44 protein-coding genes and 2 pseudogenes are annotated in these 52,276 nt (G+C 72.5%); 10 read left to right on the forward strand and 36 right to left on the reverse strand.

What is annotated here, in order from left to right; translation table 11 throughout:
• Positions 1-5: 5 nt before the first annotated feature.
• From ASF82_RS11735 to ASF82_RS11745, 3 genes are all read right to left on the reverse strand, one after another.
• Positions 6-1,190: a peptidoglycan DD-metalloendopeptidase family protein gene (locus ASF82_RS11735; protein WP_056057192.1), complete on the reverse strand. Its 1,185-nt coding sequence runs from the start codon at positions 1,188-1,190 to the stop codon at positions 6-8.
• Between the two features lie 160 nt (positions 1,191-1,350).
• The gene (locus ASF82_RS11740) at positions 1,351-3,147 is read right to left on the reverse strand and encodes an AMP-binding protein (RefSeq protein WP_235491272.1); all 1,797 of its coding nucleotides are present in this window, start codon (positions 3,145-3,147) and stop codon (positions 1,351-1,353) included.
• A 53-nt stretch (positions 3,148-3,200) separates the two neighbouring features.
• A complete protein-coding gene (locus ASF82_RS11745) occupies positions 3,201-4,376 on the reverse strand; it encodes a zinc-binding alcohol dehydrogenase family protein (protein WP_235491273.1) in 1,176 nt (391 codons plus the stop codon).
• A gap of 89 nt (positions 4,377-4,465) precedes the next feature.
• Between ASF82_RS11745 and ASF82_RS11750 the strand changes: the two genes are divergently transcribed.
• Together ASF82_RS11750 and ASF82_RS11755 are read left to right on the forward strand one after the other, a co-directional pair.
• Positions 4,466-5,035 (forward strand): TetR family transcriptional regulator, encoded by a 570-nt coding sequence (locus tag ASF82_RS11750; RefSeq protein WP_056057194.1) that lies wholly within the window; start codon positions 4,466-4,468, stop codon positions 5,033-5,035.
• A gap of 180 nt (positions 5,036-5,215) precedes the next feature.
• Entirely contained in the window at positions 5,216-6,193 is a 978-nt protein-coding gene (locus tag ASF82_RS11755; protein WP_056057196.1) for an NAD-dependent epimerase/dehydratase family protein, read from the forward strand.
• Between the two features lie 86 nt (positions 6,194-6,279).
• Here ASF82_RS11755 and ASF82_RS11760 read toward each other — a convergent pair whose 3' ends face one another.
• Together ASF82_RS11760 and ASF82_RS15590 are read right to left on the reverse strand one after the other, a co-directional pair.
• Positions 6,280-6,900, reverse strand: coding sequence for an NAD(P)-dependent oxidoreductase (locus ASF82_RS11760; protein ID WP_056057198.1), 621 nt, complete (start codon positions 6,898-6,900; stop codon positions 6,280-6,282).
• A gap of 164 nt (positions 6,901-7,064) precedes the next feature.
• Positions 7,065-7,598 (reverse strand): N-acetyltransferase, encoded by a 534-nt coding sequence (locus tag ASF82_RS15590; RefSeq protein ID WP_056057199.1) that lies wholly within the window; start codon positions 7,596-7,598, stop codon positions 7,065-7,067.
• A 72-nt stretch (positions 7,599-7,670) separates the two neighbouring features.
• Here ASF82_RS15590 and ASF82_RS11770 point away from each other — a divergent pair, with 72 nt between their 5' ends.
• Both ASF82_RS11770 and ASF82_RS16325 read left to right on the forward strand, forming a co-directional pair.
• Entirely contained in the window at positions 7,671-8,144 is a 474-nt protein-coding gene (locus tag ASF82_RS11770; RefSeq protein ID WP_056057201.1) for an N-acetyltransferase, read from the forward strand.
• The gene (locus tag ASF82_RS16325; protein ID WP_304437980.1) at positions 8,141-8,560 is read left to right on the forward strand and encodes an MGMT family protein; all 420 of its coding nucleotides are present in this window, start codon (positions 8,141-8,143) and stop codon (positions 8,558-8,560) included. The genes ASF82_RS11770 and ASF82_RS16325 overlap by 4 nt, the downstream gene beginning before the upstream one ends.
• Before the next feature lie 211 nt (positions 8,561-8,771).
• Here ASF82_RS16325 and ASF82_RS11780 read toward each other — a convergent pair whose 3' ends face one another.
• The 7 genes from ASF82_RS11780 to sucC form a co-directional block, all read right to left on the reverse strand.
• Positions 8,772-10,592, reverse strand: a complete 1,821-nt coding sequence (locus ASF82_RS11780; protein ID WP_056059081.1) for an ABC transporter ATP-binding protein — start codon at positions 10,590-10,592, stop codon at positions 8,772-8,774.
• Positions 10,593-10,675: 83 nt separating this feature from the next.
• Positions 10,676-12,508, reverse strand: a complete 1,833-nt coding sequence (locus ASF82_RS11785) for an ABC transporter ATP-binding protein (protein WP_056057203.1) — start codon at positions 12,506-12,508, stop codon at positions 10,676-10,678.
• Between the two features lie 300 nt (positions 12,509-12,808).
• Entirely contained in the window at positions 12,809-14,464 is a 1,656-nt protein-coding gene (purH, locus tag ASF82_RS11790; RefSeq protein WP_056057205.1) for a bifunctional phosphoribosylaminoimidazolecarboxamide formyltransferase/IMP cyclohydrolase, read from the reverse strand.
• Complete coding sequence (gene purN, locus ASF82_RS11795; RefSeq protein ID WP_056057207.1) at positions 14,461-15,054, reverse strand: phosphoribosylglycinamide formyltransferase; 594 nt, start codon at positions 15,052-15,054, stop codon at positions 14,461-14,463. The genes purH and purN overlap by 4 nt, the downstream gene beginning before the upstream one ends.
• Before the next feature lie 35 nt (positions 15,055-15,089).
• Complete coding sequence (locus ASF82_RS11800; RefSeq protein WP_156370112.1) at positions 15,090-16,763, reverse strand: DUF6350 family protein; 1,674 nt, start codon at positions 16,761-16,763, stop codon at positions 15,090-15,092.
• A gap of 180 nt (positions 16,764-16,943) precedes the next feature.
• Positions 16,944-17,828, reverse strand: coding sequence for a succinate--CoA ligase subunit alpha (sucD, locus tag ASF82_RS11805; protein ID WP_056057209.1), 885 nt, complete (start codon positions 17,826-17,828; stop codon positions 16,944-16,946).
• 14 nt (positions 17,829-17,842) lie between these two features.
• Complete coding sequence (sucC, locus tag ASF82_RS11810) at positions 17,843-19,006, reverse strand: ADP-forming succinate--CoA ligase subunit beta (RefSeq protein WP_056057213.1); 1,164 nt, start codon at positions 19,004-19,006, stop codon at positions 17,843-17,845.
• A 300-nt stretch (positions 19,007-19,306) separates the two neighbouring features.
• Here sucC and ASF82_RS11815 point away from each other — a divergent pair, with 300 nt between their 5' ends.
• From ASF82_RS11815 to ASF82_RS11825, 3 genes are all read left to right on the forward strand, one after another.
• The gene (locus tag ASF82_RS11815; RefSeq protein ID WP_056057214.1) at positions 19,307-20,998 is read left to right on the forward strand and encodes a RecQ family ATP-dependent DNA helicase; all 1,692 of its coding nucleotides are present in this window, start codon (positions 19,307-19,309) and stop codon (positions 20,996-20,998) included.
• A gap of 75 nt (positions 20,999-21,073) precedes the next feature.
• Positions 21,074-21,484, forward strand: a complete 411-nt coding sequence (locus ASF82_RS11820) for an ester cyclase (RefSeq protein ID WP_056057216.1) — start codon at positions 21,074-21,076, stop codon at positions 21,482-21,484.
• 54 nt (positions 21,485-21,538) lie between these two features.
• A complete protein-coding gene (locus ASF82_RS11825; RefSeq protein ID WP_056057217.1) occupies positions 21,539-21,772 on the forward strand; it encodes a hypothetical protein in 234 nt (77 codons plus the stop codon).
• Positions 21,773-21,872: 100 nt separating this feature from the next.
• Here ASF82_RS11825 and ASF82_RS11830 read toward each other — a convergent pair whose 3' ends face one another.
• The 6 genes and pseudogenes from ASF82_RS11830 to ASF82_RS16360 all read right to left on the reverse strand — a co-directional run.
• A complete protein-coding gene (locus ASF82_RS11830) occupies positions 21,873-22,589 on the reverse strand; it encodes an ABC transporter ATP-binding protein (protein WP_056057219.1) in 717 nt (238 codons plus the stop codon).
• On the reverse strand, positions 22,586-23,869 hold the full coding sequence (locus tag ASF82_RS11835) for a hypothetical protein (RefSeq protein WP_056057221.1): 1,284 nt from the start codon (positions 23,867-23,869) through the stop codon (positions 22,586-22,588). Before ASF82_RS11835 ends, ASF82_RS11830 begins: the two co-directional genes overlap by 4 nt.
• Complete coding sequence (locus tag ASF82_RS11840) at positions 23,866-24,756, reverse strand: hypothetical protein (RefSeq protein ID WP_056057223.1); 891 nt, start codon at positions 24,754-24,756, stop codon at positions 23,866-23,868. The genes ASF82_RS11835 and ASF82_RS11840 overlap by 4 nt, the downstream gene beginning before the upstream one ends.
• Positions 24,757-24,844: 88 nt before the next feature.
• The gene (locus ASF82_RS11845; RefSeq protein ID WP_156370114.1) at positions 24,845-25,258 is read right to left on the reverse strand and encodes a hypothetical protein; all 414 of its coding nucleotides are present in this window, start codon (positions 25,256-25,258) and stop codon (positions 24,845-24,847) included.
• Positions 25,259-25,888: 630 nt separating this feature from the next.
• A partial coding sequence (locus ASF82_RS16175; RefSeq protein WP_235491274.1) for a hypothetical protein occupies positions 25,889-26,075 on the reverse strand: 187 nt, incomplete at its 5' end.
• 1 nt (position 26,076) lies between these two features.
• Positions 26,077-26,310: pseudogene (locus ASF82_RS16360) on the reverse strand (hypothetical protein); the annotation flags it as partial.
• Positions 26,311-26,431: 121 nt separating this feature from the next.
• Between ASF82_RS16360 and ASF82_RS11855 the strand changes: the two are divergent.
• Positions 26,432-28,366, forward strand: a complete 1,935-nt coding sequence (locus ASF82_RS11855) for a hypothetical protein (RefSeq protein WP_156370116.1) — start codon at positions 26,432-26,434, stop codon at positions 28,364-28,366.
• A 107-nt stretch (positions 28,367-28,473) separates the two neighbouring features.
• Here the strand turns inward: ASF82_RS11855 and ASF82_RS11860 are convergent, their stop codons facing one another.
• The 7 genes from ASF82_RS11860 to ASF82_RS11890 all read right to left on the reverse strand — a co-directional run bounded on the left by ASF82_RS11860 (position 28,474) and on the right by ASF82_RS11890 (position 36,674).
• Positions 28,474-32,883: an FtsK/SpoIIIE domain-containing protein gene (locus ASF82_RS11860; RefSeq protein WP_082514599.1), complete on the reverse strand. Its 4,410-nt coding sequence runs from the start codon at positions 32,881-32,883 to the stop codon at positions 28,474-28,476.
• Complete coding sequence (locus ASF82_RS11865) at positions 32,880-33,521, reverse strand: hypothetical protein (RefSeq protein WP_056057232.1); 642 nt, start codon at positions 33,519-33,521, stop codon at positions 32,880-32,882. The genes ASF82_RS11860 and ASF82_RS11865 overlap by 4 nt, the downstream gene beginning before the upstream one ends.
• 38 nt (positions 33,522-33,559) lie before the next feature.
• Positions 33,560-34,057, reverse strand: a complete 498-nt coding sequence (locus ASF82_RS15795; RefSeq protein ID WP_235491275.1) for a hypothetical protein — start codon at positions 34,055-34,057, stop codon at positions 33,560-33,562.
• A gap of 167 nt (positions 34,058-34,224) precedes the next feature.
• Positions 34,225-34,692 carry a hypothetical protein gene (locus ASF82_RS11875; protein WP_162240274.1) on the reverse strand — a complete coding sequence of 156 codons (468 nt, stop codon included), beginning with the start codon at positions 34,690-34,692 and terminating at the stop codon, positions 34,225-34,227.
• A gap of 47 nt (positions 34,693-34,739) precedes the next feature.
• Positions 34,740-35,963 carry a hypothetical protein gene (locus ASF82_RS11880; RefSeq protein ID WP_156370120.1) on the reverse strand — a complete coding sequence of 408 codons (1,224 nt, stop codon included), beginning with the start codon at positions 35,961-35,963 and terminating at the stop codon, positions 34,740-34,742.
• A gap of 47 nt (positions 35,964-36,010) precedes the next feature.
• Complete coding sequence (locus ASF82_RS11885) at positions 36,011-36,313, reverse strand: hypothetical protein (protein WP_056057239.1); 303 nt, start codon at positions 36,311-36,313, stop codon at positions 36,011-36,013.
• A 67-nt stretch (positions 36,314-36,380) separates the two neighbouring features.
• A complete protein-coding gene (locus ASF82_RS11890) occupies positions 36,381-36,674 on the reverse strand; it encodes a WXG100 family type VII secretion target (RefSeq protein WP_056057240.1) in 294 nt (97 codons plus the stop codon).
• Between the two features lie 99 nt (positions 36,675-36,773).
• On the opposite strand from ASF82_RS11890, the gene ASF82_RS11895 reads away from it, so the two are divergent.
• On the forward strand, positions 36,774-37,475 hold the full coding sequence (locus tag ASF82_RS11895) for an FHA domain-containing protein (protein ID WP_156370122.1): 702 nt from the start codon (positions 36,774-36,776) through the stop codon (positions 37,473-37,475).
• A gap of 91 nt (positions 37,476-37,566) precedes the next feature.
• Here ASF82_RS11895 and ASF82_RS16180 read toward each other — a convergent pair.
• From ASF82_RS16180 to ASF82_RS11905, 3 genes and pseudogenes are all read right to left on the reverse strand, one after another.
• Positions 37,567-37,750: hypothetical protein (locus tag ASF82_RS16180; protein ID WP_235491276.1), on the reverse strand; the 184-nt coding region annotated here is incomplete at its 5' end.
• Between the two features lie 2 nt (positions 37,751-37,752).
• Positions 37,753-39,948: pseudogene (locus ASF82_RS11900) on the reverse strand (ATP-dependent helicase); the annotation flags it as partial.
• A 58-nt stretch (positions 39,949-40,006) separates the two neighbouring features.
• Positions 40,007-41,029: a glycerophosphodiester phosphodiesterase family protein gene (locus tag ASF82_RS11905; protein ID WP_056059086.1), complete on the reverse strand. Its 1,023-nt coding sequence runs from the start codon at positions 41,027-41,029 to the stop codon at positions 40,007-40,009.
• A 276-nt stretch (positions 41,030-41,305) separates the two neighbouring features.
• On the opposite strand from ASF82_RS11905, the gene ASF82_RS11910 reads away from it, so the two are divergent.
• Positions 41,306-42,139 carry a Bax inhibitor-1/YccA family protein gene (locus ASF82_RS11910; RefSeq protein WP_056057249.1) on the forward strand — a complete coding sequence of 278 codons (834 nt, stop codon included), beginning with the start codon at positions 41,306-41,308 and terminating at the stop codon, positions 42,137-42,139.
• Positions 42,140-43,030: 891 nt separating this feature from the next.
• On the opposite strand, the gene guaA is transcribed toward ASF82_RS11910, so the two are convergent.
• The 8 genes from guaA to ASF82_RS11950 all read right to left on the reverse strand — a co-directional run bounded on the left by guaA (position 43,031) and on the right by ASF82_RS11950 (position 52,021).
• Positions 43,031-44,617 (reverse strand): glutamine-hydrolyzing GMP synthase, encoded by a 1,587-nt coding sequence (gene guaA, locus ASF82_RS11915; protein WP_056057252.1) that lies wholly within the window; start codon positions 44,615-44,617, stop codon positions 43,031-43,033.
• On the reverse strand, positions 44,614-45,057 hold the full coding sequence (locus ASF82_RS11920; protein ID WP_056057264.1) for a DUF3817 domain-containing protein: 444 nt from the start codon (positions 45,055-45,057) through the stop codon (positions 44,614-44,616). Before ASF82_RS11920 ends, guaA begins: the two co-directional genes overlap by 4 nt.
• Positions 45,058-45,145: 88 nt before the next feature.
• Positions 45,146-45,973, reverse strand: coding sequence for an SURF1 family protein (locus ASF82_RS11925; RefSeq protein WP_162240275.1), 828 nt, complete (start codon positions 45,971-45,973; stop codon positions 45,146-45,148).
• Positions 45,974-46,070: 97 nt separating this feature from the next.
• The gene (locus tag ASF82_RS11930) at positions 46,071-47,663 is read right to left on the reverse strand and encodes a cation:proton antiporter (RefSeq protein ID WP_056057271.1); all 1,593 of its coding nucleotides are present in this window, start codon (positions 47,661-47,663) and stop codon (positions 46,071-46,073) included.
• A gap of 6 nt (positions 47,664-47,669) precedes the next feature.
• On the reverse strand, positions 47,670-48,200 hold the full coding sequence (locus tag ASF82_RS11935) for a cation:proton antiporter regulatory subunit (RefSeq protein ID WP_056057274.1): 531 nt from the start codon (positions 48,198-48,200) through the stop codon (positions 47,670-47,672).
• Positions 48,201-48,423: 223 nt separating this feature from the next.
• Positions 48,424-50,286 carry a glycerol-3-phosphate dehydrogenase/oxidase gene (locus tag ASF82_RS11940; RefSeq protein WP_082514601.1) on the reverse strand — a complete coding sequence of 621 codons (1,863 nt, stop codon included), beginning with the start codon at positions 50,284-50,286 and terminating at the stop codon, positions 48,424-48,426.
• A gap of 113 nt (positions 50,287-50,399) precedes the next feature.
• Positions 50,400-51,521 (reverse strand): GuaB3 family IMP dehydrogenase-related protein, encoded by a 1,122-nt coding sequence (locus ASF82_RS11945; RefSeq protein ID WP_056057277.1) that lies wholly within the window; start codon positions 51,519-51,521, stop codon positions 50,400-50,402.
• Positions 51,522-51,655: 134 nt separating this feature from the next.
• The gene (locus tag ASF82_RS11950) at positions 51,656-52,021 is read right to left on the reverse strand and encodes a hypothetical protein (protein WP_056057282.1); all 366 of its coding nucleotides are present in this window, start codon (positions 52,019-52,021) and stop codon (positions 51,656-51,658) included.
• Positions 52,022-52,276 lie beyond the last annotated feature (255 nt).

Raw genomic sequence — 52,276 nt, forward strand, 5'->3', positions numbered from 1 at the left:
CCGCGCTAGAGCGTGCGGCCCGCGTTCGCGTCGAGCCACGCCTTCGGGTCGACCTGCGTCGAGCCCCCGACGAGCACCTCGAAGTGCAGGTGCTCACCCGTGGCGACTCCGGTGCGGCCGACGGCTCCGACGAGCTCGCCGACCCCCACCGACTGGCCGGTGACGAGCGGGCTGGAGCCGAGGCGCATGTGCGCGTACAGCGTGCTGATCTTCTGCCCGTCGATCACGTGGTCGATGACGACGTACTGGCCGAACTGCGCGTGCAGCCCCGAGACACGCACGACCCCGTCGGCGACGGCCCCGATCGGAGTCCCGCCGCCGGGCGTCATGTCGAGCCCCATGTGCATGCTCGAGCAGGCCGCGCACGGCGCCGCCCGCGGGCCGAAGCCCGAGCTCAGCACGACGCTGCCGGGGAACGGCCAACGGATGTCTCCGGTGCCGCTGTTCACGACGGTCCCGGCGCCGGACGCCGCACCGCGCGGCGCCGCACCGGACGAACTGCGCGCCGACGACCCGCCCTGCGTCGCGGTCGACGACTCGGCGGCCACCTCGACGGGCGGCGGCGGCGGGGGCGGAGGCGGCGGGTCGGTGACGCCGAAGCCGTCTCGGTCGTCGACGGTCAGCACGACGAGCGAGGCCGCGAGGGTCTGGCCGGGCAGCGGCGCCGTGGCCGACGTCTGCACGCCCGAGCCGCCGAGCTCGGTCGCCGTCGCCGGCGTGACGTTGGAGGAGAAGAACAGGGTGACGGCGACCAACGCGAGAGCGGGCACGGCGGCGTCGCGGACGCTCCGCAGCGCGCTCCGCACCGAGCGAGCCGAGCGGGCCGGGCGAGCCGAGCGAGCGGAGGCGGGGGTAGCGCTCGTGGCGCCAGCGACCTGCGAGGCCGCCACCGACCGCAGCGACGCCGGCTGCCGGAGGCGCGGTGCCGGTCGACCCGACCCCTCGCCCCGGGGCACCGAGACGGGGTGGCGCGTGGTCACCGTGCGCCGAGCGGCGGCCGGCAGGACCACGGGCCCCGCGGCGGGCGGGTCGACGGGCTGGACGATCGAGGGCACGACGGGCTCGAGACCGGACTCCGACGCGTCGCGAGCGGGCTCGACGGCCCCGGCGGCGGCCACCTCGGCGGCACGCTCGAGGGCCCTGGCCTCACGCCGCGTGAGCGGCACGGGCGACGATGCGGGGTCGGTCACGAGAGGCCTCTCACCGGGCTCGCGCTGCTGATCACGGTTCTCCTCGTCGACGGACCTTCCGACCCTAGTCACCATCCTGCCCGCTGACCAGCAGCTCAGGCCGATCCGCCGGGACCGCCGACGCCCCCAGAGCGGGCGACGAGCGAGCGAGAGCCGCGCCTCAGCGCACCCGCAGCCCCGGGAAGTCCTCGTCGCGCCACTCGCCGTCGAGGCGCTCGCCCGACCGGGCCGCCGCCTCCTCGCGCTCCCGCAGCTCGACCCGGCGGATCTTGCCCGAGATCGTCTTCGGCAGCTCGTCGGTGAACTCGACGCGGCGCACGCGCTCGTAGGCGGGCAGGCCGGTGCGGGCGTGGGCGAGCACGGCGCGCGCCGTCTCGGCGGTGGGCTCCCAGCCCGCGGCGAGCGTGACGTACGCCTTCACGACGGCGAGGCGCACGGGGTCGGGGGCGGGCACGACGGCCGACTCCGCGACGGCCGGGTGCTCGATCAGGACGCTCTCGACCTCGAACGGCGACACCTTGTAGTCGGAGGCCTTGAAGACGTCGTCGGTGCGGCCGACGAAGGTGATCATGCCGTCGGCGTCACGGGTGGCGACGTCGCCGGTGTGGAAGAGGCCGTCGCGGGTCGCGGCCGCCGTGCGGGCCTCGTCGCCGAGGTAGCCCGTCATGAGGTTCACGGGGCGCACCCGCAGGTCGAGGCAGATCTCGCCCTCGTCGCCCTGCTCGCCGGTGACCGGGTCGACCAGCACGACGTCGACGCCGGGCAGCGGGCGGCCCATCGACCCGGCGACGACGCGGCCGCCGGGCGGGTTGGCGATGATCGCCGTCGTCTCGGTCTGGCCGTAGCCGTCGCGGATGTCGAGCCCCCACGCCTGCTGCACGCGGTCGATGACCTCCGGGTTGAGGGGCTCGCCGGCCGACAGCGCCTCGCGCAGCGCGACCGGCGCCTCCCCCAGCGACGACTGGATCAGCATGCGCCAGACCGTCGGCGGCGCGCAGAACGAGGTCACGCGGGCCCGGTCGAGCTGCTCGCGCAGCGCCGACGCCGAGAACCGCGCCTGGTTGTGCACGAAGACGGTGGCCTCGGCGATCCACGGGGCGAAGAAGCAGCTCCAGGCGTGCTTGCCCCAGCCGGGCGACGAGATCGTCAGGTGCACGTCGCCGGGTCGCAGGCCCAGCCAGTAGGTCGTGCTGAGGTGCCCCACCGGGTACGACGCGTGGGTGTGCACGACCATCTTCGGCTTGCTCGTCGTGCCCGAGGTGAAGTAGACGAGGCAGGGGTCGTCGGTCGCCGTCGCGACCTCCGGGCGGGCCGGGGAGGCGCGGTGCGAGTCCTCGAAGGAGGCCCACCCCTCGAGCTCCCCGCCCACCACGATGCGACCGACGCCCGGGTCGACCCCGTCGAACTTGGCCGCGTCGGCGACGTTGACGAGCACGTGCCGCACGTCGCCGCGCACGACGCGGTCCTCGACGTCGTGGTCGGCGAGCACCACCGAGGTGGGCAGGATGACCGCACCGACCTTCATGACCGCGAGCATCGCCTCCCACAGCTCCACCTGGTTGCCGAGCATCAGCAGCACGTGGTCGCCGGGCCGCACGCCGCGCTCGACGAACCAGCTCGCGACCTGGTCGGAGCGGCGGCGCATCTCGTCGAAGCTGACCGTCGTCTCGCGGCCGTCCTCCTCGACGATCCAGAGCGCGGTGCGGTCGTTGCCCTCGGCGACCACGTCGAACCAGTCGACGGCCCAGTTGAAGCGGTCGCCGACGTCGGGCCAGCGGAAGGAGTCGCGGGCCGCGTCGTGGTCACCGGCGGCGGCCGCCGAGGCGAGCGAGTCGCGCGCCGCGCGGAACGCGTCGGTCGCGGCCGGGTCGCGCGGGGCGGCACGCGGCGTGGGGGCAGGGCTGGGGGTCGAGCTCGGGTCCGCGATCGCGGTCGGGTCTGCATCGTCGAGGGGCACGCCACCATGATGCTCGCTCGCCCATGCCGACGACGGAATGAGCCGCCCGCCGCTCAGAGCGTGACGACGAGCTTCGTCGCCGACACCCCCTCGCCGAGCCGGTCGAGCGCCGCCTGCACGTGCTCGAGCCCGTGCCCCACGACCTCGGCCCGGGGCGCCGGCACGAACCGGCCCTCGGCGAGCGCCGCGGGCAGGTAGCCGGCCCAGAGCATCGGGCCGACCTCGTCGTGCATGAGCGAGCTGCCCCAGACGAAGGTCGCCCGCACCCCGCGGAGGCGGCTGCGCACCATCACCGCGGCGGTGCGGCTGCCGAGCGCGACCATGGTGCGCACGAGGCCGAGGCTCAGGCCGGGTCGCCGGGGCACGCCGCCGAACGAGACCGAGGGGCTCGCCATGCTGACCCGGGGCGCGCCGGTGCGGGCGGCGATCGTCACGCACGGGTCGGCCGACCCCGTGCCGATCGCGAGCACGCCCGCCACGCGGCGACCGTGCAGGGCGGCCACGACGTCGTCGACGACGCCGGCGTCGCGGTAGTCGAAGAGCTGCGAGGCGCCGAGGGCGCGCAGCCGCTCGTGGTTCGCGGGCGAGGCCGTCGCGACGACGTCGTAGCCCGCGGCGACGGCGAGCTGGATCGCCGCGCTGCCGACGCTGGTCGTGCCGCCCCAGACGACGACGACCTCCCGGGCGCCCCCGGTCGGGGCGGGCCGGGCGCCGACGGGGTGCCGGAGCCCGAGCTGCCCGCCCTGGAAGAGCGCGCTGGCGGCGGTGCTCACCGCCAGGGGCAGGACCACCGCCTCCTCGAACGCCGTGCCCTCGGGCACGGGGGCGGCGAGCGCCTCGCGCACGAGCACGAGCTGCTGGAAGCCGCCGCCGGGCGCGTGCTCCTCGCCCTTCTCGACGCCCACGGCGAGCGCCACGACCCGGTCGCCGACGGCGAACCGGGTGACGGCCGAGCCGACCGCGACCACGTCGCCCGCGACGTCCTCGCCGAGCACGGCGGGGGCGGGCAGCCAGCGGTACATGAGGTCGCCGGTCGTCTGCTTGACGACGTCGACCGGGTTCACGGCGACGGCGCGGGCGCGCACGAGCAGCTCGTGCGGGCCGGGCGCGGTGACCGGGGCGGGGCGCACCGTGAGGTCGGCGAACGGCGCGTCGAGCCAGGCGGCGACGTTGGTCAGCCCCGCGAGGTCGGGGCCGGAGGCGCGGGCGGGGGTGGTGGCGTCGGTCACGGTGTCCTCCTGGACGTCGGCGAGGTGATGTCACCTCGTGTCGTCACTGTACACACGATGTCACTCCGTGTCATCACTAGGATGGGCGCATGAGCAGATGGCAGCCCGACGCCCGCGGGCGACTGGAGCAGGCCGCGCTCGAGCTCTTCCGCGACCGGGGCTTCGCCGAGACGACCGTGCCCGAGATCGCCGCGCGGGCGGGCCTGACCCCGCGCACCTTCTTCCGTCACTTCGCCGACAAGCGCGAGGTGCTGTTCGCCCGCCAGTCGGAGGTGCCCGCCCTCGCGCGGCGGATGATCGCCGAGGCGCCCGCGTCGCACTCGCCGATGCGGATCATCGCCGAGAACCTCGACGCCGTCGCCGCCGCGCAGTTCCCCGACGGGGTCGAGGCGGTGCTCGCCCGCAAGGTCGTCATCGACGGCGACGAGGGCCTGCGCGAGCGCGAGCTGCACAAGATGTCGGCCCTCGGCGACGCGCTCCGTGAGGGCTTCGCCGAGCGGGGGGTCGACCCGCTCACGGCCGCTCTGACCGCCCAGGTGACGATGACGGTGTTCGGCGTCGCGATCGGCCGCTGGCTCGCGGGCGGCGACGACGACGCGCTGCCCGGGCTGCTGCACGACACGCTCGAGTCGCTGCGCGGGCTGCTCGCCGACGGCTAGCGGCCCGTCCGTCACGGGCGGCTCCGTCACGGGCGGCTCCGTCACCGGAAGCTCCGTCACGGGCCGGCACCGCGCCTCCGCCCGGCTGCCTCGTCGCTCGACCCGCGACTCCCCCCTGACCTCGGCCGCGCCACGCCGGGCGGGCGCGCCGCCGCCCCGCCGCGGGTGCACAGTGGAGCGATGACGCAGAAGACCCTCCTCGTGATCGGCGGCACCGGTCAGATCAGCGCCTCGTGCGTCCGGCTGGCCGTGCGCGACGGCTGGGCCGTGACGGTCGTGAATCGCGGCAGCACCTCGATCCGCGCGCTGCCCGCCGAGGTCGAGCACCTGACCGCCGACGTCCGCGACGAGGAGTCGCTGGCCGGCGCCCTGCGAGGCCGCCGGTTCGACAGCGTGGCCGACTTCCTGACCTTCACCCCCGAGCAGCTCGCGACCATGCTGCGCGTCGTGGCCGCCAGCACGGGGCAGTACGTCTTCGTCGGCTCGGCGTCGACCTACCAGAAGCCGCCCGCCGTGCTGCCGATCACGGAGGCGACGCCGCTGTTCAACCCGTGGTCGCAGTACGCCCGCGACAAGATCGCCTGCGAGCGCCTGCTGCGCGACGAGCACCTCGCCGGGCGGGTGCGCGCGACGGTCGTGCGCCCCTCGCACACCTACGACGAGACGCACGTGCCGCTGCTGGGCGGCTGGACGGTCATCGACCGGATGCGCCGCGGCGAGCCCGTCGTGCTGCACGGCGACGGCACCTCGATGTGGGCGATGACGCACTCCGACGACTTCGCGCCCGCGTTCGTCGGGCTGCTCGGCCGCGACGAGGCGCTCGGCGAGGCCTACAACATCATGGGCCCCGAGCTGCTGACGTGGAACGGCATCGTCCGCTGCCTGGCCGACGCGGCGGGCGGGTCGCTGCAGCTGGTGCACCGCACCACCCACGACCTCGTCGAGCTCGCCCCGGAGTGGGACGCCGACCTGCGCGGCGACCGCAGCCACCCGGCCCTGTTCGACACGACGAAGATCCGCGCTCTGGTGCCCGACTGGGAGCCGCGCGTGCCGTTCGCCGAGGGTGCCCGCCAGATCGTGGCGTGGCACGACGCCGACGCGTCGCGCCGCGTCGTCGACCCCGCGGTCGACGCGCTGTACGACCGGCTCAGCGCGTAGCTCGCGGCCGGACGGGACGGGCGGGGGGCTCGTCCTCCCCGGGCCGACGTCCCCGGGCCGGCCGCGGGGCCGGCCAGGGCCGCCCGCTAGGCGCCGGTGACCACGGCCGTCCGGCGTACCCAGGCGTCGTCGCCGAGCTGGGCGAGCATGAAGCGGGCGACGTCGCCGCGGCTGATCGAGCCCGACGCCCCCTCGGGCAGACGCTCCCCCACCGCGACCTCGCCGGTGGCGGGACCGTCGAGCAGGCGCGTCGGGTAGACGAGCGTCCAGTCGAGGTCGCTGGCGCGCACCTCGGCGTCGGCGACCTCCTTGGCCTCGTAGACCTTGCCGAGCACGGTGTGGAAGAACATCTTCTGGAAGGCGTTGGCGTCGCGCTCGGAGTCGCCGACGCCGAAGGCGGAGCAGACCACCAGGCGCCGGACCCCCGCCGCGGTCATCGCGGGCAGCAGCGCCCGACCCACCTCGACCTCGACCGGGTGCCGCACCTGGCGCGACCCCACGGCGTTGACCACCGCCTCCTGCCCGGTGACCGCGGCGGCCACGTCGGAGGCCGACGTCGCGTCGCCGACCACCACGCGCACGCCGTCGTCGACGTCGAGCTGCGACGCGTCGCGCACCAGCACCGTGACCTCGTGGCCGGCCGACAGCGCGAGGCGCAGCACGTGCGACCCCACTCCGCCGGTGGCGCCCAGCAGCAAGACCTTCATGGTGCCTCCTCGTCGACGGCGGTCGGGCCCGCACGTCTCGCTCGTGTCGCCACAGCGAACACCGTCGGGCCAGGAGCGGGCCGAGAGGCCGCTGCACGGTCGCCGACGGGCGCCGGGTAGGCGGGGCGGGCGGGGCGGGCGGGGGCCAGCGGGCCGGCGCCGGGTCAGCCCTCGAGCAGGTACGTCCGCACCGGCAGCCCGAGCAGCGGGTGCTCGTGCAGCTCGCCGTGGGGCCGCCAGCCGTGGGCCTCGTAGAGCCGCACCGCCGGAGCGTTGCTCGGCATCACGTGCAGCGAGAGGCGGGCGTGCCCGGCCGCGCGGGCGTCGGCCGCGACCGCGTCGAGCAGCGCGCCGCCGAGGCCGCGGCGCGCGTGGCCCGGAGCGACGCCGAGCATCGACAGGTACGCCGCGTCGGGCGGGTCGGTGGGGTAGCCCGAGCCGGGCGCGGTGACCAGGGCGAAGCCGAGGAGTCGCGCCGCCGGCGAGCCCGCCGCCCCCGCGCTCGGGGCGGTCGGGTCGTGCACCCCGCGGCCGGCGACCCACGGCGCGGCGAACTTGGCCGCCGCCCGCTCCGCGGTGCCCGGCGCCGGCTCCGCCCCGTCACGCTCGCGCAGCGCCGCGAGCCAGACCTCGACGCAGACGGCGGCGTCGCCGGGCTCGAGGGGGACGGTGGGGACGGGCTCGGTCACGGCAGGCACGCTCCCATGCTGCCAGGGCAACCCCCTCCCCCACGGCTGGTGCGCCGCCGGGACCGCCACTAGCCTGGGCCCATGACCGGCCTGCGCCTCGAAGAACTGTCCGCCTCCACCGTCGTGGCGGCCAACAACCTGACGCTCAAGCCCGGTCAGGAACAGTACGTCGCCCCCGTCTCGCACTCGATCGCCGAGGCCTACGTCAACCCGACGACGGCCTGGCCGCGCGTCGTGGTCGACGACGACGAGGTGGTCGGCTTCATCATGGGCAACTTCGACGCCGAGAGCGACGACGACACCCTCCGCAGCTGCATCTGGCGCATGAACGTCGCCGCAGACCAGCAGGGCCAGGGCATCGGCCGGTTCGCCGTGCACGCCCTCGCCGACGAGGCCCGGCTCCGGGGCTTCGACCGCCTCACGGTGGTCTACGAGCCCGGCGACGACGGCCCGGAGGAGTTCTTCCGCCACATCGGCTTCGAGGTCGTCGGCGAGACCCCCTACGGCGAGCACGTCGCCGCGCTGACGATCGCCCCCTCGCCGCACGCGGAGTGACCGCGGCGGCGGCGGAGGCGTCGGGCGACGAGCTGTCCGGCGGCGAGCCGTCGGGCGGGGCGCCGTCGGGCGGGGCGCTCGTCGGCGACCTGACGGGCGCGCCGTCGGCCGGAGACGACTTCGCCTCGCGGGTGGTCCGCGTGGTCGAGGCGATCCCGCCGGGCCACGCGATGACGTACGGCGGAGTCGCCGCGGCCGTCGGGTCGCGCTCCTCCCGCGGGGTCGGCCAGGTCATGGCCCACGCGGGGTCGGAGCTGCCCTGGTGGCGGGTCGTGCGCGCCTCGGGCCTGGCGCCGCAGGGGCACGAGCAGCGCGCCCTGGAGCAGTACCGGGTGGAGGGCACACCGCTGCGCTGGGCGCGGACGGGCACCTTCCGGGTCGACCTGGCCCGCGCCTCCTGGTGGCCCGAGGGCTGACCGGCCCTCCGGGCGGCCCCGGCCGTGCCCCGGGTGCCCGCGTGCCCGTCTGCCTCGTCGGTGAAACCGAGAGTGATCCAGCCTCCAGGGCCCCGGGAAGCGTGTTCCTCCGGGGTGGGCTGCCGGATCACTCTCAAATTACGACGGGATGAGCGGGAGCGCCGGCGGCAGCGGGACGCCCGGCAGGAGCAGGAGCAGGAGCGCCATCGGCTCAGACCAGCGAGTCCCGCCAGGCGGCGTGCAGCTGGGCGAAGCGGCCCGTGCCGGCGATGAGGTCGGCGGGCGTGCCGTCCTCGACGACACGGCCGTGCTCCATGACGAGCACCCGGTCGGCGATCGCGACCGTCGACAGGCGGTGCGCGATGATCACCGCGGTTCGGTCGGCGAGCAGCGTCTGCAGCGCCTCCTGCACCATCCGCTCGGAGGGGATGTCGAGCGACGCGGTCGCCTCGTCGAGGATGAGCACCGCCGGGTCGGCGATGAACGCCCGCGCGAACGAGAGCAGCTGCCGCTGGCCGGCCGACACCCGCCCGCCGCGCTTCGCGACGTCGGTGTCGTAGCCGTCGGGCAGCGCCATGACGAACTCGTGGGCGCCCACGGCCCGGGCGGCCCGCTCGATCTCCTGGCGCGTCGCGTCGGGCTTGCCGAGAGCGATGTTGTCGGCGACGCTGCCCGAGAAGAGGTACGCCTCCTGCGTCACCATGACGATCGCCCGGCGGAGGTCCTTCGGGTGCAGGTCGCGCAGGTCGACGTCGTCGAGCGTCACCGCGCCGCGGGTGGGGTCGTAGAACCGCGACATCAGCTTCGCGAGGGTCGACTTGCCCGCACCGGTCGAGCCGACGAGCGCGATGGTCTGGCCCGCGGGCACGTGCAGGTCGAACTGCGGCAGCACGACGGCGTCGGCCGAGTAGGCGAACTCGACGTCGTCGAAGTCGACCGCGCCCCTCGCGTGCCGCAGGTCGACCGGGCGCACGGGGTCGGGCACGCTCGGCTGCTCCTCGAGCACGCCGGAGATCTTCTCGAGCGCGGCGGAGGCCGACTGGTAGCTGTTGTAGAACATCGCCATCTCCTCCGCCGGGTCGAAGAAGCGCTTGGCGTAGAGGGCCACGGCGAGCAGCGCGCCGATCTCGAGCGTGCCGCCGATCACGCGGAAGCCGCCGAACAGCACCACGGCCGCGAGGGTCGCGTTGCCGATCAGCACGAGACCGGGGTCGAAGGTGCCGAAGAGCGTGAACACCTTCGAGTTCGCGCCGCGGTTGCCCTCGACCTCGCCGGCGTACTCGACCTCGTTGCGCGCCTCCTTGCGGAAGGCCTGCACGGCCCGCATGCCGGTCATCGTCTCGACGAAGTGCACGATCACCCGGGCGCTCGTGACGCGCGTCGCGCGGAAGAGGCGCTGCGAGCGCACCTGGAACCACCGCGTCAGCGCGACCAGCGGCACGAGCGCGACGGCGAGCACGAGCCCGCTCGGGGCGTCGAGGCTGACGAGCGCGATCGCGGTGAAGACCATGTAGAGCAGGCCCTGCACGAGCTGGTTGATGCCCGAGTCGAGCAGCTCGCGGATGGAGTCGAGGTCGCTGGTCTGCCGCGAGATGATGCGGCCCGACGTGTACGTCTCGTGGAACTCCAGGCTGAGCCGCTGGGTGTGGAGGAAGAGCCGCTTGCGCAGGTCGAAGAGGATCGCCTGGCTGATGCGCGCCGAGAGCACGGTGTACTGCGCCATCAGCACCGCGCCGACGACGCCGGTGGCGAGGTAGACACCGACGACGAGCAGCGCCGGCGCCCAGTCCTGCTCGCTCATCAGGGCGGGCAGGGCACGGTCGATGCCGGCCGCGATCAGCGCCGGCCCGGCCACCTGGCACGCCGTGCTGACCACGACGACGAGCGCCATGACGACGAGGCGCCAGCGGAGCGGCCGCACCAGCGACCCGAGGAGGCGCAGCGAACGCCCCCGGAGCCGCTTGCTCTCGGCCGCGGTGAAGTCGTCCCTCTCCTCGCCGCGGACCCCCTCGGTCGAGGAGCCCTGCCCGATCCGCTTCTGCGCGGGCGTGCGGCCGTCGAGCTCGGCGTGCTCGGCGGGGGCGTCGGGGCGGTCGCCCGGGAGTGCCTGGTCGCTCACGCGAGCACCTCTTCTCGGCTGGGGACGTCGCCGTCGTCGAGCGACGAGATGACGTAGCGGTAGTGCTCGTTCGTGGCGAGCAGGTCGGAGTGGGTGCCGACCGCGGTGACGACGCCGTTCTCGAGCAGCGCGACACGGTCGGCGAGGGTGACGGTCGACGGGCGGTGGGCGACGATCAGCGACGTGGTCGACGCGAGCACGCGCCGGAGCCCCGCCTCGACCCGGGCCTCGGTGTCGACGTCGAGCGCCGACAGCGGGTCGTCGAGCACGAGCACCGCGGGCCGTGCCGCGATCGCGCGCGCGAGGGCGAGCCGCTGCCGCTGGCCGCCCGAGAGGCTGAGCCCCTCCTCGCCGACGCGCGTGTCGACTCCCTCCGGCAGCTCGTCGACGAACTGCGCCTGCGCGATGTCGAGCGCCTCGCGCAGCACCCGCTCGGACTCGACGAGGTCGTCGACCAGGTCGGGGCGGCCGAGCAGCACGTTCTCACGCACCGAGGCGCTGAACAGCGTCGCGTCCTCGAAGGCCATGCCGATGTGGCGGCGCAGCTCGGCCCGGGTGAGGTGGCGCACGTCGACGCCGTCGAGCAGCACGCGGCCGCCGGTGACGTCGTAGAGGCGCGGCACGAGGGCGAGCAGGGTGGTCTTGCCCGAGCCGGTCAGGCCGACCAGGGCCATCGTCTCGCCGGGCTCGACGACGAGGTCGACGCCGTTGACGAGGTCGTCGAACTGCGCCGGGCTGTCCTGGTAGCGGAAGTGCGCGCCCTCGAACTCGAGCCGGCCCAGCGGCTCGGCGATCGTCTCGGGGTGCTCGGGGTCCGTGACCGTGTTGACGCTGTCCATCACCTCGAAGAAGCGGTCGACCGCGGTGCGGGTGTCGAAGGTCATCGACAGCAGGAACCCGATCGACTCCACCGGCCAGCGCAGCACGGTCGCCGTGGCGAAGAACGCGAAGAGCTGGCCGACCGTCAGCTGGCCGTCGGCGGCGAGCCAGATGCCGCCGAGCAGGCAGAGCGCGAAGGCGACGTCGGGCACGAGCAGCAGCCACAGCCAGAGCTGCGAGATGGCCTTCGCCTTCTCGATCTCGGTGCCGCGCAGGTCGTCGGCGCGCTTCGCGAACTCGCGCAGCGAGTGCTTCCCCCGCCCGAACGCCTTGAGCACGCGGATGCCGTGCACGCTCTCCTCCACGCTCGTGGCGAGGTCGCCGACCTGGTCCTGGCTGCGACGGGCCACGACCGAGTAGCGGTTCTCGAACGCGAGGCTGACGACGAAGACCGGGATCGACGCGACGACGAAGATCAGCGCGAGCACCCAGCTGTAGAAGAAGAGCACGACGAAGCCGACGACGATCGTCAGGAGGTTGACGACGAGCAGCACGACGCCGAATGCCAGCCAGCGACGGATGAGCGACAGGTCGCTGACCGACCGGCTGAGCAGCTGCCCGCTCTGCCAGCGGTCGTGGAAGGCCACCGGCAGGTCTTGCAGCTTGGCGTACAGCGCGTTGCGCATGGTGGCCTCGACGTGGGTGCTCGGGGTGAGCACGAGGCGGCGGCGTGCGGCGATCATGCCCGCCTCGACGACGCCGAGCACCAGCACGACGGCGAAGGCCGGCCACACCTGCGCGGTGTCGCCGCTCGAGAGCGGACCGTCGACGAGCAGCTGCAGCACGGCGGGGATGACCAGGGCGACGACGGCGGCCAGCAGCGCGGCGACCATGCCGAGCACGATGCGCGGCAGGGCGGGCGCGACGTAGGGGCGGAGGCGCGCGAGCGACCGGACGGTCGAGGGGCGACCCGGCTCGGAGCGCGCGGGGGCGGAGGGCTGGCGTGACATGGGTGGTCCAAGTGTCGTGATCGGAGCGCGACGCCGGGTCGCGGCGTCGCGGAGCGTGGAGCGGAGGGCCGCCGGGGCTCCTGGGGAGGAGCGGGGCGGGCGGCCGCCGGAGGTGCCGGTCGGCGCAGTGGAGGAGGGACGGAGGCGACGGTCGTCGGCTGCGGGCAGCCTCACAGACTATGTGATCCGTTGCGCACCCCGCAAGACCAGGTGGTTCGGACGAACGAGCCGGACGCCGGACGACGGCCGCCCCGCCACGACGGGTCGTGACGGGGCGGCCGGAGAGCGACGCGGGCGGCGTCAGTGGAAGAAGTGGCGCTCCCCCGTGAAGTACATCGTCACGCCCGCGGCCGTCGCCGCGGCCACGACCTCCTCGTCGCGGATCGAGCCGCCGGGCTGCACGACGGCGCGCACGCCGGCCTCGAGCAGCACCTGCAGGCCGTCGGCGAACGGGAAGAACGCGTCGGAGGCGGCGACCGAGCCGGTGGCCCGCTCCCCCGCCCGGGTCACCGCGAGGTGGCACGAGTCGACCCGGTTGACCTGGCCCATGCCGACCCCGACGGAGGCGCCTCCGTCGGCCAGCAGGATCGCGTTCGACTTCACGGAGCGGCAGGCCCGCCAGGCGAACTCGAGGTCGGCGCGGGTGGCGGCGTCGGCCTCCGGCCCGGCGACCAGCGTCCAGCCCTCGGACGAGAAGGCGTCGAACGAGTCGACCTCCTGCACGAGCAGGCCGCCGGAGACCTGGCGCACCTCCTGCGTCGGGCGGGCGAAGCCCTCGGGCAGCACCAGCAGGCGGATGTTCTTCTTCGTGGTGAGGACCTCGAGCGCCTCGGGCTCGAAGGCCGGCGCGATGACGACCTCGGTGAAGATGTCCTTCACGACCTCGGCCATGGCGCGCGTGACCGGGCGGTTCGCGGCGATGACGCCGCCGTAGGCCGACACCGGGTCGCAGGCGTGGGCGCGGCGGTGCGCGTCGGCGATCGCGTCGGCGGCGTCGGGCGAGGCGACGGCGATGCCGCAGGGGTTGGCGTGCTTGATGATCGCGACGGCCGGCTCGGCGAAGTCGTACGCGGCGCGGAGGGCCGCGTCGGCGTCGACGTAGTTGTTGTACGACATCTCCTTGCCGTGCAGCTGCTCGGCCTGCGCGATGCCCGTGCCCGCGGGCGAGGCGTAGAGGGCCGCCGCCTGGTGCGAGTTCTCGCCGTAGCGCAGGGTGGCGAGGCGGTCGCCCTCGAGGGCGACGTGCTCCGGGAAGCCGACCCGCGCCTCCTCGGTGCCTGCCTCGGTGCCCGCCTCGGTGCCCGCGGCGGCGTGCTCGGCGCGGACTCCGACGTTGTCGGCGAACCAGGCCGCGACGGCCGTGTCGTAGGCGGCGGTGTGCGCGAAGGCCTCGCCGGCGAGGCGCTGACGCTGCGCGAGGGTCGTGCCGCCGAGCGTGAGCGACTTCACGATCTGCGCGTAGCTGGCGGGCGAGACGGCGATCGCGACGTTGGCGTGGTTCTTCGCCGCGGCGCGCACCAGGGCGGGGCCGCCGATGTCGATGTTCTCGACCACCGTCGGGGCGGCGGCGCCCGAGGCGACGGTCTCGACGAACGGGTAGAGGTTGACGACGACGAGCTCGAACGCGGCGATGCCGAGGTCGGCGAGCTGCTGCTCGTGCGACTCGAGGCGGAGGTCGGCGAGCACCCCGGCGTGGATGCCCGGGTGCAGCGTCTTGACGCGACCGTCGAGCGACTCGGGGAACCCGGTCACGGCGCTGACGTCGGTGACGGAGAAGCCCGCGTCGCGGATCGTGGAGGCGGTGGAGCCGGTCGAGACGATCTCGACCCCGGCGGCGGAGAGCGCCTCGGCGAGGTCGAGCAGGCCCGTCTTGTCACTGACGCTGATCAGCGCCCGGCGCACCGGCACGGCGTCGCGGTCGCGGTAGAGGGCGGGGTCGATGGCGTGACCGCTCATGCGGTGGGCTCCTGTTCGAGGTCGATGGTCTTCGTGGCGATGTCGTGCACCGTGCGGACGAGCAGCTCGCGCTCGACGATCTTGATGCGGTCGTGCAGCGACGACTCGTCGTCGCCCGGCAGCACCGGGATGCGGCGCTGCGCGAGGATCGGCCCGCTGTCGACGCCGGCGTCGACGACGATGACGCTGGCGCCGGTCTGCTCGACCCCCGCCGCGATCGCGTCGCGGACGCCGTGCGCACCGGGGAACTCGGGCAGGTAGGCGGGGTGGGTGTTGATGAGGTGCGGGCTGAGCGCCTCGACCACCCGCGGCGGCAGCAGGCGCATGAAGCCGCTGAGCACGACGAGGTCGGCGCCCCAGCCGGTCAGCTGCGCGAGCAGCTCGTCGCCCCAGCTCGCGCGGTCGGGGAACGCCGTGAACGGCACGGTGAAGGTCGGGATGCCGAACGCCTCCGCGTGCTCGAGCCCGTCGGCGTCGCGGTCGGCCCCGACGGCGACGACCCGCGCGGGGTAGTCGGCGTGCTGCGCGGCCTCGAGCAGGGCACGCAGGTTCGAGCCGCCACCGGAGATGAGCACCACGAGCTTCAGCACCCGGCAAGCCTAGCGGTGGCCCGACGGGGCCCCGGTCAGCGGGTCAGGCCGTCGATCTGCTCGGTGACGTCGCCGTCGTCGTCACGGGCGCCACGGCCGCTTCCGGTGGCGGTGCCGGTGCCGGCGGGCTCGGGCGGAGTCGCGACCACGTCGATCGGGCCGGTCGCGTCGTCGTCGTGCTCACGGCGTCGCCGCGACGGGATCGACGGCAGGCTCGGCAGGCTCGGCAGCGACGGCAGGGAGGCGCGGGTCGGCAGCCGAGGGAGCCGGCGTCGCGAGGGCGTCGCCTCCGCGTCACCGTGGTCGTCGGTGATCTCCGGCCCGACGGCATGCGCCTCGTCGCGGTCGCGGTCGCGGTCGCGCCCGGCTCCGGCGGCACGGAGGTCGGACTCGCGCCGCGTGTGCTCGCGCCGCGCGTCGTCGCGCCTCGCGTCCTCGCGTCGGTCTTCTTCGCGCCCGTCGTCGTCGTGCCCCTCGTCGTCGTGCCCCAGGAACTTGCGGATCGACAGGGTCAGCGCCAGCGCCGCGGGCAACCCGACCTCGAGCGCCGCGAAGGCCCCGACGAGCAGCGGGTCGGGGCCGACGTCGACGAGACGGCCGGGCCCGGCCGAGCCGGAGGCGGCCCAGGCCAGCAGCCCGACCGCGAGGCCCGCGACGACGCCCGCGGCGACGCCGACCACGACGCGGCACAGCAGGTCGTCGACGCCGGCCCGGCGGAGGGCGGCGTGCACCCGGCCGCGCAGCAGCGTGGCGACGACGAAGGAGGCGACCACGGGCACGAGCAGCCCGACGAAGCCGAACGGGAGGTCGGCCGTCGGCAGGGCGCCGAGGAAGGGCACGGCGGGCAGCGGCCCCACGGTCGTGCCGAGCGGCGAGACGCCCGAGCCGGTGCCCAGCGCGAAGCCCGGGCCGATGAGCCAGGAGGCCGCCCAGACGACGAGGTCGGGCAGCAGGGCGAGCTGGCCGAGGGTGAGCGCGAGGCCGCCGAGGAACCCGCCGTGGGCGCCCTCGTAGAGCGTGATGAGCTCGGCGTAGCTGGTCACGAGCAGCAGGCCGACGACGAGGCCCGAGACGGCTAGCAGCACGGCGGCGCTGCCGACGCCGATGCGCAGGGCGGCGGCCGTCACGACGCGGACGGCGTCGGGGAGCCGGCCGACGGTGCGGGCGACCCAGCCCGTGACCGGGTCGGGCTCGGCGTCACGGCGACGCCGCGTCACCTCCGCCATGGCGACGAGCGGCACGGCGTAGACGAGCGTGGGCAGCACGATCCCCTGCACGAACGACGGCGTCGCGAGCTCGTGCCGGGCGCTGGCGGCGAGGCCCGTGCTGAGCAGCGCGAAGGCCCCGATGCTGACGAGGACGCCCATGACGCGGTGCGGCGTCTCGGCGATCGCCCGCCCCGCCCGCACGGCGAGCAGGACGGTCAGCACGGAGAAGCCCAGGGCGGCGATCGTCACCGAGATGGGCGCGTCGGCGCCGGCGACCCCGGAGGCCGCCGCCGTGGCGGGGCTGAGCTGGAGGGTGAGGTCGACGCCGTGGCCGACGAGCCAGACGTCGACGGCGGCGCGCCAGAAGACGATCCAGTCGATCTGCAGGCCGTATTGGAAGGCCCAGAGCGAGCTGAGCACGACGACCGGCAGCCCGACGCCGATGCCGACGACGAGCAGGGCCTCGAGGGCCGCGAAGACGGCGGTGACTGGGCGGTTCATCGGGCTCGACTGTACCGGGGCCGCGCGGGGCCGCCGACCCGCCCCGCGGGCGCGCCGCGCCCCGGCCGCGGCACGACGAACGGGCGTGTGCGACGTCCCTGGGCGGTCGTGACCGCCCGCGGACGCCGCACACGCCCGTCGTGCCGACCGGGGTCGGCGGGGCCGGCGAGGGCGTCGCGCCTAGAGCGCGGCGTAGACCTCGCGCAGCAGCGCCGCGGTCTCGCTCGGCGTCTTGCCGACCTTGACCCCGGCGGCCTCGAGGGCCTCCTTCTTGGCCTGTGCGGTGCCCGCCGAGCCCGAGACGATGGCGCCGGCGTGGCCCATGGTCTTGCCCTCGGGCGCGGTGAAGCCGGCGACGTAGCCGACGACCGGCTTGGTCACGTGGGCCGCGATGTAGTCGGCCGCGCGCTCCTCCGCGTCGCCGCCGATCTCGCCGATCATGACGATCGCCTTGGTGTCGGGGTCGGCCTCGAACGCCTCGAGGGCGTCGATGTGGGTCGTGCCGATGACGGGGTCGCCGCCGATGCCGATGGCGGTCGAGAAGCCCAGGTCGCGCAGCTCGAACATCATCTGGTAGGTCAGGGTGCCCGACTTCGAGACGAGGCCGATCGGGCCGCTGCCCGAGATGCTGGCGGGCGTGATGCCGACGAGCGACTCGCCCGGCGTGATGATGCCGGGGCAGTTCGGGCCGATGATGCGCGTGGTGCCCTTCGCCTTGGCGAGCGACCAGAACTCCGCGGCGTCCTGCACGGGGATGCCCTCGGTGATGACGACGACGAGCGGCACCTCGGCCTCGATGGCCTCGATGACGGCGTCCTTCGCGAAGGCCGGGGGCACGAAGACGATCGAGACGTCGGCGCCCGTCTTCTCGACGGCCTCGACGACCGTGCCGAAGACGGGCAGCTCGACGTCGCCGTGGGTGACGGTCGTGCCGGCCTTGCGGGCGTTGACGCCGCCGACGACCTGGGTGCCGGCCTTGAGCATCAGGGCGGTGTGCTTGGTGCCCTCGCCGCCGGTGATGCCCTGGACGATGACCTTGCTGTCGCGGGTGAGGAAGATCGACATTGTTCTGAGGTCCTTTACTTCGAAGCCAGCTCGGCGGCCTTGTCGGCCGCCTCGTCCATGGTCGCGACGACGGTGACGAGCGGGTGCGCCGCCTCCGCCAGGATGCGTCGGCCCTCCTCGACGGCGTTGCCGTCGAGGCGGACGACGAGGGGCTTGGTGGCCGAGTCGCCGAGGATGCCGAGGGCCGCGACGATGCCGTTGGCGACCGCGTCGCAGGCCGTGATGCCGCCGAAGACGTTGACGAACACGCTCTTGACCTGCTCGTCGCCGAGGATCACGTCGAGGCCCGCCGCCATGACCTCGGCGCTCGCTCCGCCGCCGATGTCGAGGAAGTTCGCGGGCTTGACGCCGCCGTGCGCCTCGCCGGCGTACGCGACGACGTCGAGGGTCGACATGACGAGCCCGGCGCCGTTGCCGATGATGCCGACCTCGCCGTCGAGCTTCACGTAGTTCAGGCCCGAGGCCGCGGCCTTGGCCTCGAGCGGGTCGGCCGCGTCGGCGTCCTCCAGCTCGGCGTGCGCGGGGTGGCGGAAGGCGGCGTTCTCGTCGAGCGAGACCTTGCCGTCGAGGGCGACGACGTCGCCCTGCTCGGTGAGCACGAGCGGGTTGACCTCGACGAGCGTCGCGTCCTCCCCCTCGTAGACCGCGTAGAGCTTGACGATGACCGGGGCCACCTTGCCGACCAGCTCGTCGGGGAAGCCGCCGGCGCGGGCGATCTCCTCCGCCTTCGCGAGGTCGATGCCGGCTCGCGGGTCGACCTCGACGCGCGCGAGGGCCTCGGGCTTCTCGACGGCGAGCTGCTCGATCTCCATGCCGCCCTCGACGCTGCAGAGCGACAGGTACGAGCGGTTCGCCCGGTCGAGCAGCACCGAGAAGTAGAACTCCTGGGCGATCTGGGCGCCGCCCGCGACCATCACGCGCTTGACGACGTGGCCCTTGATGTCGAGTCCGAGGATGGCCTCCGCCGCGGCCTGCGCCTCGTCGGGGGTCTTCGCGACCTTGACGCCGCCGGCCTTGCCGCGACCGCCGACCTTGACCTGGGCCTTGACCACGATGACGCCGCCGAGCTGTTCGGCCGCCGCGCGCGCCTCCTCAGGGGTGTCGGCGACGATGCCCGGCAGGACGGGCACGCCGTAGGACTCGAACAAGTCCCTGGCCTGGTACTCGAAAAGATCCACGCTGTTCTTCCAATCCGCATCGCTGCGCCAGTGCTAGCTCGGTCGTGCCGCAGGGCGGCACCGGCCTCGTCACGGCTCAGCCGAAGTGTCTCGACGTCGTGACGAACAGGCCTCGGCCAGCCTAGCGCCTGGCCTGTGAGCCGCCCTCGGGAGCCGTGACGGGGGTACTCTCCCCGGCCGGGGTACGGATGAGGAGGGATCTCTGCCGATCGCCTGTGCAGCCTGAGCGTGTCGCCGGGGCCGGGAATCTCATGGTCACTCCCGGCGCACCACGGCGCCGCCCGCACCACGAGGAACGCCATGAGCCGCACCGCGACGAAGCCCGCCCGCACCGCCCCCGACGCCGCCACGATCGCGGAGACCGCCGCCCGCCTCTTCGAGTGGGACGAGCTGCGCCCCGCCCAGGCCGAGGCCATCACGGCGGTGCTCTCGGGCCGCGACACGTTCGGCATCATGCCCACGGGCTCGGGCAAGAGCGCGATCTACCAGGTCGCCGGCGCGCTGCTCGACGGCCCGACCGTCGTCGTCTCGCCCCTCATCGCGCTGCAGGCCGACCAGGTCGCCGGGCTCGTGGGCCATCCGGACGCTCCCCCGGCCGCCGACATCAACTCCGGGCACTCCGACGCGGAGAACGACGAGAGCTGGCGTCGCATCGAGGCGGGCGAGATCACCTACGTCTTCCTCGCGCCGGAGCAGCTCGCCCGCGACGAGACGGTCGAGCGCCTGTCGCGCGCGGGCGTCGCCCTCTTCGTCGTCGACGAGGCGCACTGCGTGTCGTCGTGGGGCCACGACTTCCGCCCCGACTACCTGCACCTCGGCGAGGTCGTCGAGGCCCTGGGCCGCCCGCCGGTGCTCGCGCTCACCGCGACCGGCTCGGGCCCCGTGCGCGACGAGGTGATCGAGCGCCTGCGCCTCCGCGACCCGCTCGTCATCAGCCGCGGCTTCGACCGCCCCAACCTGTCGCTCTCGGTCGTGCGCCACGAGGACGACGCCGAGAAGCGCCGTGCCGTCGTCGAGCAGGTCGCGGAGCTCGTGACCCCCGGCATCGTCTACGTCACGACCCGCTCCGAGAGCGAGCGCTACGCCGACGAGATCGGCGAGCGCTGCCCCGACCGCACCGTCGAGGCGTACCACGCGGGCCTCCGCTCGGCCGAGCGAGGTGCCCTGCACGAGCGCTTCCACGCCGGCGAGATCGACGTCGTCGTCGCCACGAGCGCCTTCGGCATGGGCATCGACAAGCCCGACGTGCGCTTCGTCGTGCACGCCGACGTGCCCGAGTCGCTCGACGAGTACTACCAGGAGATCGGGCGGGCCGGGCGTGACGGCGAGCCCGCCGACGCGACGCTGCACTACCGGCCGGAGGACCTGGGGCTGCGGTCCTTCTTCGCGTCGGGGCTGCCGTCCCGTGCCGAGCTGCGGTCGGTGTACGAGGCGGTCCGCGCCTCCTCGGGGCCGGTGCGGCGCACGACTATCGCCGAGGCGACCGATCTCAAGCCGCGGCAGGTGTCGCGCCTGGTCGACCTGCTGCTCGAGGCGGGCACCGTGCGGGAGGAGAAGGAGGGGTACACCGCGACCTCCGGCGTCGACGCCGAGACGGCCGCCGAGCGGGCGAGGGAGACCGCGGAGGCGCGTGACCGGGTCGAGAAGTCGCGCATCGCGATGATGCGCAGCTACGCCGAGGGCCGGGGCTGCCGCCGACGCTTCCTGCTCGGCTACTTCGGCGAGGAGGCGCCCGAGCGCTGCGGCAACTGCGACGACTGCCGCGCGGCCGAGGAGGCTCCCGAGCTGCCGGCCGCCGAAGAGTCGCGGGTCGGGTCGGATGCTCCGGCCCCGCTCTTCGACGCCGACACCCGCGTCACGCACCCCGCCTGGGGCGAGGGCACGGTCATGAGCACGGACGACGACCGGCTGACGGTCTTCTTCGAGAGCGAGGGCTACAAGGTGCTCGCCGTCGAGGCCGTCGTCGAGCACGACCTGCTCAAGGCCGTCTGACACCCCGGCGGAGTAGACCGGGAGCGACCCGAGCACCACCCCCGACCACCGCACCAGGACCACTAGGAGACACGCATGTCGAAGGACAAGAACCTCGCCGCCCAGCAGCTGATCGGTGAGATCCTCACCGCCCGGGAGGTCGACCGCCTCGGCGAGGGCTTCCACGCCGACGTCGTCGACCACGACCCGGCGCCGGGCGCGCCCGCGGGCGTCGCGGGCATCAAGGCGTTCTGGAGCGACTTCTTCACGGCCTTCCCCGACGTCGACCTCGCGGTCGAGACGCTCGTGGCCGACGACGAGAACGTGACCGCCGTGTTCACGATCTCGGGCACGCACACGGGGCCGTTCCAGGGCCACGAGGCGACCGGGAAGTCGTTCACGGTGCGCGGCATCCAGGTCGGCCGTTTCGACGACGACGGCCTGCTCGTCGAGCGCTGGGGCGCCACCGACGAGGCCGGCCTGATGCAGCAGCTCGGCCTGAGCTGAGCGGCTGCCTCTCCCCCACCACCCATCCCTGACCCACCACCGGAAGGACGCACCATGAGCGACACCCACGTGCCCGCCGCCTCGGGCCACGAGCCCTACGACGAAGAGACCGAGTTCGAGGAGAGCCAGCAGATCGTCACGAACGACGCGGTCGCCGGCGAGACCGTGCTGCCGGGCCTCGGCGACGGCAACGACGGCCCCACCGGCGGGTCGCCGCGCGAGGCCGAGCCGGGCCTCGCCGACAACGACCTCGCGGGCGAGGACATCGACCTCGACGAGACCGAGTAGACAGCAGCACCGCTACGACGCCCGCCCACCTAACTACGGCGGGCGGGCGTCGTCGTGTCCGGTGTAAGCCGAAGTCGCGCGCTGTCGTCAGTCGCGTCGTTCATCCACCACCCGCAATGGGCAGGGCAGCGCGCACGGGTCCACGGTCGTCTCCGAGCTCACGAAGGCGACGGTCTGCCACCATCACGCGTCGGTGGCAGGCTGCCGCTACGCGAGGACTGTGAGTGGCGATGATGAAGCTGGTTCCGCTCTCCTGAAGACGGGTGAAGAGATCGAGGACCTCGCCTTCGGTGTCCTCGTCGAGGGCGCCGGTGGGCTCGTCAGCAAGGATGAGGGTGGGACGCCTGATGATCGCTCGCGCGATCGCGACACGTTGGGCCTCCCCCCCGGAGAGCTTGGTGACCGGCTTCTTGCCCATGCCCTCCAGCCCTACCAACGCGAGGGCCTCCCTCGTCCGGCGCTCCGGTTGCTCCAGTCCGCGGGCGCCGAAGAGGACGTTCCGTTCAACGGTGAAGTCGTCGAGGAGATCGTAGGACTGCGCGACGAGGCCGATGTGCCGTCGTCGGTGGTCAGCGAGCGGATCGAGGTGCTTCGCCAGCGCCGTGCCTTGGAAGACGTACTGTCCGTCGTATCGACCATCCAGGCCGGCGATGATTCGCAGCAGCGTCGTCTTGCCGCTGCCGCTTCGCCCGAGGAGCGCCACCGAACGCTCGTCAGATGCCATGGTGAAGGTGAGGCTGTCGAATATCGGGCGCATGGCGCCGTTGGGCTCGCGCACGGCTTTGGTGAGCGACTGCAGCCCGAGGAGTTCGGTCATGGTTCGTTCCTTGGACGGTGTCGGATGGTGTGTCGGAGCTGCGTACGGCAACGCAACAGATCCGCGGCCCCCAGCAGGGCGATGAGCGTCAGGCAGAATGTCCGTGCGGACGAATCCTGGTTCGGAAGCATGTGCGTGACCGCGAGGAATACGACAGCAAGGCTGGCGTACTCGATGGCGACGATGGTCAGCACTGCTCGTCCGAGGTCGCTGCGGCTCTGCCCGAGCTCCCACGCGATGCGAATTCGTCGTTCTCTGCGTCGGGTCGCGCTGTTCGTCAGGATGCCGCTCATCACGAGAGATGCCGCCGCTACAAGGCACTCGACGGTCAGCACCAGGGCGAAGTTGTCGTGAACGAGAGCGCGGACTGAGGCGAACTGCGTCAGGTAGCTCGGCACGCTCAGCAAGGCGTATTGGTCGAACCCTGATGACGTCGCTGCGCTCTGCAGTGTCGTGAAGACCACCGTATCGGGCTGGCCTCGGTCGACGGCGATGTTGGCGTTCAGCATCGCGAAGGCGAGGATGCCGTAGAACCCCGGATCGGCCTCGGCCGCCCCGGTGATGCTTCTCGGGTAGGGAACGACGAGGTGGTCGTCCAGAAAATGATTGATGTCGCCCTGGTAGAACATCGAGGCGTTCGGCGGGAGGAACCCGGCGACCCGCATGCGGGTGGGCTTGAAGTAGTAGTTGGCGGTGAGGCGGTCGCCGACGGCGTAGACACCGTCGTAGTCGGCCCCGAGGAGGACAGGAATCGTTTCGCTGTCGTAGTCGACAGCACCCCAGTCCAGATCGATGTCGTTCTGACCCGCGAGGTTGTAGAAGTCGAAGGTGGATTCGCTCAGCTGCACGGATTTGACGTTCACGACCTGCTTGCCCAGGACCGGATCCTCGTAGGGACCCTGCACTGTCTCCTGGGTTCCGTAGCCTTGCTCGAACGCCTGCCCGCCCGCGAAGTCCGCGACCGGCATGGCCTGATCGAACGCAGAGAGCAGCCGCACGCCTGCAGGGGCGCCTTGCTCGAGGGAGTCATAGAAGGTGGTGACCTTCTCAAGGTTCGCCAGGGACTTCCGGTACTGCTCGAAAAGCGCAGGGTCAGTCAAGCGATCGGTCAGGCCGTACATGTGGACTTCGGCGGAGTCGTCAAAGCTCTGGCTGACCGCATCCTGGGTCGACCGCGAGAAGCTGAATACGTTGTAAAGACTCGTCACGAGGAAGGCGAGCACGAAGACCTTCGCCACGAGACGGCCGTAGGTGCCGCGCAGCAGCGACGACGCGTTCATCTGTCCCTCACCCAGAGCGATGTTGCGAGGGCCCCCGCAGAGACGACGGTGCTCAGCACGAGCGGTGCGCCCGCTGCGGCCGCGAGTTCCGTCGCAGAGCGCAACGCTCCCGCTGAGGCCAGCGCGAGGCCCCAGACCGTCACGAACACAGCCCCAGCGAGCGAGGCGAGAGGGAGAACGCTCAACATCAGCACGCGCAGGCGTCGAGAACCGAGCCGGTACTGAACGGCTGCGACCGGCCTGCGGAAGCCCGCGATGAGCAGCCCGGAGGCCCCCGCACCGAAGAGCGTGAGTCCCCACCCGCACAGGATCACGATCGGTGAGACGTAGTCGATATTGGTGCGTTGATCTGTTCGCCCGCCTACCGGTTCCGTCGCTCTCACCCTCATGTCTGGCAGCGCCTGCGCGCCGCCCTCTACGTCGACAATGACAGGCCCGTCGACGCTGGCGAGGTCCCGGTCCTGCAGCAAGACGTCATGGGCGAGTCCGCTGTCGGCACGGACACCGAGACGGCCGATGACCAAGAACGCCTGACCCTCGTAGTCGACGTAGCGCCGCCCGTTGTTCAAGCGTGTAGCCACCTGGTGGCCGACGAGAGCAACACGCTCGTCGGTGGCGCGGAACTGTCTTCCTTCGTGGATCGGCAACGGTTCAGGTCGGCCCAGCGTGCGAACCACCCGCAGGTGGCCGCTACCGTCGAGCTCCTGGAAGAGGCGGCCGGTGGGGGGTGTCCTGTCGAGCTCTGCTTGATCGACGACATCGAGCGAGTCGAGCCTCACCGCCGTGGCGCTGTAGAGGTTTCCTCCCTCCAAGGCAACGGCACTGCGGACATCGGCGTAGACGCCGATCCCTGCGCCGAGGGCGCTGAACAGGACCAGGAGCGTCACGCTCAAGAGAGGTTCTCGACGGTTCATGAGGTTCCTGAATGGCTAGAAGCGAGAAGGGCGGGAGGGCAGAACCCTCCCGCCCGAGGTCCTACCGGCCGTAGTAGGACTTCGCTGACCCCTTGCCGTAGGTGTGGTTCGCGACGAACCACGGCGACGTGGCCTGCGTGCCGCTCGTGCCCCACTGACGACCCGAGCTGGTGAGAACCGTGCTGCCGCTCTCCATCCGAGCAGTCGTGTAGTGGCGCACGCCTACCCACGTCGTCCAGCCCTTCGCGCGCTTGTTCGTGTACCCGTTGACGACCTTCTCCTCAGATGCACCCCGGTGGTTCACCGCGGTCACCGCCGCCGATCTGCCACCGATCTCAGGGCCGGATGAGGTCGAGAACCAACCCGTGTTCTCATCCCACCCACCCAGCTCAGCCGCGCCGGCAACACCAGCCGGGAGAGCTACGGCACCGACAACGAGCGCCGCGACGGCTATCGACATCTTCATTTTCTTCATTTCGATCCTCACCATTGACTGCGAAGAAGGGCAATGGGGCTCCTTGCATACGACTGATGTCGTGCAGCAAGTGACGCCGAACGCCCAGTCGAACCCCAGCGGAAAGTCCGCTTCCCAGCGGCATCCTGCCAGTATTGACATGTTCCACACAAGAACTGGGCGGTGTTCATATCGGCAGCCTGACGACGACGGCCTGGCCAGCGAGCGCTGGCGAGCCACGAGGAGGCCTGTAGGATGCGGCAGCTCGACCGTGCCGCGCCCTACGGCGAGAAGACCACCTTGGAGGAGAGCCAGCAGAACGCCAGGAACGAAGCCGTCGCCGGCGAGACTCGGCTGCCTAGCGAACGGTTCGACAAACGGCCTCTACTCGACCAGCGCGCTCTGCCGCATAGCCAAGCTTGCAGACCCAGGCGCGCCCCTAGACAGGATCCCTCTAGCCGCAAGCTACAGCCATGTGGCCGAAGACCTGGTCGAGGCATCAGCTCGTGGTCCACTGCACGTGAAGGGGCTCGACGTCGTCGACGAAATGCAGATCTTCGTCGGAGGGCGCAGCCATGAGTGGAACCCCGCTAGGTGTCCGGCGCACACCCACGAGAGGGCTTTCATCCATTTCGCGGTTGTCTGTCATCGCTAGACCAACTTCTCGATCGGCGCGACCTTCATCAGCAGCTTCTTGCGGCCAGCCGTGTCGAACAGCACCTCGGCGATGCGGCGGGCACCGACGCCGGTGACGGCCATCACACGCCCCTCGCCCAAGTCGACGTGCGAGATGCGGTCGCCCTGCTCGAGCTCGAGGTCGCCGTTGTCGCGCACGGTGNGGCCGCGGTCGCGCGGTCGTAGCTGCCGCCGCCGTAGCCGCCGCTCGCGCGCGGGGTCGAGCCGAGACGGTCGCCCGCACCGCCCTCGCGACGCGCGTTGAGCGCCCGCGGCTGCGTGCCTCCTCGGCTGTCGGCCATGCCGGGCGACTGCTTCCAGTCGATCAGCTCGACCGGGATCTTTTGCAGGTACCGCGACGGCATCGCCACGTTCACCTCGCCGAACTGGGCCCGCGTCGCGATCGAGACAGCGTCGACGGGTAGGGCCCGTCCTCCCCCGCGACGCCCCCCGCCTCGTCGTCCACAGGAAGAAAAGGTCGTCCCTCATCCGCCGCGACACCTTCGCCAGGGTCATCGCATGACCTCATCGCACCGCCCTCCCAGGCCACCTCGTCCTGCTCTCCTCACGGCCCTCCTGATCGTCCTCGCCCTCGTGGCCGGGCCGCTCTGGCTCGCGGCGCCCGCCACGGCCGTCACGGGTGCGGGCCTCGGCACCGGCCACCTCTGGCGCGGCGACGGCGTCTCGTACCTCGGCACCTACCGACTCGACGACGGGCGTCAGGCCTTCTGCCTCGAGGCCGGCAAGTCGTCGCCCGTCGGCAACCACTACGACACGGAGACCGGCTCGGAGGTGGTCGGCGTCTCGACCGCCGACCACGCTCGCCTGGCCTACATCGCCCGCACCTGGGGCGACACCACCGACGCCGACACGGCCGCTGCGGGGCAGCTCGCGGTGTGGACGATCACGGGGCTGAACGGGCACACCCAGCGGTACTACGCGGGGCGCGCCAACGAGCGCTGGCCGATCGTGCTCGACCGGGCCAACGAGATGCTGGCCGAGGCGACGGCCGCAGCGTCGACCTCCGTCACGGCGTCGACCTCCGTCGAGCTCCGCGACGACGGCACGGGCACCCTCCGCTCCGACCTGTCCGTCGACCGGGTCGGCGGCGGGCCCGAGCTGCTCACGCCGCAGCACGACGGCACCGTCGCCCTCACGGGCGGGGCGTTCGCCGACGGCTCGACGACGGCGGTCGTCCAGAACGGCGTCGACCTCGACTTCCGCGCGACCGGCGACCTCGCCCAGGTCGAGGTGTCGGCCGACACGCGCTTCGACGGGCTGCCCTATGGGCGCATCGTCACGGCCGGAACGAGCCCGGCCGGCTCGCAGCGCATCCTCTTCTCCGGCGGCACCAGCGTCGAGGCCTCGGGCGCGGCGAGCGCCGAGGCCCTCTCGCCGCTGCCCTTCCGCCCCCGGGTAGAGACCCGCACCAGCGACGTCGTCGCCGAGCCCGGCACGACGGTCACCGACCAGCTCACCGTCGACGTGCTGCCGGGCGAGGGGCTCCTCTCGGAGTGGGGCCGCCACGACGTCGCGGGCACGTGGCAGCCCGTCCCCGTCACCGTGCGCAGCCGCCTCCTCGGCCCCTTCCGGGAGCCCGTCGCGCGCGCCGACGACTGGCCCTCCGACGCGCCCGTCGTCTGCGACGTGAGCGTCGTCGTCGACGAGGGCCCCGGCACCTACACGACGCCGGGCTGCGAGCTGCCGAGCGGCGGCTGGTTCACGTGGGTGGAGACGATCGACCCCTCCGACACCCCGGTCGACGCGGGCCGGGACCGCGTGCAGGGCTGGCGCTCTCCCTTCGGCACCGCCTCCGAGACGACCTTCGTCCCGTGGGCGCCCGAGGTCTCCACCACCGTCGTGGGGGCCGACCAGGTCGAGCCCGGCGCTTGCGTCAGCGACGAGCTGACCGTCACCGAGTGGAACGGCCAGGCGCCGGAGGCGCGGGTCGACACCGTTCTCGTCGGTCCCTTCCCCGAGGCCCTCGCCGCCGGTCACGACCTCGGCCCGATCGCGGAGATCGACGAGGCCCTGCTCGCCGGCCGGGCCACCACCACGGTGAGCGGCGACGGCACCTACGAGTCGCCGTGCCTCCCGGTGGAGCGCGAGGGCCACTACGTGTTCCTGTTCACGTCGGAGGGCTCCGTGCCCGACGACGACGGCGTCCAGGTGGTGCCCGCGTTCGCCGACACGACCGTGCACCTCGCGGAGTCGTTCAGCGTGGTGGCCCCCGAGGTCCCCGAGCTCCCCGCCGAGACGCCCGCGCCGGCGGCGGCACCGACGGGGCTGGCGTTCACCGGGGCGGACGGCAACCTGCAGGCGGGTGCGGCGGCGCTGGGCGTGACGCTGGCCGGGGCCGTGATGCTCGTGGCCTCCGTGGCGCTCCACGTCCGTCGTCGCCGACGTGGCCACGGAGACACCGCCGAGGAGCTGCTGGTGTCGAGCGCCCCCTGACGTCCTCACGGCGCACCCGCGGGACCGCAGGCCTCCTGGCCTGCGGTCCCGCGGTCCCGCGGTCCCGCGGGTCTGCGGGCCCAGGCCTCGCCGCCCGGCCGGGAACGTCAGCCGCGGGGCACCGTCACGGGCACGGTGACGCCGTCGCCGAGGTGCACGTGGGCCCGCCCCGGTCGGGAGCGAGCTGACGTGGCGCTGCGGGCCAGCTGTGCCCCGACGAGCTCCCCGTCCGAGGTCGCCCTCGGGCTGAGCACCGCGCCGCAGCGGTTCCGGCGGAGGTCGGCGTGCCAGCCCATGAAGCCGACGCCGAGGTCCGCGGCCGACCCCGCGGCCACCAGGGCACCGGGCCCGTCGGCGCACGAGCGCACGAAGTCGGCGAGCCACGCCGCCGCCGGGGCGTCCTTGACGAGCTCGGCGTCGTCGACGACCAGCACCCGCCCTTCCGGTGCCTCGTCGCCGAGGACGGCGTCCAGCTCGTCGGAGCGGAGGTCGGGGCCGCGCAGCACGGCCACCACCCCGGGCAGCCCGTCCAGGTCCCGGAGCGGTGACGACCGCGGTGTGACGACGACCACCTCGAGCCCCTGGGCGAGGAGGGACCGCACCATGCTGACCAGGACGGTGCTGCGTCCGCTCCGTGGCGGGCCGCCGACGACGAACGTGCCCGGAGCGTCGGCGAGGCGCGGGCCGACCGGCACGAGGTCGTCGCCGCCGATCCCCACCATCGCGAAGGCGCCGCCGAGGGCCGCGGGATCGTGACGTGACCACGCGCCGTCGAAGGTCAGGTCGCCCTCCAGCCGGTCGAGCCGGAACGGCCTGCGGCCGGGCGGCACGGCGAGGTCACGGCGGACGGCCTCGCCCGCCGCCTGGCGGAGGGCCTCGGCCTGGGCGCTGCCCGAGGGGTCGGCACCGACCACCGCCACCTGGGTCTCCGCGCCGCTGACGGTGTCCGCTCCGCGCCCGGGGCCGGGCTCGTCGGGCATCGACCTGGGGTCGAGGCCCGCGAGGCCGTAGTCGGCGCGGTCGGCCATGCGCAGGACGAGCTTGCGCTCGACGAGCGTCGCCATCCTGCCGCTGACGAGGAGCCGGTCCCCCGTCACGACGAGGTGCACGCCGACGGCTGCCCCCTCGCGCAGCAGGAGCGTGACGAGCTCCACCGGCTCGCCGAGGTCGAGGTCGCCGAGGCTGGCGACGAACCCCTCCCAGGGGTCGATCATCAGCACGACGTGGGGCAGGCGGTCCTCCTCCGGGGCGGCCCGGCGCTGCTCCGTGACGCTGGCCCAGCTGCCGGCGGCGAGCACCGTCTGTCGCCGGAGCGTCTCCTCCACGAGGCGTGCCAGCAGGCGGCGCGCCCGCTCGACCTCCGTGCGGCGCACGACGGCGCCGGTGTGCGGCGCCGACGCGAGCGGGAGCAGTGCCCCGCTGCCGCAGTCGATGCCGTAGAGGTGCACGTCGGCGCTCGAGGTGTGGCGGATGATCGACGCCGCCAGGGTCCGCAGCACCTGCGACCTCCCGCTCCGGGCGGCGCCCGCGACGAACAGGTGCCCGTCGACGTCGAGGTCGAGTGCTGCTGTCCGCCGGGCCTGTTCCCGAGGGTGGTCCTCCAGCCCGAAGGGCAGGGGCGGCAGGGTGCGCGGTGGTCCGCCGCCTCCGGCCTCGGCACCGACGAGGTGCTCCAGCTCGACGAGGGCAGGCAGCGCGTCCAGCCAGGGCCGGTGCGGCCGCTCCCCGCCGCGGAGCGCCTCGGCCTCCACCACGGCGGCGACGAACTGGACCAGGTCGGTCGTCTCGTGGTCCTCGACGGCGGCCGTCGCGGGCGGCCGGGGCGCCGGCCCGGCCGCCCCGTCCCACGACAGCCGGGCCGACCAGGTGCCGTCCGGTCGGGACTCGCGCTCGGCGCGGCCGCCGACACGCCCCGCCTGGAACGGCACGAGCGCCCCCGCGCCGAGGCGCACCAAGGCGCGCCCCGGTGCGGACCGGGGGATGCGGGAGGCGTCGGCGGCGTCGATGACGTCGGTGCTCTCGCCGGCGTCGGTGACGCGGAGGGCGATGCGGAGGTTGGTGTTGGCCCTGATCTCGGACGACACCACTCCCGACGGTCGCTGCGTCGCGAGCACGAGGTGGATGCCGAGGGACCGCCCCCGCTGGGCGACGTTCACCAGCCCGGTGACGAAGTCGGGCAGCTCCCGGGCGAGGCTCGCGAACTCGTCGATGACGATGAGGAGGCGGGGCAGGGTCGGGAGCGTTCCGCCCTCGGACCGGCCACGCGCCTCCTCGTAGTCCTCCAGGTCCTTGGCCTCGGCGAGCGCGAGCAGCTGCTCCCGACGGTGGAGCTCGGCGCCCAGGCTCGTCAGTGCCCGCTGGACGAGGTGCGGGTCGAGATCGGTGACCATGCCCACGGTGTGGGGCAGCGGGCCGCAGTCGCGGAACGCGGCGCCGCCCTTGTAGTCCACGAGCACGAAGGTCATGGAGTCGGGGGCGTTGGAGGCGGCGAGCGAGGCGACGACGCTCTGCAGCAGCTCCGACTTGCCCGAGCCCGTCGTGCCGGCGACGAGGGCGTGGGGTCCGTCCCGCCTCAGGTCGATCGAGAAGGGACCGTCCACGCCCTCGCCGAGCAGCACCTCGGTGCTGGGCGCCCTCTCGGCCCAGCGCGCGAGGACGGCCCTGCCGCTGGGGCGGTCGAGGCCGAGCACGTCGAGGAGGCGGGAGGACGTCGGCAGTCCGCCGGCGTCGCCCCCGTCGTCGACGTCGACGACGGGGGCGAGCGCCCGCGCGACGGAGTCGTGCCAGCCGACGGGCAGGGCGTCGACCCGCACGTGCTGGACGTCGGCCTCGCGGTGGGCGGAGAGCTCGTGGGCGCTGCGCCCGGCCTGCACGACCGTGACGCACTCCTCGGGCAGTGACCGTCGGTCGGAGTCGAGGCAGAGTGCGACGACCCCGACGGCCGGTCCGTCGCGGAGCACCGTGACGAGGCCCGGCAGCGCCCGGAGCCGGCGTGAGCCGTCGACGACGACGAGCACGTCGGGGGCGTCCAGCACGGCGCCGCTCGACTCACGGCGGGCCCGCTGTCGCGCGTCGACGACGGCGGCCAGCTCGGTGAGCCTCCGGGCGACGGACTCGGAGTCGTTGCCGAGGCGGACGCGGCTGTCCGCGTCTCCCTTGTCGGGGCGGGCGTGGGGCACCCAGGCGAGCCAGCCCCAGTGCTCCTCGGCGTCGCGGTCCGTCAGCACGACGACCATGAGGTCTCGAGGGCTCTGGAGGACGCAGAGCTGGGCCACCATCCACGCGGCGAGCGCCCGGCGTTCGGGGGTGCGCCCGTGCAGCCCCACGACGCCCCGGTCGGCGAGCGCCACGGTGACGGGCACGGCCCGCGCGGGGCTGGCGACGGTGCGTCGGTGCTCCAGCAGGTCAGGGTCGTCGAGGGTGACGCCGGAGGGCAGGTCGGCGACGCCGATCCGCACGGTCAGGTGGTCGGGGTCGTCCCGGCGCCGTTCCCAGAGCCGGGCGCGACGCCGGACGGCCAGGTCGAGGAGCGTCGCGGCGTCCGGGCAGCTGGACCGCAGCTCGTCCTGCCGACGCACGACCGCCTCCGCGGCGTCGGCGGCCACCGCCTGGCGGGTGGCCGCGTGCGACGCGAGGGCGTCGCGGTGCGTGACCCGGCCGTTGCGCCGGTCGTACAGGTAGTTGCCGATGAGGATCACCGGCGAGAGCAGTCCGAAGACGAGGAAGGTCGGGTTGTCGAGCACCAGCACCATGACGCCGCCCATGAGGAGCGGGGCGGCGGCGGCGACGATCGGCAGGGGGCGCCGAGGGGGCGCCTGCGGCTGCGCCGGGTACCGGAAGGCGGTCGTCGGGGGCTCGGGCAGGAGTCGCGGTGGGCGTGCGTGCTCCAGTCGGCCTCCGCCCTCGGCGAGGCCGATCGCGGCGGAGGCCGTCCCGGCGTCCGCGACGCCCAGCAGCACCTCCCCCAGCTCGACCACCGACGACGGCGTCAGCGCCACCGTCGTCGTCAGCGGCACGCCGTCGACGGTGACGGGCGGGACGTCGGCGTCGTCGCAGGCCACGGGAGTGATCGAGAAGCGCGATGCTCCGTCGAGCTGCACGAGGGCCGCGACCGGGGCCACTCCTCGCGCGGCGAGACGGACCGTCGCCTCGGGCGCCGATCCGACCACGACGGTGCCGGGGTCGACGTGGAAGACCGTGCCGGCCCCGGGGCCGCCCACGATGCGGATGCTGGGCAGGTCGGGCGGCAGTGCGGCGACGCCGGGAGGACCGCCGATCGTGAGGACGCTGCCCTCGAGCACCGTTCCCTCGGCGATGCGCACGCTCTCGGCGACGCGGGCGCCGTCGACCGTGACGGCGGTGCCGAGAGCTGCGGCATCCGGACCGTCGGCGCGGATGCCGACCAGCGGTGCAGCCTGTGCGACGAGCTCCCCCACCGTGGTGTCAGGCGAGGTCTCGAACACGACGTCGGCCGAGGCGCCCGTCGCTCCGTCGCGGACGGTGACCGTGAGCCTCACGTCGCCCTGACGACGCTGATGCCGTCGACGAAGGCTCGCGCCACCGGCACCTTCACGGGGACGAACTCGGGCGGGCCGACGTCGCACGTGACCCGGAGGTCGAAGGGCCCCGAGCGGAACGCGAAGATGCTGGTGACCGTGATGCCGCCGTCCAGCTCGGCGTAGCGCAGCCCGTAGACGCCGAGGCCGAGGGAGTCGGTGGTCACGTCCTCGAGGACGGACGGCTCGATCCCCGGCAGGTCGCTCTCGAGGACGAGCTCGCGGAGGGTCGCCTCCCGGTCACCGTAGACGAGGCCGAACTGGATCCGGAGCAGGCTGAGCTCGCTGCTCAGCGAGGGCAGGTACATGAACTTGAGCTCGTTGGGCGTCTGCCAGGTCGCGAGCCGGTCGAGCACCTTGACGAGCCACTTCTTGCCGGCCCGGGTCGGGGCCGCCGTCCGGGCGACGACGTCGCGGACGGTGGCGGCTATCCACGACCTGGCGGTGTCGTGCCCCTGGTGGGGCCATCGGGCGGGCAGGGCGATCCAGAGCCCGGGGTCGTGCTCGACGAGCACCTCCCACCCGTCGGCGGTGCGGGGATCGAGGCCGTCGTCGCCCGTCGGCTGGATGTCGTCGGAGGTGAGTTCGTGGTGCGTCATGCCTGTTCCTTCTCGAGAGGGGCGGGCGGGTGCGCCCGTCATGTCGTGGGTCGATCGGTGATGACGCGCCCCTGGTCGTCGAGCCAGCGAACGGTGGTCATCATCGCGTCGAAGAGCTCGACCAGCGCGTCGGCCACCGCCTGGGTCTCGTCCTCAGAGGTGTCGGGTGAGGCGCCACCCTCGAGCTGGGCCACCATGACCGCGAACGAGATCAGCACGTCGTCGTCGCCGGGAACGCAGCTGATGACCGTCTTGGCGCGGAGGACCCGCATGCCACCTGTCACAGGCCGCTCGGCGCCTGACGAGACCGACGAGACGCAGATGGCAGGCTCTCCTCCGATCAAGAGCGACTGCCTGCCTCTCGCCCCTGCGAACGATTCGCGAGGTCCTGCACGCTGCCCCGCATCCTCGACGGTCACGGACGTGACGACGATGCTGAGGCTGACCCCGCAACCCGGTACCGGGCCTGCCGTGACGTAGGTGTCGAGGACACGCCCCAGACCGGCCAGCTCCTCGAGAGAAGTCGTCGCACTCACGCCCGAGTGTGAGATTCCTGGACCGTCGCGCTCGTCAGCGCCCTCCCGGACGAGCTGGAGGATGTCCTGCAGGTGGACGGCGCCAGGAAGACGGATCACGGCTGGTGGGACTGCAAGGCGGTACGACCTTGCGCTGACAGGCGATCCTCGGGAGACGTACGAGCTCGTCATGCCGGTGCTCCCTCCGGAGGGCTGTCAGGGTGGGCTGAGTCGCTGACGCCATGGAGCAGATGGCTCGTCGCGATGATCACGACAGCGAGCACGAGGCTGACCCAGATCGTGCCTTTCACGAGCGTCGTGAGCAGGTCCGGTCCGGGACCGGCTGCCGAGAAGACGTGACTGATCGCGATGGAAGGTGCCGTCGACAGCACCCATCCCAAGGCCGAGAGATACGGACGGAGGACGTGGATGTGCCGGGCTGGACGGCGGACGTACCTCACCAAGACCGCGGTCTGCCAGGCGTTGCCCACGACGAACAGCAGCCCCAGGACCATCGAGGGCAGGACGCCGAGAGTGACCTGAGCGAGCGGATCCTCTCCTGCGGTCTCCGCCATGACCATCCTGAAACGAGTCGTGAGGATGACGATGACACCGAGGACGAGGTTCCACGCGACGGCGACCCGGACGATGGCCACGGACCTGCGGAGCGAGGGATCGTCCGGACGATCGACCGATGCCCGCGTCACCATGCGGTTCCGTTCTCGATGCGGAGGGTGGTGGCGTCGCGGAGGTCACCGAGGAGGGGGTCCAGCCACCCCGTCGAAGCATCGACCGCCCTTGCTGCGGTCACCCCGGCACTCGCGGCCCGGAGGGCCGTCCCTGCGACGAGTAGACGGTCGAGTCTCGCCACAGTCTCGGCTCCGGCCCTCGCTAGTGCAGCGGTGGACTCGATGCTCCAGGTAGAGAGTCGCCCGAGTTCGGGGTCACCGAGACCGCGCATGCGTCCTCGCAGGTCGAGGGGACCGTCCATGATGGCTCGGTGTTCACCGTTGACGGCTTTCACGGCTGTGCTCAGCGGCACGCCCCCACGCTGCAGTTCCGCGACGCGTTCGAAGGCCACCTTGGCGACCGAGGTCTTCGCCGCGGCCTTGAGGGCCGCGCCCCCCACCCCGAACGTGGCGAGTGACACGATGCTGATCCCCAGCTCCATGAGGCTTCCCGTGCCTGCCGCCGCCCGAGCCGCCTCGGTCGCTGTCGACGCGAGCATCGTCGCCGTGGCCACGACGCCGATCCACGCCGTGAACGGGCAGAGGAAGGACGCCAGCATGAGGGCCAGACCGATGTAGCCCAGCGCTTCGGTCAGCAACTGGATCCACGCGTCGTTCTCTTCCATCCACTGCTGGAAGGATTCGTAGGCGGCGCTGGCGACGCCCCGGACGTCATCCCACCAAGAGTCGACGAGACCGTCGGAGGTGACGTCGTCGAAGCGGGCGATCGCTGCCTCCGCGGCGACTTCGAGGGCGGCTACAGCGGCGTCGACCTTCCGACCCTGGGTCACGACACGGCCGCCCGCCTCGTCCTCACGGAGGCGCTGGACCCGAGCCAGCTCGTCGTAGTCTCGTTGCGCTTCCTCGGAGGTCGCCACGAGAGCCATGCCCTCGTACTTCTCCGCGAGCTTCGCGGCTGCGTCTCGGTCTGCCACCGCGGCCTCGTGCTCTCGCGCCGCGGGGCCAGCCTCCTCCTGGGCCTGCCGCAACGCGACGGCGTAGGCGTGGAGGGCTTCCCCTGCTCCGGCGTAGCGCGCGTGGGCTGCTTCGAGCTGCTCGGCCACGGTGCCCGATCGGTCGAGGAATGCGTCGATGGCATCGCTCTGAGCCCCCTCGGAGTCGAGCTGCCGGAGGGCTCGCGCTGCCGTCGCGATCACCTCAGCGGTCTGGTGGAGACGCGCTGCGGCGAAGAGGACCATCGCCGGATCGCCCGGGACGCTCGCCGCCGAGAACGGACCATCGACCCTCACGACGTCGCCTCGTCACCGGCGAAGGCTGCGGCGAGCCCCTCATCGGCTTCCGCGAAGCCCTCGGCGATCGACGTGGCCGAGGTGCCGAGGCCGCCGATGGAGTCCGCGAGCTCGCGGCGAGTGTCGTTCCAGCTGGTCGAGAACGACTCCACGCGACCGGAGAGGCGGGCGTGGCCGAGGTGCTCGGGCGAACACGCCACCGAGTCGGCAGCCTCGAAAGCGGACCGGACGCCTGCCAAGGTCGTGGTGAGTCGCCCGAGCGCCTCGGCGTCGAACGACAGGGATGATCTGGGGGTCATGCGTGCTCCTGAGCGAGGTGGCCGCGCCGTCGCCGGCACGGCCACCGGGGTGGTCAGCGGTCAGGGGTCAGCGGAGGCTGGCGGCCAGCTGCTCGTCGGCCGCCTGCAGGGTCTCGGCCGCGTTCTCGAGGAACCGCGCCATGCTGTCCAGGGCAGCGATGGTCGTGCTCGCACCGGTGCTGAACTCGCCGTACGTGGTCGCGAACGCCTTCGAGGAGCTGTCGGTCACGTAGCCCGAGGCCACCAGGTTGTCGATCTGCCCCTTGAGGCGTGAGAGCTGCTCCTCGATCGACGCCTGCCCGGTGCGCAGGTGGGTCGCCTGCGTGCGCAGGTCGTCGTAGGTCACGGTCACGTTGGCCATGGGTTCTCCTGTCTCGTCGAGCCGTCAGGAATGACGACTGCCATGAATATTCCACATGAGACAGACTGGTCGCACCACTTTCCACAGAATGGACGAGAAATGACCAGAAGAAGGAGCCTGGGGAGGCGCGGGGCACCACCCGAGGGCCCGATCGTCGTCGACGCCGCGGCCGTCGCTGCGCTGCGCGACCAGGGCCTGCTGTCACGGGTGCAGACGCTGCCTCCGCCGCCTCCCGAGGGTCTGGTCACAGCCGTTCCCGCGGCGGCCGCCGTCATCCCGCCAGGCCCCGCCGTGCCCCCTCCCCGACGGCACGTGCCCTCGCCCGCGCCCGCCGACCTCGACGACCTCGACGACCTCGACGACCTCGACGTGACGGTCCTCCGTCCGCGCTCCTACGAGCTCGTCCTCCCCGACGGCGAGGGCGTCCCTGTCGACCGCGACGGTGTCGTCGTGGGCCGGCGCCCGCGGCACGCCGCGCCGCCACCCGGCGTCTCGACCCCCGCCGCAACAGCCGCGACAGCCCCCGCGGCGGCCCTCACCCCCCTGACAGCTCCCTCGGCGTCCGTCACCGTCACGGACGAGACACGTCAGCTGTCGCGCGCCCACTTCCGCGTCTGGGCCGACGACGCAGGGGCCGTGGTGATCGACGACCTCCACTCCGCGAACGGCACGACGCTCCTCCGCCCCGACGGCGGGCCGGTCACGGTCGAGCCCGGGGTCGGCGTGCAGCTGACGCCCGCCGACACGATCGTCGTGGGCGACCACAGCTTCACGCTGCGGCGGTCACGCCCCGCCCCCTGACGACGAACCACGTCGTCGCACCCGAACCACGCCGCGGCGTGGTTCCCGTGCGAGAACATGGTGCGCGCCGCGGAACCGCCGGTGGAGACCGCTAGATCTTCTCGATCGGCGCGACCTTGATCAGCAGCTTCTTGCGGCCAGCCGTATCGAACAGCACCTCGGCGATGCGCCTAGCGCCGACGCCGGTGACGGCCATGACGCGACCCTCACCGAAGTCGACGTGCGAGATGCGGTCGCCCTGCTCGAGCTCGAGGTCGCCGTTGTCGCGCACGGTGNNCGCCGCGGTCGCGCGGTCGTAGCTGCCGCCGCCGTAGCCGCCGCTGGCGCGCGGGGTCGAGCCGAGACGGTCGCCCGCACCGCCCTCGCGACGTGCGTTGAGCGCCCGCGGCTGCGTGCCTCCTCGGCTGTTGGCCATGCCGGGCGACTGCTTCCAGTCGATCAGCTCGACCGGGATCTCTTGCAGGTACCGCGACGGCATCGCCACGTTCACCTCGCCGAACTGCGCCCGCGTCATCGCCAGCGAGAGGAAGAGGTGCTTGCGGGCGCGCGTGATGCCGACGTAGAACAGCCGTCGCTCCTCTGCCGGGCCACCGGGCTCGCTCGCCGACATGCGGTGCGGCAGCAGGTCTTCTTCGACGCCGGTGAGGAAGACGGCCTCGTACTCGAGGCCCTTCGCCGTGTGCAGCGTCATCAGCGACACGGTGCCGCTCGTGTCGTCGAGGTCGTCGGCCGCGGCGACCAGCGTCACCTCGGTGAGGAAGTCGAGCAGGGTGCCGTCGGGGTTGTTGCGCTGGAACTCCTTCGTCACCGCCACGAGCTCGTCGATGTTCTCGGCACGGGCCTCGTCTTGCGGGTCACGCGACGCGCGCAGCGCCTCGATGATGCCGCTGCCCTCGATCAGCGTGGTGAGGATCTCGTGCACCGGCGCCGTCGCGGCCGTGGCCTGCACGCCGTCGAGCAGCTGGCCGAGGCCCGTAATCGCCCCGGTGACCTTCGGGCCGAGACCCAGCTGGTCGGCGTTGCGCAGCGCCTCGCGCAGCGGCGCCTCGTGCTGGTCGGCCCAGCGCTGCATCGCCGTCTCGGTCGCCGGCCCGATGCCGCGCTTCGGCACGTTCATGATGCGGCGCAGCGCCATCGGGTCGAGCGGGTTCGCGACGGTGATCAGGTACGCCATGGCGTCCTTGATCTCGGCGCGCTCGTAGAACTTCGTGCCGCCGAGCACCCGGTACGGGATGGCCGAACGGATGAAGATCTCCTCGAGCGCTCGGGTCTGCGAGTTGGTGCGGTAGAACACGGCCATGTCTTTGTAGGCCATGCCGCCCTCGCGCAGCTTGGCGATCTCGTCGGCCACGAACTGGGCCTCGTCGTGCCCGGTGTAGCCCGTGAACCCGGTGATCTTCTCGCCCGCGCCGACCGTCGTGAAGAGGTTCTTCGCCTGGCGGTCGAAGTTGTTCGAGATGACGGCGTTGGCCGCGTCGAGGATGTTCTGGGTCGAGCGGTAGTTCTGCTCGAGCAGGATGACCTTCGAGTTGGGGAAGTCGCGCTCGAACTCGACGATGTTGCGGATGTCAGCGCCGCGGAAGGCGTAGATCGACTGGTCGGAGTCGCCGACCACGGTGAGGGAGGCGCCGGGGATCCGCCCGCTGCCGTCGCGCATCGACTGCACGTACTGACCGCCGCGCTCGAGGTCGTCGACGATCTCGGGGTCGACCGGCCGCGTCAGCTCGCGGATCAGCGCGTACTGCGCGTGGTTCGTGTCTTGGTACTCGTCGACGAGGATGTGCCGGAACCGCCGCTGGTAGAGCGCGGCCACGTGCGGGAAGGCCCGGAAGAGGAAGACCGTCTGCGCGATCAGGTCGTCGAAGTCGAAGGCATTCGCCCGCTGCAGCTCGCGCGTGTACTGCCGGAAGATCTCGAGGAACATCACGTCTTGCGGGTCGCCCGCGTTGATCTGGCGCGAGTAGGTCTCGACGTCGGTCAGCTCGTTCTTCAGCTTCGAGATCTTGCCCGACGCCTGGCTGACCGTGAAGCCGAGCGAGTCGGCGTCGAGCTCTTTCAGGATGCGCTTCAGCAGCGCGCGGGAGTCTGCCGAGTCGTAGATGGTGAAGCTCTTCGTGAAGCCGAACTGCTCGGCCTCGCGCCGGAGGATGCGCACGCACGCGCTGTGGAACGTGCTGATCCACATGCCCTCGCCGGCCTGGCCGACGAGGTGGCCGACGCGCTCGCGCATCTCGGCCGCGGCCTTGTTCGTGAAGGTGATCGCGAGGATCTGGCTCGGCCAGGCCTCGCGCGACGCGATGAGCCCGGCGATGCGCCGGGTCAGCACGCTCGTCTTGCCCGAGCCGGCACCGGCCACGATCAGCAGCGACTGCCCGCGGTACTCGACCGCTTCTTTCTGCTGGGGGTTCAGCCCCGCGGTCAGAGGGTCGCCGGAACCGCCGGCAGCGTCAGAGGGCTCGAGCACGATCGTCATGGCGGGCCCAGTCTAGGCGGGGCCCCCGACACCGGGCAGGGGGCCGCCCGGCGCCTCCTCAGAGCCCGTCGCGCACCGCGATCGCGAGGTCCGGCTGGTCGGCGAAGACCCCGTCGACGCCGAGCTCCATCAGCGCCTGGAACTCCGACTCGTAGTCGCCCGTCGCGGCCTTCCCGCCGGCCTGACGGTTCGCCTTCGCGAGGAAGTGGTTCTCGATGCGCAGCGTCCAGGTGAAGACCTCGAGGCCCGCCGCGTGTGCGCGGTCGACGACCCGCGACTCCGTCGTGCCGTCCGGGGCGACCAGGGTCGACTTGTCGAGCGAGACGCCGTGCAGCCCGGCCGCGGCGAAGCCCGCCAGCGAGGCCTCGTCGAGCTGGTCGACGTAGGGCGTCGCCGCCGAGCCGTCGCGGGCGACGAGGTCGGCCGCGGCGCCCGCCTTCTCGAGCAGGTAGACCTGCCGGCCGCCGACCCCCCGCTCGCGCAGCTGGCCGAGCACCGTCTGCTCGAAGCTCTCGACGGTGAGGCGCGGGTCGTCCGTCCAGCCCGCGGCGGCGAGCTCGGCGGCGAGCAGCTCGTCGAGCGGCAGCCCGATCGAGGCGAACCACGTCGCGCGCTTGACCTCGGCCACGAGCCCGACCGGACGCTCGGCCCCGTCGAGGATCGCGAGGAGGTCGCTGAGGCGCTGCACGCGCCCCTCCCCGTCGTGCGCGGCGCTGCCGGGCCGGAGCTGCGGCAGGCGTTCGCGCACCCGGAGGGTCGACAGCTCGGGCCAGGTGAAGTCCTCGGTGAACCAGCCCTCGACGACCCGGCCCTCGATCTCCTTGGTCGTGCGGCGGTCGGCGAACTCGGGCCGGTCGGCGACGTCGGTCGTTCCCGAGACCTCGTTCTCGTGCCGGAGCACGAGCACGCCGTCGCGCGTCGCGACGAGGTCGGGCTCGATCGCGTCCGCGCCGAGCTCGACGGCCAGGCGGTAGGCGGCCTCGCCGTGCTCGGGGCGGTAGCCGCTCGCGCCGCGGTGGGCGATCACGAGGGGCGTGGCGGCACGCGGGGAGTCGGTGGTCGAGGAGGCGGGGGAGGTCACGTCGGCCACGCTAACCGCCCCCGGCCCGGCCGACGCCCCCGTGGGCCCGACGAGCGCCCCCATCCGTGCAGACAGTGCACGTTCGCCCGTCGCGAATGTGGCTCTCATCAGGCAGATCCCCAGCCCGTGCCCGGCCGACACGCGTTAGCCTTTCCCCACGGCGACACGGGTGGACGAGAGCGAGCCCGCGCCGGGCCACGTGGCCCGGCGGCGACCCGGCAGCACCGCTCCGGGTCACCACGTCATCGTCGACAACGCGATCAGAAGAGGAACCCCTTGGCATTCTCGAATCCCGGCTTCAGTCAGTCGCCGGCCTTCTCGGAGAAGGGCGGGCCCGTCATCCGCCAGCAGCAGGCCGACGCCCGCACCGTCGCCTACGACGGCATGACGGCCGAACAGCTGCAGGAGCTCTACACGAAGCCCGCGGCCGGCCCCGACCAGACCGACCGCATGACCTACGAAGACACGATCACGAAGACGCTGATCGCGTTCGCCGTGGTCGTCGTCGGCGCGGCCGTCGGCTGGTTCATCCCCGCCCTGGCCTTCGTGGGCGCGATCGCCGGCTTCGTGCTGGCCCTCGTCAACATCTTCAAGAAGAAGCCGTCGCCCGGTCTCGTGCTCGCCTACTCGGCGGCGCAGGGCCTGTTCGTCGGCGGCATCTCGAGCATCTTCGAGGCCCAGTGGGACGGCATCGTCACCCAGGCCCTGATCGGCACCGTCTCGGTCTTCGTCGTCACGCTGCTGCTCTTCAAGAGCGGCAAGGTACGCGAGTCGGCCCGGGCCACCAAGGTCTTCATGATCGCGATGATCGGCTACGCCGTCTTCTCGCTGCTCAACGTGGGCCTGATGCTCTTCGGCGCCAACACCAACCCGTGGGGCCTGCGCGGCGCCGAGATCTTCGGCATCCCGCTCGGCTTCATCATCGGCATCCTGGTCGTCGTCATGGCGGCCTACTCGCTGGTGCTCGACTTCACGCAGGTGAAGACGGGCGTCGAGCGCGGCGCCCCCCGCATCTACGGCTGGTCGGCCGCCTTCGGCATCGTCATGACCGTGATCTGGCTCTACGTCGAGATCCTGCGCATGCTCGCGATCCTGCGGGGCAACGACTAGCCGACACGGCTGCACCACATCGAGCGGGGCTCGTTCCGAGAGGGGCGGGCCCCGCTCCTGCGTGCGGGGAGGAGCCGCCCGCGCCGAGCTGCGCTTCGCGCCGCTGCCCTGCCCGCGCCCGAGATGCCCCCGCGCGCGTGCACCGCCCGCCTCGCAGCGGGTCGAGACCTCGTAATTTGAGAGGATTCACGCCCACGAGGTGGCAGTGGCCGGTCAGCGTGGCGCTCACGGCACGAGACGCTCTCCGTTCACGGACGGAGGCGGCGAAGGAGGCAGGGGCGTCGAGAGGAGGCCCCGGCCGGGGACTGGCACCCAGTTCTCGCACGGGAACCCTGCCGCGGCGGGGTTCGTGTGCGAGGACGGGGTTCGGGGCGGGACGGGACGGGTGGGGTCCGGGATGCATGAGCCTGGATGGCCGGGGCGGGCGTGGCCTGCGGCGTCGTAGGTACCGGGTGGGGACGCTACTGGGTGGGCACCGGGGGCGGGGGCGCCCCCGGAATGAGAGAGCCTGAACGCTTCGCGTTCAGAGCGGCTCGGTCGGGCGTGGCCTATGCCGTCGTAGGTACCGGGTGGGGACGCTACCGGGTGGACACCGGGGGCGGGGGCGCCCCCGAAATGACCGGGGCTGAACGCTTCGCGTTCAGAGCGGCCCGGGGGCGGGCGTGGCTGGCGGCGTCGTAGGTACCGGGTGGGGACGCTACTGGGTGGGCACCGGGGGCGGGGGCGCCCCCGGAATGACCGGGGCTGAACGCTTCGCGTTCAGAGCGGCCCGGGGCGGGCGTGGCTGGCGTCGTCGTAGGTACCGGGTGGGGACGCTACCGGGTGGGCACCGGGGGCGGGGGCGCCCCCGGAATGACCAGGGCTGAACGCTTCGCGTTCAGAGCGCCCCGGTCATTCCCATTCGATGGTGCCCGGGGGCTTGCTGGTGACGTCGAGAACTACTCGGTTGACGCCGTCGACCTCGTTCGTGATCCGGTTCGAGATCTTGGCGAGCACGTCGTAGGGCAGGCGCGTCCAGTCCGCCGTCATGGCGTCCTCGGACGAGACGGGGCGCAGCACGATCGGGTGACCGTACGTGCGGCCGTCGCCCTGCACGCCGACCGAGCGGACGTCGGCGAGGAGCACGACCGGGCACTGCCAGATCTCCTCGTCGAGGCCGGCCGCGGTGAGCTCGGCGCGGGCGATCGCGTCGGCCTTCCGCAGCAGCTCGAGGCGCTCGTGCGTGACCTCGCCGATGATGCGGATGCCGAGGCCGGGCCCGGGGAAGGGCTGACGGCCGACGATGACCTCGGGCAGGCCGAGCTCGCGGCCGATGGCGCGCACCTCGTCCTTGAAGAGCGTGCGCAGCGGCTCGACGAGCTCGAACTGCAGATCCTCCGGCAGGCCGCCCACGTTGTGGTGGCTCTTGATGTTCGCCGTGCCCGTGCCGCCGCCGCTCTCGACCACGTCGGGGTAGAGCGTGCCCTGCACGAGGAACTTCACCGACGCGTCGCCCTCGGCCGCAGCCTCGAGCACGAGCGCCTCGGCGGCGCCCTCGAAGCTGCGGATGAACTCGCGGCCGATGATCTTGCGCTTCTGCTCCGGGTCGGTCACACCGGCCAGGGCGTCGAGGAACTGCTGCTCCGCGTCGACCGTCACGAGGCGGACGCCCGTCGAGGCGACGTAGTCCTCCTCGACCTGGCGACGCTCGTCGGCACGCAGCAGGCCGTGGTCGACGAAGACGCAGACGAGCTGGTCGCCGACAGCCTCGTGCACGAGGGCGGCCGCGACGGCCGAGTCGACGCCGCCGGAGAGGCCGCAGATCACCCGCGACGAGCCGACCTGCTCGCGGATGCGGGCCACCTGCTCGGCGATGACGTTGCCGCTGTTCCAGTCGGCGGGGATGCCGGCGGCGCGGTGGAGGAAGTTCTCGAGCACGGCCTGGCCGAACGACGAGTGCTTGACCTCGGGGTGCCACTGCACGCCGTAGAGCTTGCGGGCGTCGCTCGAGAAGGCGGCGACGGGGGTCGCGGCGCTCGAGGCGAGCACGTCGAAGCCCTCCGGGGCCTTCGAGACGGAGTCGCCGTGGCTCATCCACGTCGTCTGCGAGGTCGGCTGCCCCGAGAGCAGGGTGCTCTCACCGGCGGCGAGGGTCACGTCGGTGGCGCCGTACTCGCGCTGGCCCGTCTGCGCGACCTCGCCTCCGAGAGCCTTCGCCATCGCCTGGAAGCCGTAGCAGATGCCCAGCACGGGCACGTCGAGCTCGAGGATGGCCGGGTCGAGGGCGGGCGCGCCCTCTTCGTAGACGCTCGACGGGCCACCGCTCAGCACGATGCCGACCGGGTTCTTGGCCGCGATCTCGGCGGCGGTGATCGTGTGCGGCACGATCTCGGAGTAGACGTTGGCCTCACGCACCCGTCGGGCGATCAGCTGCGCGTACTGCGCGCCGAAATCGACGACGAGGACGGGGCTCTGCGCCGTCTCGGTGGCTTCTGTCACGCGGGGGCTCCCTGGGTCTTCGGGGTGGGCTCGGCGACCAGCTCCGCGTGCTCACGCAGGGCCAGCTTGGTCATGTGGCTCTCGACGAAGAACGAGAGGAAGGGCACGACACCGCCGAGCGCGATGATGATGAACCGCGAGAACGGCCAGCGCATCAGGCTCCAGAGGCGGAAGTCGGCGAAGAGGTAGACGACGTAGAGCCAACCGTGGGCGATCAGGATGGCCGTCGAGAGGTTGAAGCCCTCGGTGATGCTGTCTTTCGGGACGAGGAAGCCGCCCTGCCCGCCGAGCTGCATCTCGAGCTGCAGCGGCGTGTACTTGAACACCATCTCGAAGACGAGCAGCAGCAGCATCACGCCCGTGACGTAGGCGGAGATCTTGTAGAACTTCACGGCACCCGGGATCTTCGGGATGTCGCGTTGCCGGGGCTTCAAGGGCATGGGGTCGATCCTACTCGGGGCGGGACGGGGGTCGAGCGCCGCTGCGGCGGGCGACCCGGAGGTCGGGAGGGGAGACGGGAGGAGCGGGTCAGGCGGCGACGTCGGCCGCCAGCCGCGCCTCCTCCGCCTCGTCGATCTCGCGCTCGAACGCGTCACGGACGAGGCGGAACCAGAGGAAGACGGCGAAGCCGGCGAACACGACCCACTCGATCGCGTAGAAGACGTTCAGCCAGTTCAGCGACACGTCGTCGACCGGCGCCGGGGAGTAGATGGCGTCGAGGCCGCCCCATGGCTCGGAGGCCACGACGTAGCCGGCGTAGACGTCGCCGCTGAAGTCGGACCACTCGTTGACGAGCGCCGCGACCGAGACGACCGTCTCACGGCCGTCCTGATAGGCGCCGTCGGAGGGCGCGTCGCTCGGCGAGTACCGGCCGACCAGCGACACGTCGGAGCCGACCGGCACGGCGGCCTCGGCCGCGACGGCCTGGTCTTCGGTGGGGGCCCAGCCGACCGCGACCGCCACGGAGGCGCCGTCGGAGTCGTCGACCAGGCGGCCGATCAGCCACCAGCCCCGGTCGCCGTCGTTGACGCGGTCGCTGACGACGCGGAAGTCGTCGGCGTCGAACTGGCCGGTGACGCTGACCATCTGACCCCCGACGCGGTCGAAGAACGGGGACTGCGGCTCGACGGTGTCGGAGAGCACCTTGACGGTCTCGGTCTCGGGGTTGACGACCTTGCCGCTCTCGATGCTGCGCTCGATCTGCCAGTGGCCCAGCCAAGCGAAGATGCCCGCGATGACGAGCGCGAGCGCGAGCATGGCGATCCAGCGCGGCCGACGGGCCACCTGCCACATGGAGTCGGGGAGGTCGGAGCCGTCGGGAGCGCTCGTGACGGGATGGACCTCGAGGCGACTCACGGGGGCCATCGTACCGTCGGCCCCCGACGGCCCCGCTGTGCGTCCGCTGCGCTCAGCCTGGCGCTCCGCGTCGAGCAGCGCCCCCCCCCGATGACGCTCAGTACTCGGGGTCGCGCTGCCGCGTCGCCCGTTGGTCGGACTGCTGCCCGGCCTGCTCGGCCCACATCGCCCGCTCGGCCGCGCTCATGCCATCGACCTCCGAGTCGTCGTCGAGGTCACCGTCAGGGTCGCCGTCGCCGCCGTCGCCGCCGGCGGCGCCGGTCGGCGAGGTCGCCACGTCGAGCTCGTCCACGACCGGCCGTGCGTGGTCGAGCTCGTCGACCACCACGGTCCGTCGACGGCGGGGCACCGGCGGGTCGTCGAGGTCGGGGTCGTCGAACAGGCCGGAGTCGGGGTCCGGGTCGCGAGCGATCGTGTCGCCGGGCTCCTCGCCGGCGAGCGCCGCCTCCATCAGGGCGATCTCGTCGGCGTGACGTCCCTCGCGCTGCTGGCGTCGCGCCTCCGCCGCGGCCTTCTCGGCCCGGTGACGCGACCGGAACAGCACGGCGCCGATGCGCTCGGAGTTCGCGGCGAGCAGCGGGCCGATCACGGCCATGATCAGCACGTAGAGGCCCGCGAAGGGCTGCAGCAGCGGGTTCAGCCCGGCGCCCGCCGAGAGCGTCGCGAGGATGAGCGCGAACTCGCCGCGGTTCTGCAGGATGAACGAGGTGTTCAGCCCCGCCTGCGGCCCGAGCTTGTTGAGCCACGCGACGAACTGGCCCGCGACGAGGTTCAGGCCGATCGTGATGCCGACGGCCGCGGCCACCGGGCCGAGCACGCTCGGGAAGAGCGACGGGTCGAGCCCGAGGCCGAAGTTGAGGAAGAAGAAGGCGCCGAAGACGTCGCGCATCGGCAGGGCGAACTGCTCGACCCGGTTGCGGTACTTGGTCGCCCCGATGATCAGGCCGATGAGGAAGGCCCCGATCGCGTCGGTGACGCCCAGCACCTCGCCGAGGCCCGCGAAGAGCACGGCGAGCCCGAAGAAGAGCACGGTGAACAGCTCGTCGTCGCGGGTGCGCATCAGCTTCGACACGACGCGGCCCCCCCACCGCGCGACGCTGAACATCACGACGAGGAAGACGAAGGCGATGCCGAGCTTGAGCACCACCGGCCCCGGGTCGGTCTCGCCGCTCAGCACGACGGAGACGATGGCGAGGTAGATCGCGATGAAGATGTCCTCGACGACGGTGACGCCGAGGATCATCGGCGTCTCGCGGTTCGCCAGGCGGTTCAGCTCGATGAGCAGCTTCGTGACGATCGCGCTCGACGACGTCGCGGTCATGCCCGCGACGATCAGGGCCTCGCGGGTGCCCCAGCCGAGCATGAAGCCGAAGGCCAGGCCGACGCCCATGTTGACGGCGATGTAGGTGCCGCCGGAGACGATCAGCCTGCCCGCGTTCGAGAAGAACTCGTCTTGATCGAACTCGAGGCCCAGGTTGAACAGCAGCAGGATCAGGCCGAAGATCGCGATCAGCTCGATGCTGTGCGCGTCGAAGCTGAGCGGGAACCAGCCCGTGTTCGTGCTGGCGAGCAGCCCGACGAGCATGTAGATCGGGATCGACGGCAGGCCGATCAGCTTGCCGAGCCGCCCGAGCACGTAGGCGAGCAGGAGGAGGATGCCGAGGACGATCAGCTCTTCACCCAGGTGCACCGGCGATCAGCTCCCGGGCGGCGAGTCGACCGGGGCGCGGTGCCCGAACGTGCCCGTGCGGTACCAGGAGAACGCCTTCGCGACCTTCTCCGGCGACCCGGCGACGACGAGCGTGTCGCCCGGGAACACCTTGAAGTCGCCCGACGGGGCGGGGTTCGCCGCGTCGCCGCGGACGACGGCCACGACCGTGAGTCCCACGACGCCCTTGGCGCCGAGGTCGCCGAGCGGCTGCCCGGCGATGTGGTCGTCGTAGTCGACGGTGAACCAGTCGATGCTGAGGCCGGGGATCTGGTCGAGCGCGGAGAGCGACTCGGTGATGCGCGTGCCGCCGAGCAGCTCGGCGAGGGTGTGCGCCTCGTCTTCGCTGAGGCGCAGGGAGACCTTCGTGACGTCGGCCCCGTCGGCGTCGTCGCTGAAGGTGATCAGGTCGCTGTGGCCCGAGCGGTGCGTGATGACGCCGCACTTGCCGCCGTCGTCGGTGATGAAGGTGTGCAGCACACCCACGCCGGGGAGCTTGACTCGACGCACGTCAACCATGGTTGGTCTCCAGGAGGATCGGGGGCAGTCGTCTCAGCCTAGCGGCGGGCTCCGTCGCGCTGGCCGGGCTGCTCATGGTGGGCACAACAGGGCCCCGGGCCCCGGTGTTCCCGCCTCGTGGCCGCGTTCTCGGCGGGCGGACCTGCGGGAGGCGCGGTGCCCGCCCCACGGGCACCGCGCCTCCCGCAGCCTGGTCGCGTCGCGACCCCGCCTCGCCCTCGGCTCAGCCCTCGCGGCCTCCCGGCTCGCTGGCGCGCGCCGGCTCGTCGGCGGGCGTGCCGGCCGGCTCCGCCACCGTCTCGCCCGGCTTCGGCGCGCCGCCCTGGTCGGCGCCCGGCACCTTCATGTCGTCCTCGTCGAATCCGAACGTGATGTCGGGCGCCTCGAGGCGCACTCGGTCGGCCGAGGCGTCGTCGGGCTCGAGCTGGCTGGCCCGCTCGGCGGCGACGCGCTTGAGGTAGTTGCCGACCTCCTCCTCGGTCTCGGAGTCGGACCAGCCGTGCACCTCGGCCATGAGGCGGGCGGCCACGGGCGCGGCGGACTCGCCGCGGTCCCACGCCTCGATCGAGATGCGGGTGCGACGGGCCAGGACGTCCTCGAGGTGCAGGGCGCTCTCGTGGCTGGCCGCGTAGACGACCTCGGCGGCGATGTAGTCGTCGGCGCCGGGCAGCGGCTCGGCGAGCTCGGGCCGCTCGCGGATGAGGTCGAGCAGCTCGTCGGTGAGCGTGCCGTAGCGGTTCAGCAGGTGCTCGATGCGGACCTTGTGCACGCCGAAGGCCTTCGCGATCTTGCCGCGCTTGTTCCACGCCGCGTGGTAGCCCTCGGCGCCGAGCAGCGGGATCTCCATCGTCGTGCTCTCGGGGATGCGCCCGTCGAGGGCGGCGACGGCCTCGTCGATGGCGTCCTCCGCCATGACGCGGTAGGTCGTCCACTTGCCGCCGGCGACGACGACGAGACCGGGCACGGTGTGCGCCACGATGTGCTCGCGCGACAGCTTCGAGGTCTGGTCGGACTCGCCGGCCAGCAGCGGGCGGAGCCCGGCGTAGACGCCCTCGACGTCGTCCCGCGTGAGCGGGACGGCCATGACGCGGTTGACGTGCTCGAGGATGTAGTCGATGTCGGCGGCGGTCGCGGCCGGGTGCGCCTTGTCAAGGTCCCAGTCGGTGTCGGTCGTGCCGACGAGCCAGTGGCGGCCCCACGGGATGACGAACAGGACGCTCTTCTCGGTGCGGAAGATCATGCCCATGTCGGAGTGGATCCGGTCGCGGGGCACCACGAGGTGCACGCCCTTGGAGGCCCGGACCTTGAACTGGCCGCGCTCCCCCACCATCGCCTGCGTGTCGTCCGTCCAGACGCCGGTCGCGTTGACGACCTGCTTGGCGCGGATCTCGAAGTGCTCGCCGGTCTGGTAGTCGTGGGCCTTCACCCCGACGACGCGCTCGCCGACCTTCACGAAGCCCTCGACGCGGACGCGGCTGGCCGCGTGGGCACCGTAGCTCGACGCCGTGCGGACGAGCGACGAGACGTAGCGCGCGTCGTCGACCTGGGCGTCGTAGTAGGTGAGGCCGCCGACGACGGCGTCCTTCGAGAGGCTCGGGATGGCCCGGAGCACCTGCGTCTTGCTGAGGTGGCGGTGGTGGGGCACCCCGGGCGGGCGCCCGCCCGTCCAGCTGAAGATGTCGTAGAGGGCCATGCCGGCGCCGATGTAGAAGCGCTCGTACACGGGCTTGCTCAGCGGGTAGAGGAAGCGCACGGGCTTGACGAGGTGCGGGGCGAGCCGCTGCAGCAGCAGGCCTCGCTCGATGAGCGCCTCGCGCACGAGGCGGAAGTTGAGCTGCTCGAGGTAGCGGATGCCGCCGTGCACGAGCTTCGACGACCGGCTCGACGTGCCGGAGCCCCAGTCTCGCGCCTCGACGATGCCCACGCTGAGGCCGCGGGTCACGGCGTCGAGCGCGGAGCCCGCCCCGACGATGCCACCCCCGATCACGAGGATGTCCAGCTCTTTCTCCTTGAGCGCCTCGATGGCGTCGGCCCGTTCCTCCGGACCGAGCTTCGAGGAGAGGGATGCGGACGCGGTCGTAGCCATGCGGGGCCTCCATCGTTGGATCGGCGCGGGCCTGAGCCCGCCTCGTCGCCCATCCAACGCCCGTCAGCCTGACAACGGTGCGTGAGATCGCCCCGCTGGGGACGGATCGAGGTCTAGTGCGGCTGGTAGGGAGCCACGACGACCTCGCTGCGCTGGAACTCCTTGAGGTCGCTGTAGCCGGTCGTGGCCATCGCGCGGCGCAGGGCGCCGACCAGGTTGGCCTGGCCGTCGACCGTGGAGGCCGGGCCGTAGAGGATCTTCTCGAGCGGGCCGACCTGGCCGACGTGCACGCGACGGCCTCGGGGCAGCTCGGGGTGGTGCGCCTCGGCGCCCCAGTGGTAGCCGCCGCCGGGCACGTCGGTGGCGCGCGCGAGGGCGGCGCCGAGCATGACGGCGTCGGCGCCGCAGGCCACGGCCTTGACGATGTCGCCCGACGTGCCGAGCCCGCCGTCGGCGATGACGTGCACGTATCGCCCGCCCGACTCGTCGAGGTAGTCGCGGCGAGCGCCCGCGACGTCGGCGACCGCGGAGGCCATCGGAGCGTGGATGCCGAGGGAGGCGCGGGTCGTCGAGGCAGCGCCGCCCCCGAACCCGACGAGGACGCCGGCCGCGCCCGTGCGCATGAGGTGCAGCGCTGCCGTGTACGTGGAGGCGCCTCCCACGATCACGGGGACGTCCAGCTCGTAGATGAACTCCTTGAGGTTCAGGGGCTCGGTGCTCTTCGACACGTGCTCGGCCGAGACGGTCGTGCCGCGGATGAGGAAGAGGTCGACGCCGGCGTCGACGACGGTCTGGTAGAGCTCCTGGGTGCGCTGCGGGCTGAGCGAGCCAGCGACGGTGACGCCGGCGGCGCGGATCTCGGCGATGCGAGCGGTGACGAGCTCGGGCTTGATCGGCTCGGCGTAGATCTGCTGCATGCGGGCGACGGTCTCGTCCTCCGGCAGGTCGCGGATCTCAGCGAGGACGGACTCGGGGTCGTCGTACCTCGTCCAGACGCCCTCGAGGTCGAGCACGCCGAGGCCGCCGAGTTGGCCGATGCGGATGGCCGTCTCGGGGCTGACGACGGAGTCCATCGGCGCGGCGATGATCGGCGAGTCGAACTGGAACGCGTCGATCGACCAGCTCACCGACACGTCTCGGGGGTCGCGGGTGCGCCGGCTCGGGACGATCGCGATGTCGTCGAACGCATAGGCGCGGCGCGCGCGCTTGGAGACGCCGATCTCTACCTCAGTCACCGTGCCACCCTACCGGGTGCCGCCCCGCGCCGAGCCCGGCGGCCCGCGGCCCGCCCCGGTGCCCGGCCCCGGCACCCGGCCCCGGCGTCCGTCGCCCGCACCCTCGGAGCACGGGCGAGTCCGACCCCGACGGTCTACGACGCTCGCCCCCGTTGGTCGTACTCGCCCGGAACGTGTCGGCGGGGGACGACGAGACCCGCCGAAGCCAACCTCGCGGCGAGCCGACCGAGGTCGAGGGCGTCGTCCCATCCCCAGCGGGCGAAGCCGTTCACCTCGGGAAGGCGTCGCACGGCGTTCTCGCGGTCCTTCTCGTGGAGGAGCGCCTCCTTCGACGAGCGCCCCGCCACCATGCCCTCGTCGAAGTACTTGTCGGTCCCGTCGGCTTCGCCGGCCACTCCCTCGCTCGCCCACCAGAAGTCGAGGGTGGCGACGTGGCGACCCTCCTCGCGGAGGACGTGCTGGAGGACCGGGTCGGGCAGCCCCAGGAGGCGGATGCCCACCTCTCAGCCCAGACCGACGTCTCGACGCACGCCCCGCGGCGGACCCGCACCAGGGCTCCTCGGGCGTGGGACCGTCGGAGCATCGCCGGGTCGAGACCGAGCGAGGAGACGTCGCGACTGAGCAGGAGTCCGGGGCGGTGGACGGTGATGAGCATCCGCCCAGGATCGTCCGGGGCAGGCAGCGGCTCCTCCCCCGGCGCCCCACACGGGGACCACGGGCCACGCGCACCCCCTGGGAAGGGACGATCGCCCGGG

It is taken from the genome of Frigoribacterium sp. Leaf164, assembly GCF_001423665.1.
Lineage (GTDB): Bacteria > Actinomycetota > Actinomycetes > Actinomycetales > Microbacteriaceae > Frigoribacterium > Frigoribacterium endophyticum.

What these genes read in the sequence shown, in the direction of transcription:
- ASF82_RS11750 (WP_056057194.1), top strand. Translation starts at nt 4,466, where the DNA reads ATGAGCAGATGGCAGCCCGACGCCCGCGGGCGACTGGAGCAGGCCGCG.
- ASF82_RS11755 (WP_056057196.1), top strand. Translation starts at nt 5,216, where the DNA reads ATGACGCAGAAGACCCTCCTCGTGATCGGCGGCACCGGTCAGATCAGC.
- ASF82_RS11760 (WP_056057198.1), bottom strand. Translation starts at nt 6,900, where the DNA reads ATGAAGGTCTTGCTGCTGGGCGCCACCGGCGGAGTGGGGTCGCACGTG.
- ASF82_RS11770 (WP_056057201.1), top strand. Translation starts at nt 7,671, where the DNA reads ATGACCGGCCTGCGCCTCGAAGAACTGTCCGCCTCCACCGTCGTGGCG.
- ASF82_RS11785 (WP_056057203.1), bottom strand. Translation starts at nt 12,508, where the DNA reads ATGTCACGCCAGCCCTCCGCCCCCGCGCGCTCCGAGCCGGGTCGCCCC.
- purH (WP_056057205.1), bottom strand. Translation starts at nt 14,464, where the DNA reads ATGAGCGGTCACGCCATCGACCCCGCCCTCTACCGCGACCGCGACGCC.
- ASF82_RS11800 (WP_156370112.1), bottom strand. Translation starts at nt 16,763, where the DNA reads ATGAACCGCCCAGTCACCGCCGTCTTCGCGGCCCTCGAGGCCCTGCTC.
- sucD (WP_056057209.1), bottom strand. Translation starts at nt 17,828, where the DNA reads ATGTCGATCTTCCTCACCCGCGACAGCAAGGTCATCGTCCAGGGCATC.
- ASF82_RS11815 (WP_056057214.1), top strand. Translation starts at nt 19,307, where the DNA reads ATGAGCCGCACCGCGACGAAGCCCGCCCGCACCGCCCCCGACGCCGCC.
- ASF82_RS11820 (WP_056057216.1), top strand. Translation starts at nt 21,074, where the DNA reads ATGTCGAAGGACAAGAACCTCGCCGCCCAGCAGCTGATCGGTGAGATC.
- ASF82_RS11825 (WP_056057217.1), top strand. Translation starts at nt 21,539, where the DNA reads ATGAGCGACACCCACGTGCCCGCCGCCTCGGGCCACGAGCCCTACGAC.
- ASF82_RS11830 (WP_056057219.1), bottom strand. Translation starts at nt 22,589, where the DNA reads ATGACCGAACTCCTCGGGCTGCAGTCGCTCACCAAAGCCGTGCGCGAG.
- ASF82_RS11835 (WP_056057221.1), bottom strand. Translation starts at nt 23,869, where the DNA reads ATGAACGCGTCGTCGCTGCTGCGCGGCACCTACGGCCGTCTCGTGGCG.
- ASF82_RS11845 (WP_156370114.1), bottom strand. Translation starts at nt 25,258, where the DNA reads ATGAAGAAAATGAAGATGTCGATAGCCGTCGCGGCGCTCGTTGTCGGT.
- ASF82_RS11855 (WP_156370116.1), top strand. Translation starts at nt 26,432, where the DNA reads ATGACCTCATCGCACCGCCCTCCCAGGCCACCTCGTCCTGCTCTCCTC.
- ASF82_RS11865 (WP_056057232.1), bottom strand. Translation starts at nt 33,521, where the DNA reads ATGACGCACCACGAACTCACCTCCGACGACATCCAGCCGACGGGCGAC.
- ASF82_RS11880 (WP_156370120.1), bottom strand. Translation starts at nt 35,963, where the DNA reads ATGGTCCTCTTCGCCGCAGCGCGTCTCCACCAGACCGCTGAGGTGATC.
- ASF82_RS11885 (WP_056057239.1), bottom strand. Translation starts at nt 36,313, where the DNA reads ATGACCCCCAGATCATCCCTGTCGTTCGACGCCGAGGCGCTCGGGCGA.
- ASF82_RS11890 (WP_056057240.1), bottom strand. Translation starts at nt 36,674, where the DNA reads ATGGCCAACGTGACCGTGACCTACGACGACCTGCGCACGCAGGCGACC.
- ASF82_RS11895 (WP_156370122.1), top strand. Translation starts at nt 36,774, where the DNA reads ATGACCAGAAGAAGGAGCCTGGGGAGGCGCGGGGCACCACCCGAGGGC.
- ASF82_RS11920 (WP_056057264.1), bottom strand. Translation starts at nt 45,057, where the DNA reads ATGCCCTTGAAGCCCCGGCAACGCGACATCCCGAAGATCCCGGGTGCC.
- ASF82_RS11935 (WP_056057274.1), bottom strand. Translation starts at nt 48,200, where the DNA reads ATGGTTGACGTGCGTCGAGTCAAGCTCCCCGGCGTGGGTGTGCTGCAC.
- ASF82_RS11940 (WP_082514601.1), bottom strand. Translation starts at nt 50,286, where the DNA reads ATGGCTACGACCGCGTCCGCATCCCTCTCCTCGAAGCTCGGTCCGGAG.